Source organism: Pedobacter indicus (assembly GCF_003449035.1).
Classification (GTDB): Bacteria; Bacteroidota; Bacteroidia; order Sphingobacteriales; family Sphingobacteriaceae; genus Albibacterium; species Albibacterium indicum.
The window spans coordinates 3171087-3228757 of record NZ_QRGB01000001.1 but is presented as its reverse complement, the minus strand read 5'-3'; the positions used below and the strand labels follow the sequence as shown (position 1 = coordinate 3228757).

Below are 57671 nucleotides of genomic sequence, written 5' to 3'. Positions count from 1 at the left end.
TTTGAAGCTGACGAAACCATTATCTCTGCTGAAGCAACCGGGCTCATCAAGCGTCTGGATATTGAAGAAGGGCAGAGTCTAAAAGCAGGGCAGGTAGTCGGTTATATCGATAGCGTACAACTCGATTTAAAGAAGAAACAGCTAGAAGCTCAACTTACAGCCATATTGGGACGAAAACCTGATATTTCGGTTCAGCTGTCTGCTTTGCAAGAGCAACTCCGGACAGCAGAAAAAGAGAGGGAACGTATAGGAAATTTGGTGAAAGGAGACGCCGCAACGCCTAAACAACTGGATGACATCAATGCACAGATTGTTGTTTTAGAGAAACAAATCGACGCTCAAAAATCATCTTTAAGCATTTCGAGCGAAGGACTTAGCAAAGATGCCAGAACGTTAATGGTTCAGATTGAGCAATTGGAAGATCAACTAAGGAAATGTAAGATTACCAATCCTCAAGATGGAACAATATTGACTCAATATGCTGAAGTCAATGAGATGACAGCCACTGGCAAACCCCTTTATAAGATCGCTGACCTATCTTCCATTTTCCTTCGTGCTTATATTTCGGGAAACCAATTACCCAAACTGAAGCTGAATCAAAACGTAACGGTGTTAACTGATGATGGCGACGGTGGTTTTAAAGAAACCGAAGGTTCGGTTGTATGGATTAATGACAAAGCGGAATTTACCCCTAAAACCATTCAGACCAAAGAGGAGAGGGCTAATAGGGTATATGCGATCAAAGTGATGGTAAAAAACGACGGCTCTTATAAGATTGGGATGTATGGCGAAGTGAAATTTTAACAAAATGAGAGACATTATTCTAAACAATATTTCAAAAAGTTATAATAAAGGTGAAATAAAAGCCTTGAGGGATGTTTCTTTTGAAGTAGAACAAGGTGAACTCTTTGGACTCATCGGTCCGGATGGAGCTGGCAAAACGAGTTTATTTCGCATATTGACCACGCTGATATTACCCGATACGGGAACAGCGCATGTCAACGGTCTAAACACTGTGAAGGATTATAAAGAGATCCGAAAAAAGGTAGGCTATATGCCGGGTAAGTTTTCGCTATATCAAGATCTTTCTGTGGAAGAGAACCTGAATTTCTTTGCAACTGTTTTTAACACAACGGTTGAACAGAATTACGATCTGATTAAAGATATTTACGAGCAATTGAAACCTTTTAAAGATCGTCGCGCGGGAAAACTTTCGGGAGGGATGAAACAGAAGTTAGCATTGTGTTGTGCTCTGATCCATCGTCCGACGATCTTGTTTTTAGATGAACCTACGACCGGTGTTGATGTGGTTTCCCGGAAAGAATTTTGGGATATGCTCAAGAGCTTAAAACAGCAGGGTATCACCATTCTTGTTTCAACACCCTATATGGACGAAGCTGCACTGTGTGAGCGGATTGCCTTGATCGCAGGGGGTAGGATCATGTCCATAGACACGCCAGATGGAATCGTTGCTGAGTTTCCCGGAAACCTGTATGCCGTAAAGGCTGCGTCAATGGGTAAGTTACTTAATGCGCTCCGAGAGAGTAAGCATGTGAAAAGTTGCTATGCTTTCGGTGAGTATCACCATATAACGCTGCAAAAAACGCACAGACTTTCTGAAAAAGAAGTCATTGAAGATATGACGCAAGGTTTGCAGAGAGCTGGCCATGAAAATGTAGAAGTAATAAAAATTACGCCCAGTATTGAAGATTGCTTCATAAAACTAATGAACTAAAATGGAAAAGGAAATCGTTATAAAAACAGATAAATTAACTAAGCGATTCGGAGATTTTATAGCTACCAATGAGATTACCTTTGAAGTGTATGCCGGTGAAATCTTTGGTTTTTTAGGAGCAAACGGGGCGGGCAAAACTACGGCAATGAAAATGCTCTGCGGACTCTCGAAACCTTCATCGGGTAGCGCGATGATTGCCGGGTTTGACGTGTACAAACAAACCGAAAGCATCAAGAAGAACATCGGTTATATGAGTCAGAAATTTTCTCTGTATGAAGATCTTACTGTGTTGGAAAACATCCGGTTCTTTGGCGGTATATATGGATTGTCAGAGAAGCAGCTTAAGAAAAAAAGCGAGGAACTGATTGAGGTATTGGGGATGGAGGCCGAAGTTAAAAAGTTGGTCGGCTCTCTGCCGTTGGGCTGGAAGCAGAAACTTGCTTTTTCGGTTGCCATCCTGCATGATCCAAAAATCGTTTTTTTAGATGAGCCCACTGGTGGCGTGGATCCGGTTATTAGACGACAGTTCTGGGACCTGATCTATTCAGCCTCAGGAAGGGGGATTACAATTTTCGTTACCACACATTATATGGACGAAGCGGAATATTGTAATCGAATCTCCATGATGGTGGACGGTATCATGAAGGCATTGGACAGTCCGGCTAACTTAAAGCAACAATATTCGGCTTTGACGATGGACGAGGTATTCTTTGAACTGGCGCGGGGCGCAAAACGGAAGGGCGATTAAATGAAACAGTTTCTGTCATTTGTAAGAAAAGAGTTTTATCACGTCTTCCGTGATCGAAAAACACTATTGATGTTATTTGGCTTGCCCATTGTGCAGATTTTGCTATTTGGTTTTGCATTGACCAATGAAGTTAAAAATGCGAAAATTGTAGTTTGCGACTATGCGAAAGACCAGGCATCTCGGCAGATTATTAACAGCTTAGAGGCTGGCGCACAGTTTGAAGTACAAGAAAACTTATTAAATCATCGCGAAATAGAGGTGGCATTTAAAAAAGAAAATGTCAAATTAGCGATCGTTTTTCCGGCCAATTTTAATCAGGATCTTTTGCATTTAAATGAAGCGCAGATTCAGATCATCGCAGATGCTTCGGACCCGAACTCGGCGAATGCATTAACAAATTATGCTACGGCCATCATCATGGATTATCAGCAAGAATTGATGCATGACCGCAAAATTCCCTATACTATTGCCACGGAAACAAGGATGTTATATAATCCGGAACTAAAAGGTGCAACCAATTTTGTGCCGGGTGTTATGGCCTTGGTGCTAATGCTCATTTGTGTGATGATGACGGCTGTATCTATCGTCCGCGAAAAAGAAACTGGTACGATGGAAATCTTGTTGGTATCTCCTTTTAATCCCTTATTGGTCATCCTGTCGAAAGCTGTCCCTTATTTGTTTTTATCTTTGATCAACCTGACGGTAATCCTTCTCCTTAGTGTTACTCTGCTGGAGCTGCCGGTTAATGGAAGTATCTTTTTATTGTTTGCGGAAAGTACCCTGCTGATTATTACGGCATTGTCCTTGGGACTGCTGATCTCCAATGTTGCTAAATCGCAGCAGACCGCCATGCTCATTTCATTGATGGGGCTGATGTTACCGACAATGTTGTTTACCGGCTTTATGTTTCCAATCGAAAACATGCCATACCCGCTTCAGTTGCTTTCGAATATCGTCCCCTCAAAATGGTACTATATTATTGTTAAATCAATTATGATTAAAGGCTTGGGTTTTTCGGCCATTTGGAAAGAGACACTCATTTTGGCGGGAATGACCAGCTTTTTTTTGCTTGTCAGTATCCAGAAATTTAAAATCAGACTCATATGAGAACCCTGCTATTTTTACTGAAGAAAGAGTTCAAGCAAATTTTTCGCAACAAATCATTGCTACCCATGATTTTGGTAGCACCTATTATTCAATTACTGATCCTTCCGTTGGCGGCAGATTATGAAGTGAAAAATATTAATATCTCCATTGTAGACCATGATCATTCTACCTACTCCCAAAAAATGGTATCAGAAATTACGGCTTCCGGTTATTTTCGTTTAGCCGATTATGGAAGTTCATTTAAAGACGCTTATAAACAGATAGAGAATGATAAATCTGATTTGGTGCTGGAGATACCGCATGGTTTCGAACGAGAGATGGTTCGAGAGAATAACCAAGAGTTATTTATCGCTGTTAATGCTATCAATGGTATAAAAGCAAGTCTGGCTGGCGCCTATCTCAATCAGATTATTTCAAATTATAATGAGGATATCAGATTGGAGTGGATGCAGCCTGAAAGGAGCAATCAATCGTCCATCATCACCGTCACTTCGTCGAATTGGTTCAATCCTCATATGGACTACCACTTTTTTATGGTGCCCGGTATTTTGGTCGTATTGGTTACTATGATAAGTACGTACATGTGTGCATTAAATATTGTGAAGGAAAAAGAGGTTGGCACTATTGAGCAGATCAACGTAACGCCCATCAAAAAATATCAGTTTATTTTGGGCAAACTGATCCCTTTTTGGATTATCGGAATGATTATTTTTAGTGTGGGCCTGTTCATTGTAGCCCGGCTTGTTTTTGGCATCGACCCTGTGGGGAATATTCTGTTGCTTTATGCTTTCCTTGCTGTTTATTTAATCGCGCTACTCGGATTTGGTTTGCTGATATCAACGTATTCTGAGACCCAGCAGCAAGCTATGTCCATTGCGTTCTTCTTTATTATGATTTTTATGCTAATGAGCGGCCTGTTTACGTCGATCGACAGTATGCCAACATGGGCATACTATATCGCGAAGTGTAGTCCGGTAACTTATTTCATTGAAGTAGTTCGGATGATTGTATTAAAAGGTAGTGGATCGGCAGATATCTATTACCATTTTTTAATCATCATTGGGTTTGCTATTTTTTTGAACGCTTGGGCCATTCTTAACTATAAAAAGACCAGCTAATTCATTGTCATGGATCGGCGTTTCAATTGATAATTTTCCCTTTGTTATCTGCTAGTTTTTCCTGCCATTTTTGTCGTTCTTCTACACTTATTTTTGCCCAGTCGGCTATTTCGCCGATTATTTTAAGAGGTTCTTTACTACGATAGGAACGAGTCGGGTTTCCTGGAAATTTACTATTAGTAACGTTCGGATCATTCTCAAAACCTCCCGTCGGTTCAACAAGATAGACACGTTCCAATCCTTCTCCTTTTGCCAGAGTAGCAGCCAATCCGGCTCCGTTTACAAGGGCAGTGAAATAAATGTGGTTCATGACCAGTTCAGTCTGATAATTTGAACTACCTCCAGCTGTTAGAAGGTCCCCGACCCGTAAATCTGCTTTTGTACCATGGAAAAAGGGCCCTTTGTCGCTTGGTTTCTCCGATGATCTGTCGGCTAAGTCCTGATTCTTTTTTGCCTCCCCGGACTTGCCTAATGCTTCATAGCATTTAGCGGTCAACGAATAGAGGAGAGGTAAGGCGGGACCAGCCACATTGCTATCGGTTTTTAACGCTGAGTGGATACTTTTCTGCAACCATTGTAATCTGTCAGATACGTTTTCCTGATTCCGAGCGATATAATGAGCAGTCATGAACCGCTCGAAATCGTTCGTCGCTCTATTCCAGGCTTGCATAAACCGACTTTTAGCTTTTTCACTTTGCCCTTGCTCCTCTAACTCCATACCTTCTAGACATAGTTTAACGATAGGGTTGTTAGCGTTGAATTCCATCAATTAATGATTTTTTAATATTCTCAAATTCGGTTAAAAATACAGACCCTTCAAAGATAATAATTCATACTCGGAAAGGACTTGTATTACTTGTTCCCGTTGTGAACCCGTAGTGCTCCCGTTGCTAACCCGTACAAATGGTTATTTGATCGGGTTCATAGCGACTAAATAACCTGATTATAATGGGTTATAGTAAAACAAGGTATTTCGACTATATGGTCAGTTTCCTGCGACTTGCTTGGACAATAGTATGTTTAATTAGAAAATCGTAGATTTGCATGAATCAAAAAGCGAGAAAAATGTAGGATATAATTTCTTTCAGAACAACGAATATCAGCAAGCAATGCAAACTATGCTGACATGTTTCATCTCTAAAACGAAAGAAAATTATGCTTACTATTCACAATCTATCCTATATACACCCTGACAAGGAATTGTTATTCAGCAATATCAATGCGACTGTAGCCGCGGACGAAAAAATTGCCTTAATCGGAAATAATGGGTCAGGTAAATCCACACTCCTAAAAATTATCACCGGTATTTTGGAACCTGCGGGTGGTGTCATTAGCGCCGATACAGAAGTTTATTATGTTCCGCAGATTTTTGGTCAGTATAATCACTTGACCATTGCTGAGGCTTTAGGGGTCGACAGGAAACTTAAGGCGCTTTATGAAATACTGAATGGAAGTGTCTCTGAGAAAAATTACGATGTTTTAAATGATGATTGGGAAATTGAAGAACGTTGTGCTCAGGCATTGAAGTATTGGAAGTTATCGGAATTTGATTTGGCTCAACCGATGGAAACATTAAGTGGCGGACAAAAAACGAAGGTTCTATTGGCTGGAATCCTGATTCATACTCCTCAGCTCGTTTTACTGGATGAGCCGAGCAACCATTTGGATTTTTTCGGAAGGAGACTTCTCTATGATTTTATCCAGTTCACCAAAAGTACATTGCTCATTGTAAGCCACGATAGAAAGTTGCTGAATTTGTTAGACCGGACTTATGAATTAAGTAAACACGGAATAAAAGTTTATGGGGGCAATTATGATTTTTACACAGAACAAAAGAAAATCGAAGAGTCAGCCCTGGATCACGACATACAAGCTAAAGAGAAGGCACTGAAGAAAGCGAAAGAGAAAGAACGGGAAACAATTGAGAGACAGCAAAAATTGGATATCAGGGGAAGGGCAAAACAGGAAAAATCTGGCGTTGCTCGTATCATGATGAATACGCTTCGCAACAGTGCTGAAAAGAGCACAGCGAAGCTGAAGGGTGTTCATACTGAAAAAATCAGTGATATCAAGCAGGAGTTGCAGGAACTGCGCGCTTCCGTTTCGGATATCGACCAGATGAAGTTCGGTTTTGATAATTCAAAATTACACAAAGGCAAGAATTTATTTGTGGCCGAGGGTATCAATTTTCGTTATGAAAATAAAGATTATTTGTGGGATAATCATCTCGATCTGAAAATCGTAAGCGGTGAACGCATCGTAATCAAAGGGGCAAATGGTTCAGGGAAAACGACATTGATTAACCTGATTCTGGGTAATCTCACGCCATCCGTAGGAACTGTTGTAATAGCTTCTGAAATCTCCAGTTATATTGATCAGGATTATTCGTTGATTAAAGGGGAATTTAGTGTCTACGAACAGGCGCAGGAGTATAATACGAACGGTTTGCTGGAGCATGAAGTTAAAATCAGGCTGAATAGATTTCTGTTCGATCAGGAACAATGGACTAAGCCTTGCCATATTTTAAGTGGTGGGGAACGGATGCGTTTGGCGCTTTGCTGTTTAAGCATAGGCTATCAGTCGCCCGATATCATTATTCTCGATGAACCTACCAATAACCTCGATATTCAAAACATTGAAATACTCACCCATGCAATCAACGGGTATCAGGGAACTTTGTTAGTCGTCTCTCATGATGAAATCTTTTTAAATGAAATCCGTATCGAACGGGCAATTGAGCTTTAAATCTAAAGGTTACTATTTGTTTGTCCTGCGGAATCGCCACTCACCGCGAATTGTGAGACAATACAAAATAATAATATAAGGTGCTTTAATCGAGGCATGGCTTTAATTTACTGATTGAAAATGTATGTTGCAATCCTTTAGCAGTTAATTACTAAATTTAGGCAAAACTAATTAAACTAAAATGGCAGAGATAAAAACAAAACAAACCGATGCTGATGTCCGTGAGTTCATCGAATCGTTTGCGAATACGGAACAAAAGAAACAAGACAGTTTTGAGCTCGTGAAATTAATGCAGGATTTTACTGGTTACGAACCGAAGATGTGGGGGCCGTCGATTATCGGGTTTGGTAAATACCATTATAAATCCGAACGAAGCCTCCAGGAAGGGGATTGGCCACTTGTAGGTTTTTCTCCGCGAAAGGCCGCAATATCGCTATACGTATATTCTGGTGGCGCTGGACAGGAAGAACTGCTTAAAGATCTGGGAAAATATAAAATGGGTAAAGGCTGTATTTATGTCAAGAAGCTTTCGGATATCAATCAGGACGTTCTTAAAAAAATCATGAAATCAACGATTGATTTTTTACAGGCGAAATACAGCTAAAAGGTTACTCTTTACTCGATGTATTTCTTAATTAACATAGGTTAATAAGCGACCTATGTGGAATCCTTAAATTTGTGATAGCTATGAAAAATATAGGATTTTTATCTTTTGGACATTGGGGTAGTCATCCCTCGTATCAGACTCAATCGGCAAGTGATACCTTGCTTCAGTCGATTGATTTGGCGGTTGCTGCTGAGGAAATAGGTATAGACGGTGCGTATTTTCGAGTACATCATTATGCTGCTCAGCTAGCGTCTCCGTTTCCGTTGCTTTCGGCAATAGGTGCTAAAACCAGTAAAATCGAAATTGGTACGGGCGTTATTGATATGCGCTATGAAAATCCGCTCTACATGGTAGAAGATGCGGGTGCCGCTGATTTGATTTCTGGTGGACGTTTACAGTTGGGTATCAGCAGAGGTTCTCCTGAGCAGGTGATTGATGGATGGCGTTATTTTGGTTACGAACCAGCTGAGGGCGAAAGTGATGCTGATATGGGTCGACGTAAAGCATTGGAATTTTTGGAAAAATTGAAAGGGGTAGGTTTCGCACAACCGAATCCACGTCCGATGTTCCCGAACCCTCCCGGACTGTTGCGTTTAGAACCACATTCAGAAGGTCTGCGAGATCGTATCTGGTGGGGTGCTGGCGCAAACGCAACCGCTATTTGGGCGGCTGAAAATGGAATGAACCTTCAAAGCTCTACGTTGAAAGAGGATGAAAGTGGAAAACCTTTCCATGTGCAGCAAGCTGAGCAAATTAGGTTATATAAAGAAGCTTGGAAAAAAGCAGGCCATAAGCGTGAACCTCGTGTTTCGGTAAGTCGTTCCATTTTTGCTTTGGTAAACGACCAAGACCGTTGGTATTTTGGACGGGAAGCTGATCGTCATGATAAAGTAGGGGTAATCGAAAAAGATAAACGAGCTATTTTCGGTCGGAGTTATGCAGCTGAACCAGATCAGTTAGTTAAAGAGTTGGCAAAAGACGAGGCCATTCAAGAGGCCGATACTTTACTGTTGACAGTTCCTAATACCTTGGGTGTGGACTATAATGTACATGTGTTATCGTCTATACTGGAGTACGTTGCACCTGAATTAGGGTGGCGGTAGAAAAATCGCTTGATTAACGCTAACCTAAGATTATAAAAACGATTTAGCATTTTTTTTAAAAGCGCTAAATCGTTTTTTATATTGCAATATATTTCCAGTAACGAATTTGGAAAACAATGAAGGCTTCTCTGCAAATCCATTTCGAACCGACGATTGGAAAGAAAAGTAAGGATTATCATTTAGTTCTGGTTAGATCGGGATGAAGATTGATTTGTATATACTCTGACAGCTCGCTATGAACTAGCTTCAACAGTCTACTCAAATATATTTCTCGAAGCGCCAACCAGCTCCAGTATTTCCAGATGATGCTCTGACGCCATGTTCTGATCGCGTTGTTTTTGGAAAGCTACGAAAGATGGTACCTGCAACACATCATTTTGTGCTGTTTTACTGGTGAATTGTGAAAAGTGCACAAAGGTCACACCGTCTTCTTTTTGGTAAACAGAATAGAGGAATGGATCAGTTTCCAATTTTTTAAGATCTTTCAGAAAATTGGCAATCATTGCTTTGTTGGTCTCTGCGTATTCTTGCTTTACTGAATAGGTTACTTTTACTGTCATCATAGTGTTTAGATTTTGATTGTTGAAATTTTCGTTGTCATTTTTTCTAATTTTAAAATCTATAAACAAGACAATACTGAACGCGGAAACGTGACAAAAGAGATGGTTCTGAAAGCGAAAAAAGCAAAGGTTCTGGTGATTATTCAGCAAGTTTCGGGTTCTTTAGTCTGTTATTTCAACCCATTTTTGTATACAGATGAGGGATCGGGAGGTGAGAAAGAAGATGAGATAAGGTTTTAGATCAGATTACATGGTGAATTTATTTGAAAAAGATATTGACAGTACAAGAAACCTCTTGCCTAAAGATGGGACTGTAAATTACTACGGGAAGCTATTTAACCAACAGGAAGCTGACACTTATTTGGAAAGTTTATTAACTGGCATTGAGTGGAAAAATGATGAAGCAATCATTTTTGGAAGGAAAATTATTACGAAACGGAAAGTAGCGTGGTATGGCGAAAAGGCGTTTGAATATACTTACTCCAATACAACCAAGTGTGCGCTGCCGTGGACAAAAGAGTTGCTGAAATTAAAAGATGTGATAGAGAAAGTTAGCGGAGAAACTTTTAATTCTTGCTTGCTTAACCTGTATCACAACGGGGAAGAGGGGATGGCTTGGCATAGTGATGATGAAAAGGATTTGCAAAAGGATGGAGCAATTGCTTCTCTGAGTTTTGGAGCAGAACGCAAGTTTGCTTTTAAACACAAAGAAACGAAAGAAAAGGTTGAATTGGTTTTAGAACATAGCAGCTTGTTGATAATGAAAGGCACGACGCAGAGTCATTGGCTGCATAGACTGCCGCCTACTAAACGGATAAGTACACCGAGGGTAAATCTAACCTTTAGAACAATAGAGGGTTAAGCTATCGAATTTAGTGCATGGTACTCAGGTGTTTGGCAGATCTGCAAGCTTTAACGGGTCGATAACGGAAAATATGCTTTTAATTTTATTGTTGCTATCTATCTCAAACACCTGACAGTTGACCAGCTTCTTGTCCTTATAAAAGAATAGGGCCGGTTGGTGGTTTACTTCTGCAGTCACGATATCGAATTTTTTTTGATAGTGATGGTATACATACATAACTAAATCGATCGTTGCCGAAATTCCTGAAGTAAGTTCAGCGACCACATTTAAGTTGGAGCCTCCATCCGCCAAAACTTGTACCTCTTCAGCCAACATGGTCTCTAGTGTTTTAATATCGCCTTCACGAATGGTGACAATATATTGTTCGAGTTGAGTCAGATTTTGACTGGCTGGTTTAACTGCATCTGGTTTTCTTGCTTTTAACTTCTTTTTTGCCCGAGCTAATAATTGTCTCGAATTTTCTGCGGAGATGTATAGTACGTCACCGATTTCCTCGTGAGTATAACTAAAAGCTTCCTTAAGTAAGAAAACAGCCCGCTCTTTTATCGTGAGGGACTCCATCAGTACCAACATGGAATAATGAAGGATTTCTTTGGTTTCGACGTTCACTTCACCATCATTGGTGACGAAAGGCTGGGGAAGCCATACTTTCTGATCGATCGACTTATCGCGTCGTTTCTTAAAAGTGATCGATTCATTGATGACCGCCTTGATTAGGTATGCTCGTTCATTGAGAATATCGGTTCTTCCCTGCGCTTTAATCAAAACATTTTGTAAGACATCTTGGCTGTCATCAATACTTCCAAGGATGTTATAAGCGTAAGGGAGAAGTGTTTTCCTTAGCGTGGTCCATTCGTTCAAATTCATCTTTTACTCTAAGACTGTCTTTCTTTGTATAACGTGACGATAATGACAAGTATTTTTAAGTACTTGCTACCCGTAGTTGAACCTTTGCTGCTTCAATATGAGCGTCGCTTTTTGTTAAAAGAGCAAAAACCCCGTAGTTTAGCGGAGCAGCTGCGTGGCGCTCGATTGTTTGATCTATCATTCTGTCCCAAACACGACCCCCTGATTTTTGGTATTCATTGATTAAATCTTTCAAACTCTCTTCTCCAAAAGCGGAAATATGACCTGCAAAATCGATCGACGAATCACTGACCTGACCTTCTGACCAATCGATGAAACCAGACACCTGAAAATCTTTAGAGACTAGGATATGTCCGGCATACAAATCTCCATGAATAAAGGTGGTGAAATCTGGCCAGAGTTTATCGTTATCAAGCCATCTCCTCCAGCGATCTTCGAGTTCGGGATGAATGCCAAGCTCTTTTTTTACGCTTTTAATGCGATCGGAGATTTCCTGTCGAAGCATTTCGGGTGTGAGAACCTTGACGCCTTTAGCTTCAGCTTCTGAAATGGGGATATGATGGAGATCGACCAAAGTCTTCGCTAATGATTTAATAAACATCGGATCTTCCTTGTCAATGTTCCAGCTGACATCGAAGGTTTTTGCATCGAAAGTTAAGGCTGGTTTATCTTTTAATAGGGGATATGCTATGAGTGTCGAGCTGACAATTTTCCAATCTGGAACGTCTATGATAAGGTGCTTTTTTGCTAGTTTCAGGATATTTTCTTCGTTCTCAATTCGTTCATCCTGATCATCATGTCTTGGAATCCGAAGCACCCACTCGGTTTCGTCGGTGGCTGTTGCGAAGACGATTTTGAAATCAATGCCCATTTCGTTGAAACTCATTTCTTCTTTAAGTTGCAGTCCGTGCTCCTCCGCCAGTTTTACTATATCGCTAATTTCCATCTTTTATTTGGTCTTGTTTTTGGACAGACAATCCCACAAATGTTATACCGCTATGAAGGAATGATTTTTAAACGGCTATCGCTGATATAATTGAAATCTCCATCAATAAGGTTTATATTTGAAAGTATAGCGCAAGTTTCGGGTTTTATATCAGCAAAGCAGTTTTGATATTTGCCTTAGAAACAAAAGAATGATGGACGGACAAAAAGAATTGAATTACAATCGCATTTCAGAAGCAATCGATTATATAAGGAATAATTTCCGAGATCAGCCTAGTCTCGAAGAAATTGCTGAAAAGGTACACTTAAGTCCTTTTCATTTTCAACGCCTATTTAGCGATTGGGCAGGAACGACGCCAAAGAGGTTTTTGCAATATATCAGCCTAGAGCATGCAAAAAGCTTGTTGAAAGACCAGCAAGCGACACTTTTTAATGCTGCGATGGAAACGGGCCTTTCAGGGACGGGCAGGTTGCACGATCTTTTTATCAATGTTGAAGGGATGACACCCGCTGAATACAAAAATGGAGGTGTCAATCTCGTTATCAACTATAGGTTTGCAGAAAGTCCATTTGGTAAACTGATCGTCGCGTCTACCATGAAAGGGGTCTGTCACCTGGCTTTTATTGATAATGGAGTGATGGCGGTAGCAGATCTGAAAAAGCGCTTTCCAAATGCATCGTTCCAGTTAAAAGATGATTTGATCCAACACAATGCTTTGGCCATTTTTCAGAATGATTGGAATCAGTTGCCAAAAATTAAGCTGCACTTAAAAGGTACCGACTTCCAGCTCAAAGTCTGGGAGACTTTGCTTAAGATTCCGATGGGTAAACTGTCTACTTATGGCAAAATTGCAGAGCATATTGGTAGGGCAACTGCGTCCCGAGCCGTTGGAACAGCGATTGGAAGTAACCCTGTAGCGTTCCTGATTCCCTGTCATCGTGTGATTCAATCGTCTGGTGGGATCGGTGGTTATAGATGGGGCACGGTTAAGAAGACAGCGATGATCGGTTGGGAAAGTGCTAAAACCGATTCTATTTAGAAAAAGAAAGGCGCAAGATTGCGCCTTCCCACCTAAAACAAACCCAAACCTGTTGTTGTTTATTGGTAGCTAAAGCTAAAAGGGACGGATATCTGACCTCCAAAAGGGAATGTTACTTTTACCTCATGCTTTATTTGTCCTTGTCCTTGGAAAGGTTTTTCGCCACTCTTACTTCTTACTGTCCATTCAGTTTGATAGTAAGTAGCTGTATGGCTCAGTAATTTATCAAGGTTTCCAAAGAAGCTGATCAATTGTTTCGCATCTTTCGCATACATAAATGCTCCTTTTGTGGCTACGGCCTGTTGGAGTAAGAGGTCGGTACTTACGTCGCCTAGACCGATATTATACAACGTTATGCCCTGACTCTTGGCATGATTCACCACTTCTTCAGAATTTCCGCTTCCACTGTTCTGTCCGTCTGTAAATGTAAGAACGGCTTTATTCGCTTTATTTGAATTGCCTTTGGTATAAGTGATAGCTTCATACTGAGACCGATAGAGGGGAGTGGAGCCACCTTCTTTGTCGCGCAAGTTCTCGATTTCTCGTATCACATTCGCTGTATCGGTCGTGAAATCTAAGATCGCTTTATAATTGGAGCCGCTGAATGACCATAATGCCACATTATTATTGGCGCCCAGGTTTAATGAGAATATTCTGGCAGCATCCAAACGATAGTTTTCAGGATCGGTGCTGCTGATACTCCCGCTTTGGTCCATAAGCAGAAGGGCAGAATAGTTACCGGCCTTTCCGCCTTGTACGCGGTTTGTCAAATCATTCGCAAAACCTGAATGATAGCCAGCTATTTGCAGGCTGTCGATTGCAAAGGCGCTCGCATTTAGGTTTTCTTCGATGTTCTCGGAATCCCTGAATACAGCTATATTCATACGGAACTTCAATCTGTCGTCCGTTTTCTCCATTACTTCGACGCCCAAAATAGCCGCCGATGGCAGAGAATTGTCATCAAGAGGTTCAATAATTGGGGCTGTGTCGTCCCCTTTGTTGCAGCTAAAGAGACTAAAAGCCAGCAATGTAATGATTGTCAAAAAATTGATTTGTTTCATCATTGATTAATTTAAGTTTATGATGAACAAAGCTAATTGGTTGATGTCAATTATTTTACCCCCCAAAAGGGGGATTTTTACTTTTGAAAGTCTAATTTTTTCTATCCTTCGATATGTGCTATTAGCTCATCAGTAAGTTCGAGGTCATGAAAAATATCTTGAACGTCTTCATCATCTTCAAATGCGTCGATAAGCTTTAATATTTCTTTAGCGTCTTCAATGTTTAATTCTTTTGTTTCCAAAGGGATACGTTGTATTTCAGCACGCTGTACTTCGATCTTGAGGGCTTCTAATTTGCTAGCCATCGTTCCAAACTGATTAAATTCAGTATAGATGGTGAAGATATCTTCTTCATCGCCGAAAGAAACAGCTCCGGCCTCAATCAATTCGAGCTGAAGCTCTTCCAAATCCCAAGTAAGGCCATCTTTATTCACCGTAAATACACCATTTGTTTCGAATAGAAATTCTACTGACCCGCTGGTACTCAGCGACCCCTTATGTTTATTGAAAATTGATCTCACACTTGCCACTGTTCGGTTGGTGTTGTTGGTCATGCATTCGATGAAGAATGCAATTCCATTTGGCCCATAGCCTTCAAATGACATGTATTCGTAATTATCAGCATCCGCGCCTGTAGCTTTTTTTATAGCCCTTTCTATGTTTTCTTTGGGCATGTTAACACCTCTTGCGTTTAACAAAGCGTTTCTTAATGCAGGGTTGGTTTCTGGATCTCCGTTATTGTTGTTCTCTTTTATTGCAACGGTAATCTCTTTTAAGACTTTAGTGAATATTTTACTGCGTTTTTTGTCTTGAGCACCTTTACGATGTTTTATATTTGCCCATTTACTGTGTCCAGCCATAAAAATAACTTATTGAATACCCCGAAAACCACTAATATAAGATATGCTGTGGATATTTTAATGGAATTATCTCTTTGTAACTTCCATTACTGTAAACTTTCTTTTGTTTTTCGCGATAAAGAATCAAATACGAGTTCATAGCTATGGTCAATTAGCTCAAGTAATTGGTTTTGCGCGAGCGTTCCGTCCACGAGAACTGTATTCCAATGTTTTTTGTTCATATGGTAACCGGGGAGAACCGAATCTGGGTATTGCTCACGGAGTTCAATGGCTCTTTCGGGGTCGCACTTGGCATTGAACGAAAGAGGAAGCGAGTCCAGTCCAGTGAGTAAGAAAAGTTTTTCACCGACTTTAAAAACTAATGTGTCTGGTCCAAATGGAAAGCTTTCGGTCACGCCCGCTTTGCGAAGACAATATGTTCTTAGTTCTTCTATATTCATCGCATGTCTTTGAAAAATGGTATCGTATAGACTAAGTTAGTAATTTTTCGATTTAAGGTTCGTATGATGACCGTCTTTGCTGAGCAAGCAGTAATTAACATTTCCCTATCTTTGCATCCTTTTGCGTGATTTAATTACTCAAACTGGGAATGAGCATATGGGGAATAATTTACTAGGCATTTCGGACTTCCGAGAAATTAATATTAAAAACGAGGTTCTGGCTGGTTTGACTGTTGCAATGACAATGATACCAGAATCTTTGTCATTTGCTATTTTGGCTGGCTTGACACCTCTTACGGGATTATACGCGGCGTTCTTGATGGGTATCGTTACGGCGGTTCTCGGCGGTCGACCTGGTATGGTATCTGGAGGGGCAGGAGCAACAGTTGTGGTGCTGATCGCCTTGGTGTCCAGTCACGGTGTCCAGTATTTGTTTGCTGCGGTTGTGCTGGCGGGTGTCTTGCAGCTTCTGGTTGGTGTCTTCAAACTTGGGAAGTTTGTCAGGTTGATCCCTCAACCGGTTATGTATGGATTTTTGAACGGCTTGGCTGTTATCATATTTATGGCACAGATAGAGCAATTTAAAGTCACAGAAGATGGGATCACAGCTTGGATGCAAGGTGGCACTTTTCTAAGAATGGCTGGTCTAACCTTATTGACAATTATCGTGGTATTAGTTTTCCCTAAACTTTCTAAAGCGATTCCTTCTTCTTTATTTGCCATTATGCTTGTTTTTGCTTTGGTGTATTTTTTCGATATCAACACAAAGAAGGTAGTCGATATCGCTACCGTAAGTGGCGCTTTCCCGTCGTTTAACATCCCACAGGTACCGATCAGTTACGAGAGTTTAAAGATTATTTTCCCTTATTCTTTAGTTATGGCAGGGGTGGGTCTGATAGAATCTCTATTAACACTTAATATGGTCGACGAAATTACGAATACCAAAGGAAAATCAAATAAAGAAGCAGTGGCGCAGGGAACTGCAAATGTAGTCAATGGCTTTTTTGGTGGTATGGGAGGCTGTGCTATGGTAGCCCAGACGTTGGTTAATTTAGGTGCAGGAGGGAGAACCAGGATATCAGCTATTATCGGAGCGCTTGCAATCTTATTCGTGATACTGGTTGGAGGGCCAGTTATCGAGCAGATTCCGATGGCGGCTTTAGTTGGTGTCATGATGATGGTTGCGATCAGTACCTTTAAATGGGTCTCGTTTCGTCTTATTACCAAAATGCCGAAATCGGATATCTTTGTAGGCGTGTTGGTGGCAGTTGTTACGATTGTGCTGCACAATCTAGCGCTGGCTGTTTTGATAGGCGTGGTGGTATCTGCACTGGTTTTTGCATGGGATAATGCTAAGCGGATACGTGCACGCAAGTCCACCGATCAATTTGGTAACAAAGTATATGAGATATACGGCCCTTTATTTTTTGGCAGTACAAGTGCATTTATAGATAAATTTGATGCTGCAAATGACCCTGACAAAATTATTATAGACTTTAACGATTCGCGCGTGGCGGATATGTCGGCTATCGAAGCGCTAAAAAATGTCATTGATAAATACAAACTGCATAATAAAGTCGTCGTGTTACGCCACTTGAGTGAAGATTGCATTCGATTATTGGACAATGCGAATGGCTTTATTGAAGTGAACATTCAAGATGACCCTACCTACAGGGTAATGCCGGAAAAATAACTTATTGTTTTTCATTAGAGGTTTGATGCTGAGCCGGCGTAGCACCAAAATGTTTTTTAAAAGTCTGGATAAAATGGGATACGCTTCTATAACCTACTTTGTTGCTGATTTCATTGATGGTTGCTCTGTTTTGAAGTATCATGGATTTGGCGGCGTTCATCCTTCTTTCGATAACAAATTGACGAATAGTTTGTCCGAATGCCGCTTTAAAACCTGTTTTTAATATAAGTTCGTTTAATCCGAAATTTCTTGCGAGTGATTTAAGCGTGAATTCCCTGTTGTAATTGACCGTGATCCAAACTTTGATTTCCTGAAATCGTTCTAATTCAGGTTGAGAGCTGAGAGGAGTTTCGATTTTAGCTTGATAATAGACATTGAGCAGAAGTAGAATTTCTGTTAGTTTTAGTTTGGCGAAATGTGGGAAAAGTCTTTCTTCGGACGGAAAGTTGAATAGCGATTGGATAGCTTCATGGATATTCCATTCTAAAGGGATTGATGTGCTGATCGATGATTCTATATTGTTGTACAGGTGGCAATTTAGTAAATCACTGCAACCATTTTGAAGAAGCAGCTTAGCATAATTCTTATGAATTAAAAGAACCGTGTAGCGTATTTTTTCGTTCGTCTTCATCTGAATGGTTTGTTGTGAAAACGTATCAGAACGGAAATATAGGCGCTTTTGGTCAAGTAAGTCAAGCCTTTTGCTTTGCGATCGTCTTCGCATCCTGTTATCAGAGCATAAATATGCATTACCTTTTAAAAGGAGGGAAAAGTAGAAATAATCTCCCCGACAGCAGAATAAGTCGATTGTATTTTGATGAATATTCAATTCATTTTCTAAAAGGAGGAAGCCTGCGGATTTGATAACCTTTGCTCGCATCGACAAACGATTGGGTATATCCGCATGAATATTTTCTTTCGTAACAGCATTTGCGTAGCACCCGTCGTTGCTTATATCGAATAGTGTCAGCTCAGGGTCATCAAGCACCGAACTAATGCTCAAATTACCTTTAACAACATTATTTATACCATTTCCGATATTGTTCATTACTCTTTCCGATTATTTTTGCAACGAATTTATTTAAAATTAATCTAAATAAGAACTAAGTGTTAAACTATACTTTAAAAGGATTTGGTAAATTAAGCATGATCGTGTTTTTTATGATCATGGCTCCGATATTTTTGTACGCTCAGGAGACTGGTACGGGACATCAAGTTAAAGGTGTTGTGAGTGACGAGAATGGTGATCCAATTTCGGAAGCTCATGTATATGTTAAAGATATGTCCGCTGAAGGGTACACCGACCATAATGGAATGTTCTCCCTACGTTTGAATAAAGGTAAACATCTAATAATTATCAATAAAGTTGGCTATAATAAGTATGAAAAGCAAGTTAATGTTGTTCCTAACAATACACCGTTGGAAGTCCGCTTGTCAACAGCCGATTATACCATGCTGCAAGCGGCTACAGCTGTTGGTAAGTCTGCACTGCAAGAAGTGCGGGAAACTGCATATAATGTTACAGCATTGGATGCAAAAAGATTTCATAATACCACGCTCGACTTAGCACAATTACTGAATCGGGCATCAGGTGTAAAGGTTCGGGAGAACGGTGGATTGGGTTCTGATGTATCTATCAATCTGAATGGCTTTACTGGTAGACACATCAAAGTTTTTATTGATGGTATACCAATGGACGGAATGGGTTCAGCTTTTCAGTTGAATAATATTCCAGTGAATTTGGCTGACCGTATTGAAATTTATAAAGGTGTAGTTCCAATTGAACTAGGGGCTGATGCATTAGGCGGAGCGATTAACATTGTTACGAACAACCGAAACAAGTCGTACATCGAAGCTGCTTATTCTTACGGTTCTTTCAACACCCACAAATCGAATTTAAATCTCGGATATACAGCTGATAACGGGTTTACTGTACAACTCAATGCTTTTCAGAATTATTCTGACAACAATTATAAGGTATATACAAGAATTAGGGATTTTGAAACCAGCACGTTTACTCCTGATAGCGTTTGGGTACCGCGTTTTCATGATACATACCATAACGAGACTATTATTGCCAAGACCGGATTTCTCAATACGTCTTGGGCTGATCAATTTCTTATTAGTGTTACACTGGGTCAAGAATATGCAGAAATTCAAAACTCAAATCTGATGGAAATTGTCTTTGGCGCCCGCTCTAGATCTGGCAATACAGTGATGCCCTCGCTGACTTATTCTAAACGAGATCTGTTTACGGAAAACTTGAATATGCGTTTGACAGCAAATTATAACCGAAATTATAACCACAATATTGATACTTCCCGCTATCAATACAATTGGTATGGCGAAAAAACTCTCAATAACGGAGGTGCTATCGGTGAAGCGATCAGCACATTGGCCAAGTATTATAATAACAATGCGAATTCAACATTGAATTTGTCATACGATTTTCTAGATCGCCATAGCATCGCTTTTAATGATGTTATCAGTGGCTACGAACGAGAGAATGCAGATCGTAACCAAATTATTGATGAAAATACGAACGAAGATACGCGATCAAGCAACTTTAAGAACGTTATGGGGCTCTCATATAAATATAATGTTGATGATCGCTGGGTAACTACGCTTTTCGGGAAACATTATCTTCAAAGTGTCACGGGTTCAATGAACGTTTCTACCAATCCATCAGTAACTGAATATGTAAGGCAGACCAGACGCTCCAGTTCTTATGGGTATGGGGTAGCTTCTACCTATTTTCTGAACGATGTGCAGCTCAAAGCATCAGTAGAAAAAGCTTTGAGGTTACCCGGTGAACGTGAATTATTTGGGGATGAGGTATTAGAATCTGGAAACGCGACACTCCGGCCCGAAAATAGCATCAACCTTAATTTAGGTTTCGCATATCAAAAGGATTTTAGTGACGACCATAGCGTTTTTGTCGATGCCAGCGGTACGTATAGAAAAGTAAAGGATTTCATCCGCAGGGAAATTAATCCGCGTTTTGGTACAGCAATGAGCTCAAATCATGGCTTAGTACAGAATATTGGACTCAACCTGGAAGCTCGTTATTATTATAAACGATTACTAGCCGTGGGCGGCACGTTTACGTATCAGGATATTCGGGATAAAGAAGACTATATCTCGCAATATTCAACTCAGCCGAACATTCATAAAAATGATCGGATGCCAAACATGCCTTATTTGTTTGGAAATATGGATGTTGAAGTGTTCCTGCGTGATATAGGTGGGAAAAATAATTTACTTAATCTAAACTATAACCTTAACTATGTTCATGATTTCTATCTGCGGTGGGAGAGTCTAGGTGCTTCAGGTGGTAAAGACGTGGTGGCAAAACAGCTTTCTCATGATCTCGTGGCTACCTACTCGCTGCAAAACGGTAAGTATAATATTGTTCTGGAAGGCAGAAACCTGACAAACGAACGTCTCTATGATAATTTCAGCCTTCAAAAACCCGGAAGGCATTTCGCTGTGAAACTTCGCTATTTTTTCGTCAAGCAAAATAATCGTTAATCAATATACAATTTAAATAATCATAATATGAAACTCCTAAACTCAAAACTTGCTTCCATGGTTGCATTGGCTTTTTTGTTCAGTGCTTGTAGCAAATCTGAAAATACTGGACCCGACCGTGAATCTTCGGACGTCGAGTTCTTTATCGCTGCATCTAGTGGTGACGGCAGCTATTTATTGGCGGTACCTGATGTGACACAGGGCGAAGCATCTATTGTTGCGGAAGGTTTAGAAACAGATGCTTATACAGCGTGGGTTTTTCCGAATGAACAAACAGGCATTGGTTTGAAATATCAAAAAGGCGATCCTGGTCTTGGTATCGGTGTTGGCTTGGGGCCGAATGGGAATATTGTAAAAAAGGGATCTGATTTCCAGATTATTTCACGTTTCACAACCTACGGACCTTTTCAGAATAAGGTCTTAACGATTGTGCAGGGCGTGCAAACAGAAGATAAGAATAACCTTTATTCAACCTTTAATTTTATTGATCCATCCAAGAACAACGCGGTTACGACCATTACTAAATCGACCACCAATCTTACGGGAAATGGAGAATACGGTACTTTGTCCGGAGTTGTGCCCTTCGGTAGCAACGAATTCCTATCAGCCATCGTACCTTCAAAATTAGTTAAAAATGGAGACGGTGCTCTTGAAACCGCAGCGACAGCATACCCTGATTCGGTATGGATTGCTGCGTTTGATAAAGATCTAAATGTTACTCGAATTTACAGAGACAATCGTCTAGGTTATGCTTCAGGAAGATTCCGCTCTCAATATTATTCATCGATTTCAGATGATGGAAAAGATAACGTATATGTATTTTCACCGGCCAATGATGAGAACTCTACCAAGCCCGCTGGCGTATTGCGTATCAATTCTGGAGAGGACGATTTTGATGATTCGTATTTTTTCAACCTAGAAGAGAAGTCTGGAGATATGATCTTCCAACGCGCCTTTCATATAGATGGCGACTGGTTTGCGTTGGCATATGTACGACCTGGTACGGTTAATCAGGACGGACCGGCCCAACCTAATGCCTTGGCATTGGTGAATGTTGTTGACCAAAGTTTTGAGTGGATTAAAGGCTTGCCGGATTATAACATCAATCCTTCATTCGGACTTCCGATCGCAGAAAATGGGAAACTATATATTCCGGTAACGGAGGTGGATAAAAATCCGGCGATTTTTATTGTCGACCCGGCGACTGCTTCAGCAACAAAAGGTTTGACTGTTCATGCAGATGAGATAACCGCAATCGGTAAACTTTCAAAATAAAGAACTGGTGGTGGCTCACACTATCTTTTTAAAAGCAATTTGGTTCTTCGTTTGGATGCGAAACTCATCAGGAGTTAGTTTCGTCATTTTTTTGAAGAACCTACTGAAGTAAGAAGCATCTTGGAAGCCTAATGTATAGGCTATTTCCTTGATGCTTTTTTTACCAACAAATAACAGATGCTTTGCTTCAGTCAACGTCCTTTCCTGTAAAATTTGACTGATTGTTTTTCCTGTTTTTTGTTTTAAAATCTGATTTAAACGTTTTGCCGAAAGATTCAGCTTCGTAGCATAGAAGTCGACATTTTTTCTGTGATGTAGTGATCTTCTAATAACAACACGAAAAGGTATATTCGTTTTTCATTGATTCCAGGACTGACCAACCCATGATCGACACTGTCCATCAGCTTCAATAAAAAGGCTTTTAAGATCGTTCTCTACAATAGGATATTAGCGGTTTTTTCGGCGAGTTCGGTTTTTAACAGCTCCAAGATGGTTTTCAAGGTTCTGATGTTTTGCTTGATCATTACCGCCAGACAAAGAATATGCTCATCTCTTACGATAAGAAAAAACAAGGATTCTTTTAATAGGAAATTAAGAGAACACATTAATTCACAAATTAAATATTAGATATAATGAACCAGGAAAAATTTAAAAAAGAACGTCGCTTACAGCGCAAGTAAAGGTGGGATTGACCAACTTACCAAATCATTGGCAATTGCATATGCAAGAGACGGTATTCGCGTAAATGCAGTTGCACCGGGTTGGATCGACACCCCTTTGCTTGAACCTTTAAAAGAAACGTTTGGTGCGGGAATCCTCGCCCGAACGCCATTTAATCGTTATGGCGAACCTTCGGAAATTGGTCAGGTAGTGGCGTTCTTTGCTTCGCCGGCTGCTTCCTTCATTACAGGTACAATTACCCGTAGACGGCGGCTACTCAGTTTCATAACACGTTTTGTGCTTGTGGGAGAACCTCCGGTTTCCGCGATGCTTCGGAGGTTAATAATGAAGAGCTGCATGAAAATGCGGCTCTTTTTTTTCTTGATATTACGGCGTTGATTTTGTTTTATGACGGATATGATTTAGTTTTGTTCAACGTCTTTTTCGTTGACACGGTTTATAACATATCGTCACTTAGGGGTAGCCATTTTGCTTGTGGCCCTTTTTATCCAGTCATTTACTCGGGTACTGATTATTAGTGATTACTATGTAAACACAGAAAGCTACGCGATCAATTGCGAAAATAAAGCACTGGTTGAAATGCACTGTGATGGTCAGTGTCAATTAATGAAAAAGCTAGAAAAGGAAGACCAGAAAGATCAAAGCAACCCGCAACGAAATCTAGAAAATAACAATAAATATTTCCTATCTCAGGAATTATCTTTTGTAATCTTTCTGACGCAAGATACAGAGAAGTCGGATTTTTCAATACTTCCGGATCCGAAGACCATTGATCGTCCACATTCGATCTTTAGACCTCCCATGGTATAATATTTATTCATTTCTTTTTGGGAATACATTCATTCTCATGGATCGGCTCTGTTCTGTAGTGAACATTGCTGTCTATTTAATTAATCGTTTTTTCTAAAAAAAGAAGCATGTGCTGGCACACATGCTTCAAAATAATTGTGAAAGGATATTTCCTTCCAAAAAATGTATTTATGAAATTAATAAAATATTTTCTATCTATCATGATTCTCGCTGCTTTTAACATAAATGTCAACGCGCAAGAACATGTTATCTCAGGGACAGTCTATGACCTTCAATCGCAACAATTGTTGCAAGGAGTTTCCATTGAAACAGAAAACGGCAATTCGAAGACTCAGTCTGATGAAACTGGCCAATTTTCGATCAAGGGCACTGATAATCAAGGTTCCTTACGAGTTTCGCTCATAGGGTATAAGCCCCAGGTCGTTTCTTATAAGAAAGATGAGCATCTTAACATACAACTTGAGCCCAGCACGGTATCTCTGAATGCTGTCCGGGTAACTGCCTATGGTGGTAACAAAACCAACAAAGAAACCGCCGGAGCTGTAGCGCTTATTACTGGCGATCAGATAAGGCAAGGCAGTGGCGTGTCGTTACAATCTTCATTTAATAGCGTACCGGGTGTACAAATGGATCAGAGTACGCTTTCAGAAGCCCGGATATCTATCCGTGGAAATGGTGTGCGTTCTTCTTACGGTATTCGAAATATCAAGATATATGTGAATGATATTCCCGTAACAGAGCCAGACGGTACCACTCGGATCGAAGCCTTGGATGTCAATGGTATCGGTCAGGCTCAAATCATTAAAGGGCCTGCCTCCAGTATTTACGGAGGAGGAACCGGAGGTGTCATCAACTTTAAACTGCAACGATCGCCTTATCAAGAACGTAGTATGGAGCTTTCGAGTTTGCTTGGTTCCTATGGCTTAGCACGTGTAGCAGCGACGTATCGAAATGGGGGGGATAAGGTAAATAGTTATGTCTCTTACGGCTGGCAACAGTTTGACGGCTATCGCGAACATAACAACGATATGCGACGTTTTCTGACAGGTAACTTTCAGTTTTTTCCATCAGATAAGCAGATCGTTACTTTATTACTGAGTCGTACTACCCAACATACCCAAATTCCCGGCGCATTGACGCAAAGTCAAATGAACGAGGATAGGCAGCAAGCGAGCCCATCCAACCTTGACAAACAGGCCGGAAGGTATCAAAACTGGACTCGCGTTGGCATCGGACAGCAATATCGTTTTAATGATCAGTTGACGAATAGCACCAGTGTATTTACCTATTTCTACGATCTCGATCATCCGTTAGCTTATGCATATCTGCGGAACTATTATCAAAGTTTTGGAGGGCGTACTAAGTTTAACTACAACCCTCGTTTTAAATTATTCCCGACTGTTTTTACAGTCGGTGCCGAATTTAATCAGGCAAATTCCAAAGGTACGCGCTATGTAAATAATCAAGGGGTGGAGGGAGCTATCAATAATAACACAGACACAGAAAATATAGTTTATTCACTTTTCTACCAGTCTGAAACGTCATTGGGGCCGAACACAGATCTCGCTTTAGGCTTAAGTTATAATGGATTAACTTATGATGCGACGGATTACCTTATTCCCGAACAGAGTGGCGTTAAAAAGTTTAAAGCTCAGGCGTCACCGCGTATTGCTTTGAGCCATCATGTTGGGGAAGCACTTTCTATTCACGGAAGTGTAAGTTCAGGCTTTTCACCTCCATCAGGGTCTGAGATAAAAAATGTAGATGGCTCGATCAATCGGGATTTGCAGGCAGAAAAAGCTGTTAACTATGAAATTAATGCAAAAGGTAATTTGTTAAAATCCAGACTCTCTTATGATCTGGCACTCTTTAAGATGGATATGAAAGGGGAATTGATTGCCCAGTCTGTTGAGCAAGGGATTACTGTTTACCACAATGCGGGTCGTACCAGTCACGGTGGTGTCGAACTAGCTTTATCATATCTGGCCATTCATCAGGATGATGGTAAAACGATTACTCTATTACGGCCTTATGCTGCCGTCACCTATTCTGACTTTCAATTTCAGGATTACAAAGTACTGGATGCTGACGGAGAAGTTAAGGTCGCTTACGACGGGAACGAACTCACGGGTATTGCTCCTTGGGTGATGAATGCCGGAATAAATGTGGAGAGTAAATACGGAATTTATTTCTCCGGAAATTATTTTTTTAACGACCGTCTCCCATTAAACGATGCCAATAGTGATTACAATCCATCATATCAAGTGATGAACGCCAAATTGGGCTTTAAAAAGCAGTTAGCAAAATCGTTCGCGTTAGATCTATATGCAGGTGTTAATAATTTAAGTGACGAACGATACAGTTCGATGAATGCGCTGAACGCAATTTCCTACGGGAATGGCGGAGCAGCTTATTTCAATCCCTCACCTGAACGGAATTTTTACGCTGGTCTTAATTTAAAATATTTATTTAACCTCTAGAAAAGATCGATCAAATGAAAAATATTCTCATAATATGTCTCCTTTTGTTTGTGTTTCAATCATGTACATACGTGCCCCCAAACAGGGAAGAAGAATCAACTCTTCTTTCCGCCGTCTCGAACAAGGCATCCTGCGTGTTTTTAACAACGGATGAAAAGAATAATCCGGTTATTAGCTGGGTCGAAACCGATAGCGCTGATAATCACTATTTCTATTTTGCTAATTGGATTGCGGAAGAAAAGAAATTCGGTTCCAGTAAATTGATTCCTATAGCTTCCAACACGAGTATTCATGAAGAAGGTATGCCCAAGATCGCATTTAAAGGTAATGGGACTATGATCGCCCTTTATGAAACCAATGTTCCAGTCGAAAACAGTCGTTTCGGATTGAGCGATTTGATCTACACACTTTCTCATGATAAGGGGGGTACCTGGACTGACCCGAAGCCCGTGCAAAGTAAAGAAAGCCTCGTGGGATCCCGGTCATTTGCCAATATCCTCCGCTTAGGAGATGGTGAAGTGGGTGTGTCCTGGTTGGACAGCGATCCGGTTCATTCAGACAAAGGTCGGCCGGTTAAATTTGCTAAAACCGAAGGCGGTGGCGGGTTCAGTGAAGCCGCGGTGCTTGAACCTTATGCTTGTCAATGTTGTCGGACAGCCATCAGCGATGATGGCGAAGGCAACATAAGCGTAGTTTATCGTGATATATTACCCGGTTCGGTCAGAGATATTTCTGTTAGTAAATCATCAAATTACGGTGATGCTTTTGAAGACCCCATCCCGTTCAGTAACGATCAATGGGTGGTAGAAGGCTGTCCCCATAACGGCCCCTCAGTGGTTAGTAAAGAAGGAACAAGCTACGTAGCATGGTATACCGGTTCTCAGCAGAATGGAGTCTTTTATGCGGAGCTTGACCAAAATAATCATATGTCAGCAAAGCGTTGCTTAGATGTAGACGGCCGTTTTGTGCAACTCTGTCTTGTGTCAGACGGTACGCGTGTAGCGGCTTTTAACAAAAATTACCAACAAGATGGTTCGATGTTCAGTAAGATCGTTTTAAACAAAATCAATGATCATGGAATCTTCCAAAAGGAAGTTACCCAGGAAAAGAGCCATGCTTCCTATCCGGTGATACAGGAATTGGATAATGAGAGTGTCTTGGTCGCCTGGTCAGATGACGGTAAAGTTTATTATACATCGGTCAACACAGCTGTAATTAGCGATCGCGCTGAAGAACCCCGTTCATTGGCATTGAATGTAGGGAGCGAAATCCACGTTGAATTATCATCAGAAACCGATCCGGTTTGTGGTATGCACATCGGCAGTAAAACGAAGATCCAGAACACCGTGGAACATAATGGAAAAAGGCTGGGCTTCTGTGGAGAGCTATGTAAAAAGCAATTTTTAGAGAAGAATAAGACTTCTATTTAATTTATAAGGATTCTCGAAATTAATTTCGAGAATCCTTATAATGTAGACTAAGCCATCCTCTTGTCACCTTCGTAAATGATCATCCAACAAACACCGAATTGATCGATAAAAGAAGCAAATTGTTCAGCAAAGAAAGATTCAGCTAATTCCATCTCAATCTTTTTTGCGTTTTCTGACAAAGAGCCGTAAAGTTCTTTTGCTTCATCGGCAGAATCAGTGTCCAGCATAATGTAACTGCGCGTCCCTTCTGTCGGGAGCTCACTGAACTGCTCGATGATATCCGACCCCATCAGCATAGTGTCATCATTGATATTGATAGCGGTATGCATGACCAAGTCGCCCGTACCTTCAGGAAGTTCCGGGTCGCCGGGCTCACTTGGCATATCACCATAGCGATGTATGCCCAGATTTTCAGTTTTAAATACTTTCTCGTAGAAACTGAATGCTTCAGCACAGTTCCCATTAAAGTTTAAATACGCATGAACTTTTGCCATAATTGAAAAGATTAAATTTAACAATGGGGTTCTTTTTTCTATTATAACATCTTCATTGAGCGATTGTTATGTTAATTTTATCTTAAATTTGGTTGTTAAATTTTAACGAATGAAGAATGATCGTTTCCTGTCTATTCAAGTAATTCGACTTTAAATATGATCAGCCAATCCGGTTTTTACCTTCCAAGGATATTTATTAACAAAAGACTGAATCAGCTGCATCATGTAGTGGTTTGATGGATAACGCGAGAGACTGTCACGGATATCACTTAGATCACGGAGATCCGTTTCATTTGAGATATAACCCATGCTGTGAAACTGACCGTTTTCAACCCAAATACAACTTTTTTCATCTTCATTACGACCTTTATCAATTATGGCGTAACAGTCTTCGTTATGCTGCAGGCTGGTCACAGCCTGCATGACCCTTTCGTTGTGTATATCAACAGAGCATGACGGTGCACCCTTTTCCTGGATTATACTTAATTGATAAGGGTGGTTTTGCAACCCAAATACACAAAGTTTCCGATCCAGATCAAAATCATGTATTAAGGTGTTGAGCTGAGTCACAGCGTCTATAGCACGATTATAGGATTGCAGGCAACTTTGCTGCTTAAGCTTTTTGCCTACAGCCAGTCGCAAGTAGCCATTTTGATCTTCATACGAGTAGAGTGCGAATTTAGGTTCAAAACGTTTAAGAGCACGATTGTAAAGGGGCCACAGTCGCTTTATTTCGATACATTCGAATAAAAAAGCCATAAGCTCCGTTCCGCAAACTTCATATGTAATAGAATAAATATCCCTCAGAAAATGCTGTCGCTGAGGGTTTGGCGTATTCCCAGTAAAATGAGACGCCACACGCTTTTTCAGATTTACAGCCTTTCCAACATAGATCGCTTTGCCCTGCCGGTTGCGAAAGTAATATACCCCTGGCCCGCTAGGCAGATCTTCAAAATATTTTCTTGGCAAGTTGGGTGGCAAGCGCTGCTCGGCAGATCGTGCTTTCAGCATCTCGCTGATAATGCCCTGATGATCCCACTCCAGTAATCTGCGAAATAGAATAGCTGTAGCATCAGCATCACCTCCAGCACGATGACGGTTATCGATTGGTAATTTGAGTGCGTCGCACAGCCTTCCAAGACTATAGGAGCGGAGGCCTGGTCTTATTTTTCTGGCCATGCGAACTGTGCAGAGCTTGTGGGCCGACCATTCCAGTCCCGCTTCCGAAAGATGATGGCGTATAAACGAATAATCAAAATTAACGTTATGCGCGACAAATACTTTGTTATCGAGTAGCTTATGTATTTCTTCAGCAACATCAGCAAAGGTAGGGCAACCGGCAACCATTGCATCGTCTATACCCGTCAATGCTTGAATGTGTAATGGAATAGGTTTCTGTGGATCAAGCAACTGCTCGAAACGCTGCGTAACCCGTTCACCATCATGAATTAATATGGCGATTTCAGTTATACCGCTGCCGCTAGCATAACCACCTGTGGTCTCTATATCCACAATCGCATATTCTATGTTTTCTTTTTTAGCCAAATGAGGCAATTTTAAAGGTTAAGAAAACAAAAATACTAAAATAGTTAGTGTGTCAAAAGGTCTTTTATAATTTTTTCTGATTCAAATTCAAGTAGAAGGTCTGACTAAAAGCTCCGTTAACAGCACAGTCCCACGCTTCTATACGAACCCATTTTCTTCCGGATAAATTAGGTCGGAATTCGAAGTTTTCTTCTCCAAACGCTTTCGTGTTCGTTAGATCGATTCGTTCGTGAAACACTTTTTCCCCATCCCCTGAAATAATTTCTACAAAATTCATCGGAAAAGTCCAGCTAAGCTTCAGGTCGATGTCAGCAGTCCCATCTGCATTCAAGCTCAGCGTTTCTCCCGAAAGTTTTCCATTGATTTTTAATTCATGCATAAGCACCTCCCCAGTAGTCGAAAAAAACTTCCCTTGCTGCATGGCGTCGACAACTTCTTGCCAACCGTCCTGAAAACGGGGTATGCGGTCGAGCATGAGGTAATTGACGTTCATGTGTGCATACATCTCATTCTCTTGTGTTACCGTAAATAGATCGGCTTCAGCGATGACGGTCTTTTTTTCGCCCCAATTATTCATGTCGTCCATCAAATCAAGTACTCTTAAACCTAACCGTTGTTCAGAAAGATCAGCGGGCATCGCTTTCCAGGCAGCACCCATAAAACGGTCTGATTTAAAAAAATCTTCGTGATTGTATATATCGGGTGTGTTTACTGATCCTTTCGTTCGTGCGTGAGCGGTCCATGCCAGACCCCGCTCGTCTTCAAGTAGCCTGAGCATATCCTCTTTATTGCCGATGTGGTATACCTTACCAAACCCGGGTTTGTCTTCAACAAATGGAACCCCGTCGCCGCGCGACATAATCCAGTACACAGGCGTTGGAAATATCTGCATCCAATGGCCTCCAAAAAACTCATTGGGTTCTTCTCCCGGTATGAGCAGAAATTCTTCGTCCGACAGACGTTCGGATTGCTCAAAAAGTGCTTTTAGTTCTCTGAGGCGAAGAGAATCAGGGCCTTTGGGATGAGCCGTATAATGAAATTCGCCAAGATGTACCATATCCACGCCCAAACGTTTAAAGACATCAATAAACTCCGGTTTTTCAGGAATAGGTTTTCCGGCGAGCACGACGTTCATAATAAACTCATTATGAAAATGACTGGACATCGTTTTAAAACCCGGTATTTTTGGATAACGATCAGCATTTGTAAACTTTTTCACAGCTTCCATTGCTTCCACATCACCAATTTCATCAATGAGACAGAAAAAATTTAATCTTTGACTGGTGTTAGGAGGAGCGTTAAACCAGGGCACAAAACGATGGTCGCCTTCCAACTCCTGTCGGATCCCAATACCATAACCATCTAGTAAGTCTCTGTACTTGTCACCATGCCAGACGAACTTCAAGTTAAAAGCTTCATCAAGCGGATAGAAATATTGATGAGGCGCAGGGAAAAGTGCCAGGGCACCTTCTTTAGCTTTGGCGATTATTGTACGGTATTTGACGGCAAGGTTTTTAGCCGGATCGGAATAGTTTACCGGTTTTGACTCTAACCGGTCAGACGTTGTTGTCCAAGAAATATCCGTCCATTTCTCTGTATTGCTAATTAAACCTGCATCATAAACGATCGCTGCTGCATCAGAAGAGGTTGACATCACTGCCGCCACGTTAAAGAGTGGACTTCCATGATAAAAGGTAATTTCCAGGTTTCCAGAGAAGCGTTCTGCAGACAGCGTGCCGATCGTTACGATCGTGCGGCTGCCAACGGATTTAACAGCAATACTGTCTTTTTCAAGTTTAACCGGAAATGTCTCATAAGGTCTTGTCGGAACTCTATCAAAAAAGATATTCCATCGGTTTTGGGAAAGAAGGTCACGTTTACCAATCGTCAGCAAAAAAGCAGCATCCAGATCCTCGGAGATCGTATGAAATGCCTTATTCTGTCCTATGGCAATGGTTTTGAAAAGAGGCTTTGCGGGAGACAAATCAAACTGTACTTTTCCAAATGTTTGTTCGTCAATCGGCCACGTAACCTCCACCATATTATCTTGTTGGCTAACCGTCGATTCTGCTCGACTCTTTTCTACGCCAATAAAAAGCATGACGATAAGTATAAGGGATCTAAATATCATAAAAGAGGTTTTTATCAATAAAATGCGTTTCGAATATAAGAAAAACTGTTGCTTAAATACTATCTTTAGGAAGTAAAAATACCACTATTGAGAACGATAACTGAAAATCGTACAAACCACGAAGATGAACAATAAAAATAACGAACGAGTTTACAAAATGTCCTTTGCGGGTGTTTACCCACATTACATTACTAAAGTAGAGAAAAAGGGACGTACGAAAGATGAAGTGAACGAGGTTATCTTTTGGCTGACAGGTTATAATGAAAAAGACCTGCAAGAGCTTATTGATAATAAAACGAATTTTGAAGATTTCTTTGGCAAGGCTCCGAAGATTAATCCCAACGTCTCGAAGATAACAGGCGTAATCTGCGGTTATCGTATAGAGGAAATCGAGGAGCCGCTCATGCAAAAAATTCGCTATCTTGATAAGCTGATTGACGAATTGGCGAAGGGTAAAGCGATGGAAAAGATTTTGCGTTCTTAAGTTGCTTCTCTGTGAGATGTCGATTATGGATAATGACGTAGTGGACTAAAAACTTGGTTAAGATGAAAGTGGATTCAAGATGGAATGCGTCCGCATTTCATCCGCATTTTCGCCAACAAAATGCGGATTTGATGTGCTGGGAATTCTCTTTGTTTCCAACTCGATTTGGAAGATGTTATCAACAGCATTCGGATCGGGGATAGATTAATGTAGAAATAATTTTATTTCTCGGGTAAGCTTTCTTATATTTAGTTTAATAATAACCATTTATAACGAGAACCTAATCAATTCTCATGACTATTGAGCAAACAAACTAAAACCTAAGCTGAAACGAACTATCTTATGAATCAATTCAACGCTTTTTTTAAAGGCTGTATATTTTGTTTAATGATTATCGGGTGCCTACCCGTATTTTCTCAAGACTTAGGAGGCGGCTTTGTCGACCATGGCGTGGCATCTCCAATTTCCAACCATCGAGGTACGGTGGCGACAGTCGACGGTGACGGGCGAAACGTGGTACTTGTTTGGCTTTTTGATCATCGTGGCGGTTATGCGTTGCTCATGGTTGACGCAGAAACAGGTGAAAGCGAAGAGTTTACGATACCTTTCCCACCCAACAAGGACACGCCTTATTCATCTATACTTTCAAAAGACAATAAGCTTTATACGCTCTTTAACGGACATTTCGTCGAATTTGACCCTGAGAAAAGGGCGTTTACATTTCATCAGGCCGTTAGCCGACAGATGGCGATGGGAATGACTGAGGACGATCAAGGGAATATTTGGGCAATAACCTATCCGAGTAGCGGTGTAGTTTCATTTAATCCGCAAACTCGTGAATTGACTGACTACGGGTACGTATACAAAGAGAATTGGGCACAGTATCAGCGCTATGTTGCATCCGATGATGCTGGTTGGATTTACTTTGGATTGGGGAATACGGCTAGTCAGATTGTCGCTTTTGATCCCTCAACCGCGAAAGCTCAAGCGGTATTGATACCAGATGAGCGTGAGCGAGGTAGCGCTTTTGTTTACCGAAACGAGAATGGAAAAGTATATGGTCAGGCTCTTCGAGACGATAGTTTAGAATGGTATGAACTGTATAGAGGACAGGCTAAAAAGATCGGTACAGGTCATGCAATGGATGCTAAATCTTACATAACAGGAAGTCAGACTCTTTTTCACAGACACTTTCCGGATGGCAAGATTCTCAAAGAATGTAATCTGACAACAAGACGTTTGGTAGTTGAAGACCCGAAGGCGAAAACGAAGAAAGAGTTAAGCTTCGATTACACAAGTGAGGGTGCCTGGGTTATGGGCATTGGTGTTTCCCCCGATAATAAAATAAGTGGAGGTACGTCTTTCCCGATGCGTTTTTTTAGTTATGACCCCGTTCAGGATCGTTGGGAGAATAAGGCAGCGCCTGGCCAGTTTAACGCTTTGACCCGTCAGGATGATGCTTTCTTTTTTGGGGTATATCCGGGGGGCTCTTTAATCGAGTGGCGTGATGGAAAACCCGTACACTTTATTAAAACAACTCCGGTTATTCATCGTCCGCATCGGCTGCTAGCTTACCCCGACGGGAAGACTCTAATTTTAGGAGGTACACCTGAATATGGATATACGGGAGGCGGCTTGCTTTTCTGGGATCGGGAAAAGGAAACAAGTGTTTTGTTGAAAGATTCGAGCATCGTTCTGGACCAGTCGACCATGAGCCTCGTAGCACTTCCAAAAGGGAAGATTTTAGGAGGGACAACGACGGCGCCGGGTACAGGCGGCGAGAAAAAAGCGAAAGTGGCGGAACTCTATATAATGGATATAGAGAACCAAGAAATGAAATGGAATCAGGTGGTTTTACCCGGTGTGCAGTCATATACAGATATGTGTCACGCGCCAAATGGGTTGATATACGGTTTGGCAGATAGGAAAATATTCTTTGTTTTTGATCCTGAACGCAAAGAGCTTGTCCACCAATATGATCTGACTGCCGAGTTTGGTATCACTGCTGGGGAACAATCTCCACGTATTTTTGTCCACGGAGAAGAAGGGGAAACCTATCTTCTTTTGCGAAAAGGTATTGCTCAGATTAATCCGCAAAACTATCAGATTAATTTACTGGCTGAGTCTCCCATACCCATTGATGCGGGGGGCGATTATCTGACGGGACGGATTTACTTCGTCGGCGGATCTCATATTTACAGTTACCAACTCAAACCATCGAAATAATTACGAATATTAAATAAGTTAAGAATGAATAAGCTATATCCGCTATTGATTATCGTTTCCCTTCTTGGTATTTCAGTATCTAAAACAGTTGCTCAGTCTGATTGGCCTTTTTACTCCAGTATTGAGAACTTTAAGAAGCAAGACAGTGTTTCCTTCCCCAAAAAGGGAAGTGTTTTATTTATCGGTAGCTCGTCTATTGCCCGTTGGGATGATTTAGAAGAGTCGTTTTCAGGGTATCCCATTATTCAACGGGGCTTTGGAGGAAGTGAATTTAAAGATATCTTGCATTACGCGAAGGATATTATTTTTCCCTATCAGCCAAAGGCTATTTTCTTATATGCTGGTGAAAATGATCTGGTAAAAGGCAGTAACGTAGATGAAATATACAAGACTTTTATTGAGCTATATAGTCAGATCCGGAAGGAATTGCCTGAATCAGATGTATATGTAATCTCTACTAAACCAAGTGAAAGATGGCTTGATTATCAGGATGAAACCGTAGCATTAAATAGTCGGCTTGAAGCATTGAGTAAAAAAGAAGGGCCGAAACTTCAGTATATTGACATCTATAGCGGAATGGTCGACGAAAAAGGGCGTCCGAATCCGGAGCTTTATGTGTCAGATAAGTTGCACCTATCGCCTAAAGGTTATGCGGTATGGGTAGAAGCTCTTAAGAATCAGGCATCCATATTTAGCAAGCCTTTTGGACGACGGGCTGCTAAACCCTTAAATATCCCTCCTTTCATAGAAAAAGAAGCTCGTAGTCCGCAATATCCCCTCAAGACAGGGCGGACGATATATTCCGATGCAGAACTTGCTGTGGCGACGGCCGCCATTGAGCGGTATCCTGAAGCTAAGAAAGTGAAGCAAAACTTAATTAAAGCTGCCGATGCATGGCTGGATCGTTCTGATGAGGATCTCCGTGATTTGTTAGCGGATGCTCGGGTGCCGCGTTCTTTTGATTTGAGCCCCAAAGGTTGTCCGGAGCACGGTGAAGAGGTATTTAAAAAAGGTGCCTACCCATGGATACTTGACCTCTCGCAGCCTTTTAAGGTTAAATGCCCAATAGGTGGAGAAGTGTACCCGTCAAACGATTACGAAAGTTATTATTTAAGCGATTTTGAAGAGAAGAAAGATTGGGATACTCAATATGTTGATGATGGTTGGGGCTGGGTATCCCCGGAAGGTGAACGCTATTGGTTTGTAGCCTATGCTAATCACTGGATATGGCACGGACATGTGAACGGTGGAATTTTAAATTTAGCAAGGGCCTATTTGTTGACTGGCGATAAGCGTTATGCTCATAAAGCGGCGGTTATGTTGTATCGCTTGGCTGAGGTTTATCCGGAGATGGATTATGCTAATCAATCGCGTTATGGACTGATGAGCAAAGCTGAGAACCGGGATTATCGGGGAAAAGTAGTGAACGCAATTTGGGAAACCGGTTTTATACGTAATGCCGCTGAAGCTTACGATGCGATTTGGGATAGTATTGATGATGATCAAGTTCTGCAGCAGCTTTATGGTAAGGATGGAAAGGGAATCAGATCATTTATCGAAGCGAATCTGCTAGAAGAGGCGGTGGATGCCTATGCTGAAAGAAAGATTTTAGGAAACTTTGGAATGCATCAGTCTGCTCTACTATATACTCTATTGGCACGCCAGCATATGGATACCGAAAAATATATCCATTTAATCGTTGATGAGCCTGGCGATAGTCGTGGTTATACTGGATTGCGTTACGCGCTTTATAACAGCATTTTCAGAGACGGCCAGGCTTTCGAGTCTCCCGGTTATAATCTGCTTTGGGTGTCCAAGTTTGCAGATCTGAGTGAGTTACTGAAAAAGGGGGGTATTGACCTTTATAAAGACCCGCGACTGAAGCGTGTTTTTGACGGCCCTCTGGAGGTGGTTGCCGCAGGCAAATATACGGTGGATTGGGGAGATACGGGAAACACGATTGGAGATGCGCTCGGGCGAAACCCTAATGTATATCAGGAAGCTTATAATGTTTATAAAGATCCTCGTTATCTCGACTGGCTGGCCAGTGCAGATCGGGTCGGTGGTAACGCCTATTCGGGTTTTAATTCGCTGTTTCGTGATATTTTGCCCGAAAATCCTGTGCTTGCAGACAATAGAGCCGTTGCTCCTCAAAAAAGTCGTCTGTTGGCTGGCTACGGTCTGGGAATATTAAACGATAAGAAAGATGAAACGGCTCTCGCTTTTACCTATGGGATGCATTTTGCTCACTACCATTGGGATTTTCTAAACTTTGAGCTTTTTGCCAATGGTCAGAAGATGATGCCGGATTTGGGCTATCCAGATGCGATGAACGCATATGTGCAGGAAGTCTATACATGGTCAAATAACACAGTCAACCATAATACGGTCGTTGTTGACGCTAGTAAACAAAATACGAATCGGCCCGGCGTTTTACATAATTTTGCCGATGGCGAATTCGCCAGGACGATGGACGCCTCGTCACCAGCCTATTCCCAAACGTCTCAATATAGACGTAACCTGACGATGGTGGATGTAGGAAATGGTCAAAGTTATGTTGTTGATTTCTTCCGGGTAGCGGGCGGGAAGCAACACGACTACATACTTCATGGTCCACCGGGCTCTGTTTCATTGCAAGAAGGGATTTTGGGTGATAAGCAACCCGGCACACTTGCCGGGCCTAATGTAGCTGTTGGTGAAATTTACGACAATGCTAAGCTGGCAGCCGAAGATTACTCCGGAGGCTATACCGGCTATCGAGGGTCAGGCTTTCAGTATTTATTTAATGTTCAAAGTTTAGACGGTGAACAACCTATTGTTCAGTATCATCATAAACGTGACGACGCTGCGCGCCTGCGAATCCATTTATTAGGCTTGGGAGCACAAGATGTTTACATGGCCGATGCATTTGATAAGCCACGCGCGAAAGATCATTTGATCAAATATTTAATTTCAAGAAGAAAAGGAGGCGGTTCAGATACACTGAAAAGTACTTTTGTTAGTGTTATGGAGCCCTATCAGACAAATGCGTATATCGAGTCGGCTAAAGTTGTCCATTTGAAAGAAGGTGAAGGGATAGCTGTGGAAATAGAGCGTGCAGATGAAAGAGATATCGTTATTAACGATATTCATAATAGCAAGAAAACGATGGATCTTTATGCTATCGAAACGGATGCAAATACAGCAGTCGTTACAATAGACAAAAATGACGTTTTAAGACGTGTGTTTATTAGCAATGGAACGTATTTAACTTACAAGGGTAAAAAATTTGTAGCTGATCCGATAGAAGGTATCGTAACTGATTTCGATGTCAATACAAACGAAATTACTGTAAAAATAGAAAGGGGCAAAAAAAGGGGATCGTATAATAATCCAAGCACAGCCGTTCATTTTAGCAATGCCTATCAAACTGTGGTGCATCCTATCAAAGATATTTCAGAACGTCGTAAGGTTTGGAAGATCAAAACTACGGACGACCTGTTGACTGGTGTTGCGCGTTTGGATAAGGTAGAGGACAAGGTTGCTGTCAGCAGTACCTATCTGCCTTTTTCATGGTTTTATAATGGAGTGACTCTCCTGGATGATAATAAGATTCCGGTAGCCAAAGTAGAAAAGGTAGAAGGAGGGAAAATTGTCATGGCCGAAGAGCCTGCACGCAAAATTGCTGCAGGCGATGATGTATGGTTTTCGACCGTAGGTGTAGGCGACCGGGTGACAATTAAACCTGCTCTGTCGTGGACGGTTGATTAGACGCGAGTTTGCTGTTTCGATATCCATAGAGGAAATAGATTGCCAAACCTAATATCATCCATACCATAAACCATTTCCAGCTCACCAGTGGGATCTCGATCATCATGTAAGAACACATCAGAACGCCCATAATTGGTATAACTGAATAGTTGCGAACGAAGGTCATGATTGATATAAAGAACGCGAAAATGAGGAAAATGATAAACAAAACTTCCTGTGTATTACCGAGGTTAAACTCAGTAAATGCAGCCACAGTACGATTTCTGAATATATAGACAAAAAGCAGGAAAAGGGCAGGTATAATCCATTTTCCGTTCAGATAAGGCAAGTTGAATTTGCCTTTTTCCTTGATTTTTGGTGGTAGAAATAAAACTCCTCCTGAAACTAAAATAAATGCAAACAAAGTTCCGATACTTGTCAGGTCGGTAACTAGATCACTCTCAATAAACAATGCGCCGATACCCACGATAACACCGGTTATTAGCGTTGCGAACGAAGGTGTTTGGTACTTGGGGTGGACTTTCTGAAACCGTTTCGGCAATAGACCGTCACGGCTCATTGACATCCAGATCCTAGGCTGTCCAATCTGAAATACCAACAGAACCGAGGTGGTAGCTACAACGGCGCTTATAGAAACTATCTTTTCAATCCACGGCGCGCGTTCTTCGAATACGAAAGCTAAAGGGTCGCTTACGTTGTTGAAATGTGAGTAATGTTCGATGCCGGTTAAGGTTAGTGCAATTAAGATATATAAGCCGGTACAAATTAAGAGTGAATAGATCATTCCCCGTGGCATATCGCGTTGCGGATCTTTTGTTTCTTCGGCCATTGTGGATATTGCATCGAAACCGATATAAGCATAGAAAACAGCAGAAACGCCTTTTAAAACACCTTCAAACCCATTTGGAAGAAACGGTCGCCAATTATTTGTATCAACGAAGAAAGCTCCGGCAACGATGACGAACAAAATTACAGCCACTTTGAAATAAACCATAAAGTTGGCTGTGCGTTTACTTTCTTTTATTCCGATATATGCGAGCCAGGTGACTAATGCGACAATAATAAAAGCCGGAAGATTGAAAAATATCTTCGTATCGCCGAGCATCGGCGCGCTGTTATAAGCATGGATTGCAAACTCGTATGCTTGAACCTGTTTAGCCGACAATTCTACTCCGGAAGAAAGCATGGCGGTTGATTCTAAAAATGCATTCTTGGCTGTCATCGGGTCGATAATCATCCAGTCTGGGAGGTGGATATTAAACAAGTGTACCAAGAGGTTATTGAAATAACTACTCCAAGAAATCGCAACGACAATGTTGCCGATAGAGTATTCTAGGATAAGCGCCCACCCGATAATCCACGCGGCGAGTTCGCCGAAAGCTACGTATGAATAGGTGTAGGCACTTCCGGAAACCGGGATACGGCTGGCAAATTCTGCATAACACAAGGCTGTGAATCCGCAGGTGATTGCTGTAATAATGAATAAGGTCGAAACCCCCGGTCCACCATTATAAGCAGCGGAGCCTATTGTGGAAAAAATACCGGCACCAACTACGGCCGCTATTCCCATAAATGTCAAATCTTTGACAGATAATACTTTTTTAAGAGGGTTAGCATCTGCTTCTTTTTCTCGGATGAGTCTTTCAATGGATTTTTTTCGAAATAAATTTTTAAACATGTATGTGTTGAAGGTTTCGAAAAATGAAAGTAGGTATTTTTTTATAGAATGGTGAATTTTTAGAAAAAAGCAAGTTTGATAATATTGCTTTCCATAACATGTACTTTTTAATTCAGATGATTAGCAATAAGTATAAGTCACATGTTTTATCGAAAATAATTTAACATCTCTAGTTTGCTATAAGCAGCTTTTTATTTTTACAAAGGTGAAATCTCTTTAGCGATTCCGTTTTTGTCGAAAACCTGAATAGAAGGATTGCCCAAGCTATCTACAATAATGCTTATCTTTGGTTTCTCATCCGGACCATTGATGATCAAACCTGCATTACCGTTTTCAGTTGTCAGTTTCATTCGTGATATATTGCTGCCAGGTTTGCCAGATAAATCTTTATCGTTGATCAATATCCCGGCTCTAAAATTGTCACCGTTGAGATCTTCTTGGGTTAGAAGCCCAATTGCGTCTGCATTGGCATAGTCAAAAGCGATGGCACGTACCCCTGTTTCATTTATTTTGGAAATGGCGATACCTCCCGTTTCATCTCCTTTTTCGTCGTAAAATATAATGCCCGCAGGAGCATTCATTCTTTTGTATTCTTTCCCTGCGATAACCGGGTCGGGCATCAGTTCTTCGTTTGATATGACAAGGCGGTTACGCCCATCTTCATCTACGATATTGATGCGCTTGACTGATATTTCTTCAAAAGAAGTTAAGATCGCATTATTTGAAGTGAAGGAATAGATTAACAGGAGTGTAGTAGCAACTACATAGATCACCATAAATACTTGGAAGAAGTTTTTTTTCATTGATGTGAGTTTAGGTTTAGATCGTTTGATTTTCATTTTTAAAGATAAAAAATATTGTCAGAAAATATACTCAGTTGCTTTTTATCCACGCTGAAGAAGGGTATCATCATTAATCAAAATAAGTGATAACTTACTTTGTTAGTATAATCTAACTTATTAGATTTGTATAATCTAATAATGTAAATAAGGAATAAAATAAATGAAAGGATTTAAAGCACTTTTTACTGTATTTTTTACGTTTATCGGTTTTGTAGCTTACACTCAAACAGGCAAATTATCGGGTCAGATATCGGATAGCGAAGGCACGAGGATTTCCAAAAATTTTGTTCTTAAAGGTGACACGAATGAATTAGAACAGGTTGTTATTTCGGGTACAATGAAAGAAGTTTCTAAACTTGAAAGTCCGATTCCGGTGGAAGTCTACACCTCCAAATTTTTTAAAGCGAACCCTACACCTTCTCTTTTTGATGCATTACAAAATATTAATGGTGTCCGTCCACAATTGAATTGCAATGTATGTAACACGGGTGATATCCACATAAATGGTCTGGAGGGTCCCTATACAATGATATTGATTGACGGAACACCTATTGTAAGTGGTCTGTCCACCGTATACGGACTAAGTGGAATTCCTCAGTCGCTAATTGATCGCATTGAGATTGTGAAGGGGCCGGCCTCTACATTATATGGCAGTGAAGCCGTCGGCGGATTGATCAACATCATTACCAAAAGACCAGGTACGACACCCATTGTTTCAGCTGATGTTTTTGGCACCACTTGGGCGGAGCTCAATGCCGATCTGGGTGCTAAGTTTAGTGTCGGCAAAAGAGCACAATCCTTGGTAGGCCTTAACTATTTTAACTACAATAACCCAATCGACAATAACAACGATAACTTTACGGATGTTACACTTCAAAACCGAGTTTCAATATTTAACAAATGGAGTTTTGATAGAAGCGATAACCGGATATTTACCTTAGTAGGACGGTATATTTATGAGGATCGCTGGGGCGGCGAAATGGATTGGGAAAGAAAATACAGAGGGGGAGATGAAGTTTATGGTGAAAGTATTTATACTAAGCGTTGGGAGTTGTTTGGAACCTACCAATTACCAGTTAGCGAACGCATCTTGTTCCAGTTCAGTGCCAACGGTCATGACCAGAATTCAATGTACGGAGACAGTCCTTATATAGCCGATCAGAAGATCGCTTTTGGACAATTAACCTGGTTTAAGACCCTCGGGAAACATGCCCTGTTAACAGGTCTTGCCTACCGCTATACCTATTACGATGACAATACCCCCGCAACGGCAAGTGCCGATGATTTGGACAAAAACAAGGCAACTCATACCAACCTTCCGGGAGTCTTTATTCAGGATGAAATCACGTTGAATGAGAACAATAAACTTCTGCTGGGAATGCGTTATGACTACAATTCGCTTCATGGTAGTATTCTTACGCCGCGTGTTAATTATAAATGGAGCTCTGCAAATAAGGACAACGTATTACGATTAAGTTTTGGTAACGGTTACCGGGTTGCTAATGTGTTTACCGAAGATCATGCGGCATTGACCGGCGCACGTGAAGTTATGTTTATTGATGATCTGAAGCCGGAAACTTCCTGGAATGGCAATCTTAATTTTGTGAAAAAGATATATGCAGGAAACACCTTTATCGGATTGGATGCAACAGCTTTTTATACCTATTTTGATAACAAGATCATCGCAGATTACGATACTGATCCGAATAAGATTATTTATGATAATTTAGATGGACATGCTGTGTCTCAGGGTGTTTCATTGAACATCGATATTGCTTTTCTCAATGGTTTGAAAATAATGGCTGGCGCGACAGCGATGGATGTCTATAGCAAAGAAGATGGTGAAATAATAAGACAGTTGTTCACAGAAAAGTTTACCGGAACATGGAATATAGGTTACACATTCCGTAAAAGTGGTCTTACATTAGATTACACAGGTAACCTGTACGGGCCGATGCGTTTGCCGTTGTTGAGCTCTACCGACCCACGGAGTGAATATTCTCCTTGGCGGAGCATTCAGAATATCCAATTAACTAAGAAATTGAAAGAAGGTATCGAGATATACGGAGGCGTCAAAAACCTACTCAACTGGACACCGAATAAAGGTAATCCCTTTATTATCGCCAGAGCTCATGACCCATTTGACAAGAACGTACAGTTTGATTCAAGTGGGCAGGCGATGGTGACACCGGACAATCCTTATGCGCTGACGTTTGATCCATCGTACGTATATGGTCCGAATCAGGGAATTCGAGGGTTTTTAGGGTTACGTTATAATCTATACTAATTCAATGAATTATTCAATGAAGAGACTGGGTTTGGTTTTTATAATGGTTTTCCTTCTGGGTAGTATCGCTACTGCCCAGAGGAAAACTTTTGCCATTGAAGATGTCGATAGCCTGATGCAAACAGAACGGAAGCCGTATATCCAAAGCATACCCAGGTTATTCACTTCCTCATTTAATCCAGATATTTTCAACTCCATTTCCTGTTCATATTTGCGGTGTATCAGCCGTATCAACCAAAAGCAAATTCCCGTGATAATAATGACCAATAATAACGTACCTACCCAAAATTTTTGATACAAATTGTCTAACTGCATTTGGATGACGTTTATGTTAGCGTGGCTTGCCAACATCCATTCTGTTCCCCTTACTGGATAAACACTTACAATTTCAGAGCCCCGGTTGGCACTCTTTCGAAACGTTCTGATACCTGATTTGATTGCCCATCGTTGAGAAGTTTCTGAAAGCTTTGTTTTTTGTCTGAACCGGAGAAGGTAGAATTCCCGGCATCTATTCTAGTGCCTATCAAAGATGGATTGGGGTGGCACAGTTCTATTCCTTCCGTATTGTACATGCACACAAATTCACTTTGAACGTCTGTAGGCTTTTACAGTTTATAAAACCCAAAGAACCGGAATATATGCCTGTAGGTAATCTAACAGGCGTACCTGACGAAGTAAATTCCATCATCCGAAAATCATGCTTTAATTGTCATTCCACAGAAACAAACCTGGAATGGTATGACAAATTTACCCCTGTCAATTTTTTCGTTTATGAGCACATCCGGGAAGGGCGTAAAGCAATGGATTATTTTTCGAAGTGAGATTCGCTAGCACCTACACAACAAAATGCAAAACTTTACTATTCACTCAATAAAATTCTGGCAGGGGACCGTTCTATATCGCAACGATCTTGCTTATAATTATGCCAAAACAAGTGACGAGGGCAACTATCCGACGGGCTCGGTATTATATCTTGTAATCTGGCGGTTACAGGAGGATGAGCAGTGGTTAGGAGCCAATATTCCCGGGAAAGTTAAAAAGATGAACGGACTGTGTTTTTGGATGATGATTCTGTCTAGAAACTAGCCGTCCCAGTCTTGTATAGGACTTGTTTTACATATCCTCGTGGTGGCCGGTCGGTGGTTTCGGTATGGACATACTCAAACAGCTGTTCGAGTATGTCCATACCGAAACCACCCAAGAGGTACGAAAGCGACATACAAACGAAGGAGTGTAAGCTTCCCTTAAAACCGTTCTGAAACCGGATAATGCTTATATTTCTTATAAAACCCTTCCAATGTGAAACGAAGCGATGTCTTGGGAAGGTATTGTGTTCCTATAACGTAATGGGTGGATTGTGTGTAGTCCATTTGCTTATTAATGAACCTTTGATTCCTATCTTGGTAGCCCAAAGCGGTGTAGGTTGGGATTTTGAAATAAGTTCCAATGGATCCGGTTAAGTCGATCTGCTTGTTTATATGGTAAGCGAGAGATAAGCGTGGAGAAAGAGTCTTTAAAGGATTTTTACCGTGATCGGTAAAGGAGTTCATATCGGTGCGAACTCCCGCAGAAACGAGGATGTTTTCGTTAAACAGGTTTTTTGAAGCCTGCAAAAATGCACCATACTTCCAGAAATTGATATCACTTTTAAAAGATAGGCTGGTTTCGGGTCCAGTCTTCAAGAAGACGTCTCCAAAGTAACTTACATTTTGGATAGAGAGACCCCCGCTGAGCTTCCAATCGTTTATAAATTTATTGATGTTCCAACGAAATTTATTTTCTATTTCATATGAATTGATTGCGGAGGTGCGTTGACTTTCGATACGGTTCTGGTCTTCATATTTGTCGATACCGTTTTCGTACCGATTCCTACTGATAATGAAGTTAATATAGCCGTCTTCGATTTGCTGACTTAAATTGAAACCCACGGTATAGTTCCACTGGTTTATATAGGGTGATGATCTTAACACGTAGATGTTTTCTGCACTGGCTTCCTTGGTAGGGGCAAAGCTAAAATTATCAATACCGCCGAGACCGATGGATGTTAACGTCAGTTTGTTGTTAAACTTGTGGGTGACTTTATATTGGAAATCGTAGAAATTAGGACGGATTGGGAGGTCTATCAGTTTAAATAAAAGCCCTAAATATGATTTTCTTCCCGAAGCCAAAAAGGTGGTTCGTTCGGAAATCGGGCCTTCTAATGTTAGAACGGATTCAGTAGCACTTACCCGAATGTTGCCTGACAAACGTTCGGGGTTTCCATCCCGCTGCTTGATTACGAATGTTGATGCTAAGGCATTGTCGTACCGGGCATCAAAGGCTGAGGAGGTTAGTTTTAGCTTTCGATAAAGGACACGTTAAGCATGCCTTGGGCACCACCGGAACTGCCTTGTGTCTGGAAGTGATTCAGTATCGGTATCTCTATTCCATCTAGGTAATAAACATTCTCATCGGGTGCGCCCCCGCGGATAATAATATCGTTTCTGTCTCCGGTGCCATTACTTACGCCCACACCGGGCAGAGTTTGAACAACCTTGGAAACATCAAAGTTTCCGCCAGGACTGCTTTTGATTTCTTCCGAAGTAAGCTGTTGAAGAATGCTGCCGATAATGACACTATTTTTTTGTGCAAAGCTACTGAGCGGAAATAATATAATCAATCAATAAGCCTTTATGTGCTTCATTCTTCGAAACATTAACAAAAGCGCAAATTAAATAAAACTATTTAAGTATAAAAATATACTTTTTTTTAAATATTTGATATATTTGTATTCTAAAAATAAACTGAAGTGAAATACGATATTCTAAAAAATGTTGTCGATCTGCTTGAAGAATTTGAAGCGGAGAATTTATTAGAAAAAACATATCCTAATGATATCGAAGGTTTTAAAAAGTGGATAACTGTTAATTATAAGAACGATAATATAATTGAGCCTAATTGGGAAGGAAAGGAAAACGGGCGAAGTGCGGAAAGCGTAATCAATACATTAATTGTCCATATGAACAGATATGCCAAAAGTTACTCCAAATCGGCCATTTTCGGTTCAGACTTCTCTTCGCAGGAAGACTTCATTTACCTCATTAATCTAAAAGCATTTGGCGAAATGACCAAGATGGATTTGATAAAAAAGAATGTACACGAAAAACCTGCCGGGATGCAAATTATCAACCGTTTGATTGCGCAAGGCTGGGTTAATCAAACTGATTCTGAAGTCGATAAAAGGAGCAAGGTTTTGAAAATCAGCAATAAAGGTCTTGAAGCTTTAGAAAATCAAATGGACAAAATCAGAAAAGCAACCGAAATCGTTACAGGAAATTTAACGCGAAACGAAAAGATGGAATTGATCCGATTGCTTAATAAACTCAACGATTTTCATCAAACGATCTATGATAAAAATATCGGACCCGAATTCTTATTGAGCGAAATATTAAACGACAAAAAGCGATGAAGAATAGAATAGCCATTATCGGTTCCGGTTTCTCGGGTTTATCTGCAAGCGCATACCTAGCAAAAGCGGGTAATGAAGTCCACGTATTTGAAAAACACGACCAGGCAGGAGGGAGAGCAAGACAGTTTACTAGCGGACAAGGTTACGTTTTTGACATGGGGCCGAGCTGGTATTGGATGTCTGATATTATGGAAAGTTTTTTTGCGGATTTCGGCTACAAAACGTCTGACTTCTTCGAGTTGATTTCGTTAAATCCGCAGTTTGAAGTGGTTTTTTCAGAAGAGAAAATTAGTGTGCCTGAAAGTTTAGGCGAGCTGAAAATTTTGTTTGAGCAAATCGAAAAAGGCGCAGGTCTGCAATTAGAGAAGTTTATGCAATCGGCCAAGTTCAAGTATGAGGTTGGGATGAAGGATTTTGTGAATAAGCCTTGCCATAATTGGTCCGAATTTATTTCTCCGAAAATAGCCAAAAGTGCAATGAAATTGGATTTGCTGACGAACTTCAGAGCTTATGTTGCCAAACACTTTAAGAATGAAAAGTTAAGGACATTGATGGAGTTTCCTGTAATTTTTCTGGGTGCTTCCCCAAACAACATTCCGGCATTGTACAGTTTGATGAATTACGGGGGATATGCTATGGGAACACATTATCCGAAAGGGGGCTTTTATCAATTGGTGCTGGCAATGAAAAAAGTAGCCGAGGACCAGGGTGCAACTTTTCATTTTAATAAAACCGTTGAAAGCATAAATACACAAAATGGCACAGTAAGGTCTTTAACTATCCATGGCGAAACCTATGAATTTGATACTGTAATTGCTTCTTCGGATTATCATCACACAGAAACACTTTTAGACAAAGAATATAGAAATTATTCTGAAGCATATTGGCAAAACAGAACATTTGCACCGTCAAGTTTGATCTATTATTTAGGTGTAAATCAACCCATCCCCAACCTAAAGCACCATACACTTTTCTTCGAGAATGATCTGGACGAACATCTCGATTGCATTTATGGCGAGAAAAAATGGCCTGGGAAACCATTATTTTATGTTTGTTGTCCGTCAAAAACAGATGATGCCATTGCACCCAAAGGCAAGGAAAACCTGTTTTTATTAATGCCTTTGGCTATCGGGATAAAGGACGCAGAACCCGTACGGGAAAAATATTTAGCAGAAATGCTTTCAAGGATCGAAAGACATACAGGTATAATCGATCTGCAATCAAAAATTGAATATAAAAGGAGCTATTGCATCAGCGATTTTATTTCAGATTACAATGCCTATGATGGCAATGCTTACGGACTGGCAAATACACTCGGTCAAACTGCGGTTTTGAAACCTAAAATAAGAAATAAAAAGCTGAAAAACTTATTGTACACGGGTCAATTGACCGTTCCCGGGCCCGGAGTACCTCCGTCCATCATATCGGGTAAAATTGTAGCAAACGAAATAATCAAACTTAAACATAAAGAACGATGAAACAGCTTTTTGACGAACTTTCTTACTCGGTAAGCAAGATAACAACCCAAAAATACAGTACAAGTTTTTCCTTGGGAATTTTAGCTCTGAAACCGACCATCCGTTCTGCCATATATGCGATATACGGGTACGTAAGGTTGGCAGATGAAATCGTTGATAGTTTTCACGGGTACGATAAAGAGAAGCTATTGAATCGATTAAAAGCAGAAACCGACAATGCACTGCATGAAGGAATTTCGCTCAACCCTATTCTACAATCTTTTCAAGAAACCGTACGTAAATACCAAATTGAGAAAAAGCTAATCGAGCAATTTTTGCACAGCATGGAAATGGATCTGCAGAAATTAGATTACAATTCAGAACTATATAAGGAATATATTTTTGGTTCAGCGGAAGTGGTTGGGTTAATGTGCCTGCAAGTTTTTACGGATGGGAATAGGGAAAAATACAATGAACTGAAACCCTATGCAATGAAGTTGGGATCGGCTTTTCAGAAGGTCAATTTTTTAAGGGACCTGAAAGAGGATTATGTGGTTTTGGGGAGGACTTATTTCCCGAATATTGATATGTGCGTATTTGATAATGGTGTGAAATCGCAGATTGAAAACGAAATAGAAGAAGAGTTCAAAGAAGCCTTAGCCGGGATCAGGAAACTGCCCCATTCATCCATGTTTGGTGTGTATCTGGCGTATAAATACTATTTGTCTCTGTTCCGAAAGATAAAAAGTAAATCTTCCAAAGAGATACTGAAAAATAGGGTTCGTATTCTTAATTCCGAAAAGGCATTTGTGGCATTTAAAAGTTATATAAGATATAAAACCGCTTATTTATGATGAAATTTCTTGGTTTACTGATATCTGTCTTATGTTTACTGACAAGTTTTAATACAACCGGTTTGGATACAGTAAGGGCAAATTACAGCAAAGTGGTATCTGATAAAGAATTGTGTGAAAAAATGATTGCGGAATTAGCGGAAGCAAAGAACAATTCAGCTACACATTTGGCTTATTTAGGTGCTTTGCAAACCATTTGGGCCAATCACGTCTTTAATCCGATAAGTAAACTCAACACATTTAAAGAAGGGAAGAAAAACATCGAGCAAGCAATCAAAAAAGAACCTGCCAATGTGGAGTTAAGGTTTATCCGCCTTTCGGTTCAAAAAAATGCACCGTCTTTTTTAGGATATAAATCAAACATAAATGAGGATACCGAATTTATTAAGGAGAACCGCCACCAAATCGGGTCGGAGATTTTGAAGAAAAATATAGAAACGCTTTTAATAGACTAAGCTATGAAACACAGGTTATACAGGGAGCAACAATTGAATTGCGATATCGAAACAGCGTGGCATTTTTTCTCTTCTCCAAAGAACCTGTCGAAAATAACACCCAAGGATATGGGTTTTACCGTGCTGTCGGATTATAATAGCGAACAGATTGTTGAAGGAATGGTTATCGATTATATCGTTTCGCCGTTGCTGAAAGTTCCGTTGAAGTGGAGAACGAGAATTACCCATGTGACGCCCCATAAAAGCTTTACTGATTTTCAGGAGAAAGGGCCCTATAAATACTGGAACCATTTTCATGAATTTATCCCCCATAAAGGTGGTGTGCTGATGAAAGATACGGTAGATTATGAATTGCCTTTCGGCTTTCTGGGGAAGGTCGCCCATCGGCTTTTTGTGAAAAAGAAATTGGCGCATATCTTTGATTTCCGCTACGGAGTTTTGGAGAAAATGTTTAACCCAATAAAGAATTGATATGAATTTTTTAATCGTATTGCTCACGTTTACATTGATGGAAGGGGCAACCTGGATTATCCATAAATATGTTATGCACGGTTTTCTTTGGGTTTTGCACAAAGACCATCATGACCACAGCAATGAGGGCGTTCTTGAAAAGAACGACTATTTCTTTGTCATATTTGCTATACCCACGATTGCTTTGATGTATTTCGGTTCGCTTGAAAATTTCAACTATCTGTTTTATATCGGGTTGGGCATTATGCTTTACGGAATGGTTTATTTTTTTGTGCACGATATTTTTATCCACCAACGTATCAAATTTCTGTCCCAGACCCAAAGTGCCTATTTTTTGGCACTGCGCAGGGCACACAAACAACATCACAAACATATCGGAAAAGAAGACGGCGAATGTTTCGGGTTTTTATATGTGCCTTTCAAATATTTCAAAATGTATTTTAATTCCGCGAAAAAATGATGGGATATACTTACTCCTTGGTATTGTTTTTTTCGGTCGTTATTTGTTTCATCGCATCTTTTGACAGGCGGATTCTTTTTAACCGCCATTTTGGTGCGTTTATAAAGTCTGCAATCCTTGTGGCAATTCCCTTCATTGCTTGGGATGTATGGTTTACGGCAAAAGGTGTTTGGTGGTTCAACACAGATTATACGCTCGGAATAGCATTGGCTGGGTTACCAATTGAAGAATGGCTTTTTTTTATCTGTATTCCGTTTTCATGTGTATTTACCTATTTCTGTTTCGATAAGTTTTTCAGGTGGGAATGGCTATCCGGCTTAAATAACCTGATAGTTTTTGTCAGCGTCATTATTTGTTCGGTGATGGCTCTGTTGCACTTTGATAAGATCTATACACTGATCACGGCCACCGCTACCATTACAACCCTGATCTATCTGCATTTTTTTGCCAAGGCGGATTGGATAGGCAAAGCATCGTTGGTGTTTACGATATTGATGTTAGGTTTCTTTCCGGTAAATGGTGTTCTTACCGGAACCGGACTGGAAACACCAATCGTGAATTACAATCCCGGTGATTTTCTGGGTATACGGATACTAACGATACCTATTGAGGATGCCGTTTATGGATATACACAGTTCCTTTTGGTTCTTTATTTTTTTAAACGGTTTAAACATATAGATGATGAAAGCAAAAAATAAAATTTTAACAGTGGCCTTTTCCATAGGGTTAATTGCTCTTTTACATTCCTGCGCCTCGATCCCCAAAAGGGCAAAAGCAGTGAAAAACTTTGACGTCGATGAATATTTAGGCACTTGGTACGAAATTGCCCGATTTGATTCTCGTTTTGAAAGAGACTTGGACAATGTTTCCGCTCAATACAGTCTGAACGAAAATGGCAATGTCATCGTCTTGAACAGTGGCTATAATCATAATAAGCAAGAATGGAAAAAAGCGGACGGTTTAGCAAAGTTCAGAGGAGATAAAAATGTTGCAAAACTGAAAGTAAGTTTTTTCGGTCCTTTTTATTCTGGTTACAATGTGGTCGCATTAGACAAAAATTACCAGTATGCGCTGGTTGCGGGAAAAAACCTAAAGTATTTATGGATTTTATCAAGAACAAAGAACGTTCCCAAAGAGGTTAAAACAAACTACCTGGAAATTGCAGAAGGGATTGGCTATGATACCTCTAAACTGATCTGGGTAAAGCACGACAGGAACGATAATCCATTTTTGAATGAAAAATAAGGTCTCCGTTTTTTGGTTTCGCAGAGATCTGCGTTTGGAAGACAATGTGGGTTTGTATCAGGCACTTACTTCCGAATTACCCGTGTTGCCGGTTTTTATTTTTGATGAAACCATCTTAACTCAATTAGAAGATAAAAAAGACCGAAGGGTTGATTATATCTATCAGGTACTCTCGGCAATAAATAGCGGCTTGAAGACATTCAACGCAAGATTGAATACATTTTATGGAAATCCGTTGGATGTTTTTAAAATGCTTTCCGAAAAATATGCTGTTCAAGGCGTTTTCTGCAATCGGGATTATGAACCGCAAGCCATTAAACGGGATACGGAGATTTACCAGTTTTTCAACGAACAGAACATTCCTTTTAAGGCATTCAAAGACCAGGTCATTTTTGATCAAAACGATGTATTGAAAAATGACGGCACATCCTATACGGTTTATACCCCGTATTCAAAAAAATGGAAAGAGCTATTGACAGAAAAAGATTACAAGTCGTATAATCCTGATTGCACTAATTTTTTCAGACAGCGGTTTGCCGAAATTCATTCGTTGAATGAATTCGGTTTTGAAAAAACAAATATTACTTTTGATCCCCCGAAATTAGATGCAAAAATCATTGACGAATACGACAAATTTAGGGATTATCCTGCTATGCAAGGGACAACAGAATTGAGCATCGCTCTTCGATTTGGTACCATTAGTATTCGTAAATGCGTAGCTTTTGCATTGAACCACAATCAAACGTGGCTGAATGAATTGATCTGGCGAGAGTTTTTTATGCAGATCTTATATCATTTCCCCAAAGTGGTTAATCAATCTTTTAAATCGAAATACGATAACATCAAATGGCGAAACAATGAGCGGGAGTTTGAAAAATGGTGCGAGGGAAAAACAGGGTATCCGATTGTCGATGCCGGAATGCGACAATTGAACCAAACAGGGTTTATGCATAATCGTGTTCGGATGATTACAGCGAGTTTTCTGTGCAAACATTTACTGATTGACTGGCGTTGGGGCGAAGCCTACTTTGCGCAAAAGCTGAACGATTACGATTTATCGGCCAACAATGGAAACTGGCAATGGGCATCGGGTTCGGGTTGCGATGCTGCACCTTATTTCAGGGTGTTTAACCCAACTGTTCAAACCGAAAAGTTTGACAAAAAGTTGGAATACATTAAAAAATGGGTTCCGGAATTTGGAACAGATGCTTACCCCCAACAAATAGTAGAACACAGTTTCGCAAGAGAGAGAGCTTTGAAAGTATATGGAGAAGCCGTCAAGGAAAACAATCAATAACGCTTTAATCAAAGTAAAATGGAGAGAAACAATGTAGTGTTGGTCGATGAAAACGATAATGCCATTGCTGAAATGGAAAAATTGGTTGCCCACGAGCAAGGGCGTCTTCACCGGGCATTTTCGGTATTTATATTTAATGATAACGGAGAGCTTCTTTTGCAGCAGCGTGCAAGCCACAAGTATCACGGAGCAGGGTTATGGACGAACACTTGTTGTTCGCATCCGCAATGGGGAGAGACTGTTGCTTTAGGTGCAGAGGAGCGGTTAAACTACGAAATGGGAATGGAATGTGATTTAAAATTGGTCTATTCATTTATATACAATGAGCGGGTTGAAAACAATTTGACGGAACACGAACTGGATTATGTTTTTGTTGGTTATTCTGACCAATGTCCTGTTTTAAACAAAGATGAAGTACAGGACTATAAGTGGATGAATGTGGATGAAACTCTATCTGATATAAAAAATAATCCATCGCATTACACGGTCTGGTTCAAACAGGCTTTTCCGGAGTTACTTTCAAAAATCAATCAATGAAAAAGATACTAATCGCCGGGGGCACAGGTTTTGTCGGAAAAGCATTGATAAAGCACCTATTAAATTGTGGTTATATGGTCAATGTGTTAACACGGAGGAACAAAATCAGCAGCACGGAGAACATTCGGTATTTTGAATGGGATATAAAGAAAGGATTTATTGACGAAAAAGCATTTGAGCGCGTTTCGAAAATCATCAATCTAACGGGAGCAAACATCACCGAAAAGCGTTGGACGGAAAAAAGGAAAGTTGAAATAATCGAAAGCCGGACCAAGGCAATAGATTTACTTTTTACCTATGTTAAAACAAGGAATTTTAGCATAGATATCTTCATTTCATCTTCCGCCGTAGGTTATTATGGTGCGATCACTTCGGATGAAATATTTACAGAGAAATCCAATAACGGCAGCGATTTTTTGGCTTCGATTTGTCGGAAATGGGAAAAATCAGCACTGCAATTTGAAAGTTTGGGTGTTGCTACCGTGATTTTAAGAAAAGGCGTTGTCCTTGGGAGAGATGGTGGTATATGTCAAAAATTAGCACCTTTGGCAAAGTTGGGCATCAATACATCTTTAGGAAATGGCAGGCAATACTTACCCTGGATTGACATACGGGATTTAGTCCGGTTGTATGAATTCATCTTGAAGACAGATGTACTCAGCGGGGTTTTTAATGCTGTTTCTTCCGAGCACATTATGATGAATGATTTTTCTAAAACCCTGCTCCAATCATTTGGAAAAACGAGTTTTCTGCCCAATGTACCAGCGTTTATAATAAAGTTGCTTTTGGGGGAAATGTCTGTGATGTTGTTGGAGGGTTCAAGGGCAAGTAATGAAAAAATAAAACAAACCGGCTTTCAATTTGAGTATAGCTCGATTGAAAAGACATTTTCTATGTAGTTGTAATAATAAAGTTGGTTGAATTTAATATATGCTTTGCTGAATATACTTAATATTCATCTTTTTATTTTACCTGTATTTACTTTTTACCTAGATTTATCATTTGTGGTTTTTTTACATTTTTCGGCATCCTCTTGAAATATCTTTCAACTGATTCAACCGTCTCTAAATCCTCCAGATAAAAGGTTCGAGTTCTGTACCATTTAAAAATTATCGCAAAAAATGAACGATAAAAATCAAAAATATTTCTCGTAATGAGATGGGTTTTGAACTTTTTTGTTAAAAGATTTGGATCTATGTTAATCGTTTAACTATATTTGAAGCACTAACCAATCATACTATATATTTTAACGTGCGACTATTTTAGAATTTTTCCTTTCATTTTTCTCCAATCGATTTTTGAGAACAGCCATATCTTTCCCAACTTTCTGCTCTACTACTTTTGCATAAATTTGTGTGGTTCGGATAGTGGTGTGGCCTAACATCTTGCTGACTGTTTCAATGGGACACCGTTGGAAAGGGTAACCGAGGTTGCAAATGTGTGTCTAGCCAAATTAAATGTTAAGTTCTTCTTAATTCCGCATAGATCGGCTACCTCCTTTAAATAGCTGTTCAACTTTTGGTTTGAGATTTTTGGAAAAAGTGAGTCTTGTGCGAGTGATCGGGGGTTATTTTTATATTTTTCAATCATGGCAATTGCTTTTGGTAGGAGGGGGATTTGTACTGAGGTATCGGTTTTTTCACGGGTCGTTTTGATCCAGTGATTGCCATCGATTCCCAGTGTTATGCTCTCCGGTGTAAGCTGCATAACATCGATATATGCAATACCGGTATAACAACTGAATACAAGCAGATCTTTCGCATACTGGATACGTGGAATTGAAAAGTCTTTCGCTTCAATTTTGAAGGGCTCTTTATCGGTCAAGAAGTCCCGTTCAACTTTCTCAAAGCGCAGTTTATAAAGTTCGAAAGGGTTTTTCTCCAGCCATCCAGACTAGTTTGTCGAAACAGTTCACCAGCGAACCAAAAAAGTAATTCATTTTGATACATATGAGTTTATACATTATTTTCACAAAGTATTGCAAATCAAGTTTTTAACTCATTCTGGTGAACAAATATAGAATTTAAATCTGTTCGCCTTATTGTTCGCATGACAGGAAGAATAGTATGTATTGAAAAGGACTGCTTAAAAGCACAAAAGGCCCTAAACCGTACGATTTAGAGCCTTGTGTATTCAGGTGGACTGAATATTGTCGGGATGGCCGGACGCGATCCCTTTGCTCTAAATATCTTATTATCAATAATTTAAAAATGCTATTCAACCTTGTTCACCCTTTTGTTCGCGGGAACTGTTGATACTCCAAAGATACTATATGTTTCTTCCCTAACAAACATTCACATTCAAAAAAAGTAGTAGACAACAACTAACTACGAGGTTAATTATTAAGAACCAGGGGATGGAATGTGTATCAAAAGTATGTAATGATTTTGTCATTAGCTCTGTTCTTTTGAATAAACGGCAATATTTGGGTAGATTTATCCGGTCGACGGATAAATTATAATTGATTAGAAGAATAGACTTTGAGTGGGATTTGCAAGAGTTGTAGATTGGCTTGGATTGAAAAATTAGACAATGAATAAATTATGAAAATTTTTATCTCCCACTCTTCCAGGAACAAAAATTATGGAAATGCACTTGTCGATTTATTAATTGGGGTGGGGATCAGCGGTGATAAAATAATATTTACCAGCAACGATGCTTACGGCATACCCACTGGGCAAAATATTTTCACTTGGCTTAAAAGTGAAATTAATGAAAAGCCGTATGTCATATACTTATTATCACCGGAGTATTATTCCAGTGTAGCTTGTTTAAATGAAATGGGGGCTGCATGGATAGTCGAAAATGAACATACAATGATCTTTACACCTAAATTTAAATTAGATAGCTATGAATTTCAAAACAGTGCGTTAGATCCAAGAGAGATCGGATTTTTTATTAATAATCAAGGCAGACTAATTGCATTTATAGAATCGTTAAAGCGCTATTTTAGTATTTCTACTAACCCTGTATTAGTTCATCAGCGAATTACAGAGTTTTTACAAAGGATAATTTCTTCCGAAGAAACAGTATCTCCAACGACTTTGAAATCCGGCTTTCAGGAAAAATCAATTGTATCAGTGGCAAAAGAAATGGAGAGTGTTAGTGCTACAAAAAAAGATGAAGCCGTAAACAATAGTAGTAATGCCCAATCAGAAAGTACCAAGCGATTTTTCTTTGACCTAATGAATGAAAAATTAAAAGATGAAGAGGTGCTACTTGTTCATTATATAATAGAAGCGGCTAAATATAAATTGGGAACTGGTTGGCGCGAGAGCGTAGAAGTAGACAATATAAGAGTTTGGGAAGACATAGAAGATTTAAATGATAAATTGTCCAGAAACTATTCAGCTGTGTTAAGAAGATTTGAATTCAAAAAATTGATCGAAGTTTCTGAGCTTACAAGTTACGGTAATCCGAGAGAGGTTCAGCTAATTGAAAGAATGCAAGAAAGACTACATAATCTTACCGACGATATTTCAAACAAAATTTCAGAGATTGTTAAAAGCAACCAAATCGATAAAGCAAACAAAACATCAGGCGATAATTCTGAACAAACAGATGATCTTCCATTTTAATAATTTAATGTAGCTTGAATGGTATTGATCGTCTGAACAAGAGTCAGATTTGCTTTCTGGTCTCTCGTCCTTCATTGCACTCCATAGGAATTGTCATTAGTCTTATACCGGATATGGCTGCTCAGAAAGCATATCTGCTTCATATACTGTTCAGCAATCTCGATCAGTTTTGAATCCGGAATTTGTTCGCCTACAGCGAAGTTGAGCGAAATATGAACCGAGTTAGTTTTGTTTCGTTGATTGCGCAATGCTAGATTAATAAAGCGTTGTAACTTGTCGTAAAAATTGAGATGTTGGAGATCTTTATGAAACCCGCTTTGCCCAATGAGTTCAGCCTTTCCCTGATTCACTTTGCGTTCATTGTAGTTTAGTGCGCCAGCTATGTTTCTTCCGCTCATGATTTTTGCGACCATATTTCTGAATAATTATTCAGTTTGTCCTTGATTTCTCCTATGGATGGTTCAAGCTGATCTCTGAGAACCGTCAATGCTTCTTGCCATAGTTTGGCATCCGGCATACCTATTACACTATTAAGTTTGTGGACCGCCTGATTGAAATTATTCCCAATATAGCTCAGTTCTCTTCTGAGCTTGATCAGTTCCTCCAACATGTCATCCATGGACTTATCGCGGTATGTAAAGATTACCGGCTTTTGAAGTAACACGCTTCGGCTGTACTCACTCATATATTGGAACATCGATTTTTGGAACCGATTTTCAAGGAGCTTATAC

At 40.3% G+C, this 57671-nt stretch carries 55 protein-coding genes and 2 pseudogenes (2 of these 57 cut by a window edge); 36 read left to right on the top strand and 21 right to left on the bottom strand.

What is annotated here, in order from left to right; all coding sequences use genetic code 11:
* The 5 genes in view from D3P12_RS14200 to D3P12_RS14180 are tightly spaced (at most 4 nt apart) and all read left to right on the top strand, a layout consistent with a single transcriptional unit that may run on beyond the window.
* Window positions 1–804, top strand: the 3' portion of a protein-coding gene (locus tag D3P12_RS14200; RefSeq protein WP_118196579.1) for an HlyD family secretion protein. It extends 96 nt beyond the left edge of the window; the window shows 804 of its 900 coding nt (coding positions 97–900); its start codon lies off the left edge, out of view; its stop codon occupies window positions 802–804.
* Between the two features lie 4 nt (window positions 805–808).
* Window positions 809–1735 (top strand): ABC transporter ATP-binding protein, encoded by a 927-nt coding sequence (locus D3P12_RS14195; protein WP_118196577.1) that lies wholly within the window; start codon window positions 809–811, stop codon window positions 1733–1735.
* Between the two features lies 1 nt (window position 1736).
* Window positions 1737–2483, top strand: a complete 747-nt coding sequence (locus D3P12_RS14190; protein ID WP_118196575.1) for an ABC transporter ATP-binding protein — start codon at window positions 1737–1739, stop codon at window positions 2481–2483.
* Window positions 2484–3590 carry an ABC transporter permease gene (locus D3P12_RS14185; RefSeq protein WP_118196574.1) on the top strand — a complete coding sequence of 369 codons (1107 nt, stop codon included), beginning with the start codon at window positions 2484–2486 and terminating at the stop codon, window positions 3588–3590.
* Complete coding sequence (locus D3P12_RS14180; protein WP_118196572.1) at window positions 3587–4708, top strand: ABC transporter permease; 1122 nt, start codon at window positions 3587–3589, stop codon at window positions 4706–4708. The genes D3P12_RS14185 and D3P12_RS14180 overlap by 4 nt, the downstream gene beginning before the upstream one ends.
* Window positions 4709–4730: 22 nt before the next feature.
* Here the strand turns inward: D3P12_RS14180 and arr are convergent.
* Window positions 4731–5108 (bottom strand): annotated as a pseudogene (gene arr, locus D3P12_RS15845) (NAD(+)--rifampin ADP-ribosyltransferase); the annotation flags it as partial.
* Between the two features lie 755 nt (window positions 5109–5863).
* Here arr and abc-f point away from each other — a divergent pair.
* From abc-f to D3P12_RS14160, 3 genes are all read left to right on the top strand, one after another.
* On the top strand, window positions 5864–7453 hold the full coding sequence (abc-f, locus tag D3P12_RS14170) for a ribosomal protection-like ABC-F family protein (RefSeq protein ID WP_118196568.1): 1590 nt from the start codon (window positions 5864–5866) through the stop codon (window positions 7451–7453).
* A 181-nt stretch (window positions 7454–7634) separates the two neighbouring features.
* Window positions 7635–8057, top strand: a complete 423-nt coding sequence (locus D3P12_RS14165) for a DUF1801 domain-containing protein (RefSeq protein ID WP_118196566.1) — start codon at window positions 7635–7637, stop codon at window positions 8055–8057.
* 83 nt (window positions 8058–8140) lie between these two features.
* Window positions 8141–9163 carry an LLM class flavin-dependent oxidoreductase gene (locus tag D3P12_RS14160; protein ID WP_118196564.1) on the top strand — a complete coding sequence of 341 codons (1023 nt, stop codon included), beginning with the start codon at window positions 8141–8143 and terminating at the stop codon, window positions 9161–9163.
* Between the two features lie 254 nt (window positions 9164–9417).
* Here the strand turns inward: D3P12_RS14160 and D3P12_RS14155 are convergent, their stop codons facing one another.
* The gene (locus D3P12_RS14155; protein ID WP_118196562.1) at window positions 9418–9726 is read right to left on the bottom strand and encodes a hypothetical protein; all 309 of its coding nucleotides are present in this window, start codon (window positions 9724–9726) and stop codon (window positions 9418–9420) included.
* A gap of 87 nt (window positions 9727–9813) precedes the next feature.
* Between D3P12_RS14155 and D3P12_RS14150 the strand changes: the two genes are divergently transcribed.
* A complete protein-coding gene (locus D3P12_RS14150) occupies window positions 9814–9963 on the top strand; it encodes a hypothetical protein (RefSeq protein WP_165438744.1) in 150 nt (49 codons plus the stop codon).
* Window positions 9964–9973: 10 nt separating this feature from the next.
* Window positions 9974–10585: an alpha-ketoglutarate-dependent dioxygenase AlkB family protein gene (locus tag D3P12_RS14145; protein WP_205941111.1), complete on the top strand. Its 612-nt coding sequence runs from the start codon at window positions 9974–9976 to the stop codon at window positions 10583–10585.
* Between the two features lie 24 nt (window positions 10586–10609).
* Here D3P12_RS14145 and D3P12_RS14140 read toward each other — a convergent pair whose 3' ends face one another.
* Complete coding sequence (locus D3P12_RS14140) at window positions 10610–11455, bottom strand: sigma factor-like helix-turn-helix DNA-binding protein (protein ID WP_118196558.1); 846 nt, start codon at window positions 11453–11455, stop codon at window positions 10610–10612.
* A gap of 55 nt (window positions 11456–11510) precedes the next feature.
* The gene (locus D3P12_RS14135) at window positions 11511–12401 is read right to left on the bottom strand and encodes a macrolide 2'-phosphotransferase (protein ID WP_118196556.1); all 891 of its coding nucleotides are present in this window, start codon (window positions 12399–12401) and stop codon (window positions 11511–11513) included.
* 193 nt (window positions 12402–12594) lie between these two features.
* Between D3P12_RS14135 and D3P12_RS14130 the strand changes: the two genes are divergently transcribed.
* Window positions 12595–13440 (top strand): methylated-DNA--[protein]-cysteine S-methyltransferase, encoded by an 846-nt coding sequence (locus D3P12_RS14130; protein WP_118197114.1) that lies wholly within the window; start codon window positions 12595–12597, stop codon window positions 13438–13440.
* Window positions 13441–13499: 59 nt separating this feature from the next.
* Here D3P12_RS14130 and D3P12_RS14125 read toward each other — a convergent pair whose 3' ends face one another.
* The 3 genes from D3P12_RS14125 to D3P12_RS14115 all read right to left on the bottom strand — a co-directional run bounded on the left by D3P12_RS14125 (window position 13500) and on the right by D3P12_RS14115 (window position 15801).
* Window positions 13500–14504, bottom strand: a complete 1005-nt coding sequence (locus tag D3P12_RS14125; RefSeq protein WP_118196554.1) for a vWA domain-containing protein — start codon at window positions 14502–14504, stop codon at window positions 13500–13502.
* Between the two features lie 98 nt (window positions 14505–14602).
* Complete coding sequence (locus D3P12_RS14120; protein WP_118196552.1) at window positions 14603–15361, bottom strand: YebC/PmpR family DNA-binding transcriptional regulator; 759 nt, start codon at window positions 15359–15361, stop codon at window positions 14603–14605.
* Between the two features lie 86 nt (window positions 15362–15447).
* Complete coding sequence (locus tag D3P12_RS14115; protein ID WP_118196550.1) at window positions 15448–15801, bottom strand: MmcQ/YjbR family DNA-binding protein; 354 nt, start codon at window positions 15799–15801, stop codon at window positions 15448–15450.
* A gap of 157 nt (window positions 15802–15958) precedes the next feature.
* On the opposite strand from D3P12_RS14115, the gene D3P12_RS14110 reads away from it, so the two are divergent.
* Window positions 15959–17494, top strand: a complete 1536-nt coding sequence (locus D3P12_RS14110) for a SulP family inorganic anion transporter (protein ID WP_118196548.1) — start codon at window positions 15959–15961, stop codon at window positions 17492–17494.
* Between the two features lies 1 nt (window position 17495).
* Here the strand turns inward: D3P12_RS14110 and D3P12_RS14105 are convergent, their stop codons facing one another.
* Window positions 17496–18542 carry a helix-turn-helix transcriptional regulator gene (locus D3P12_RS14105; protein ID WP_118196546.1) on the bottom strand — a complete coding sequence of 349 codons (1047 nt, stop codon included), beginning with the start codon at window positions 18540–18542 and terminating at the stop codon, window positions 17496–17498.
* Between the two features lie 59 nt (window positions 18543–18601).
* Between D3P12_RS14105 and D3P12_RS14100 the strand changes: the two genes are divergently transcribed.
* Window positions 18602–21025 carry a TonB-dependent receptor plug domain-containing protein gene (locus D3P12_RS14100; protein WP_205941110.1) on the top strand — a complete coding sequence of 808 codons (2424 nt, stop codon included), beginning with the start codon at window positions 18602–18604 and terminating at the stop codon, window positions 21023–21025.
* Window positions 21026–21052: 27 nt separating this feature from the next.
* Window positions 21053–22300 (top strand): DUF4374 domain-containing protein, encoded by a 1248-nt coding sequence (locus D3P12_RS14095; RefSeq protein ID WP_118196544.1) that lies wholly within the window; start codon window positions 21053–21055, stop codon window positions 22298–22300.
* Window positions 22301–22315: 15 nt separating this feature from the next.
* Here the strand turns inward: D3P12_RS14095 and D3P12_RS15840 are convergent, their stop codons facing one another.
* On the bottom strand, window positions 22316–22579 hold the full coding sequence (locus tag D3P12_RS15840; protein ID WP_394341529.1) for a helix-turn-helix domain-containing protein: 264 nt from the start codon (window positions 22577–22579) through the stop codon (window positions 22316–22318).
* 378 nt (window positions 22580–22957) lie between these two features.
* Here D3P12_RS15840 and D3P12_RS14085 point away from each other — a divergent pair.
* From D3P12_RS14085 to D3P12_RS14070, 4 genes and pseudogenes are all read left to right on the top strand, one after another.
* Window positions 22958–23359, top strand: a pseudogene (locus D3P12_RS14085) (SDR family NAD(P)-dependent oxidoreductase); the annotation flags it as partial.
* A 48-nt stretch (window positions 23360–23407) separates the two neighbouring features.
* A complete protein-coding gene (locus D3P12_RS14080; RefSeq protein ID WP_118196540.1) occupies window positions 23408–23791 on the top strand; it encodes a hypothetical protein in 384 nt (127 codons plus the stop codon).
* Between the two features lie 170 nt (window positions 23792–23961).
* Window positions 23962–26271 (top strand): TonB-dependent receptor domain-containing protein, encoded by a 2310-nt coding sequence (locus tag D3P12_RS14075; protein ID WP_165438743.1) that lies wholly within the window; start codon window positions 23962–23964, stop codon window positions 26269–26271.
* Window positions 26272–26285: 14 nt separating this feature from the next.
* Window positions 26286–27701, top strand: coding sequence for a YHS domain-containing protein (locus D3P12_RS14070; RefSeq protein WP_118196536.1), 1416 nt, complete (start codon window positions 26286–26288; stop codon window positions 27699–27701).
* Window positions 27702–27748: 47 nt separating this feature from the next.
* Here D3P12_RS14070 and D3P12_RS14065 read toward each other — a convergent pair whose 3' ends face one another.
* From D3P12_RS14065 to D3P12_RS14055, 3 genes are all read right to left on the bottom strand, one after another.
* The gene (locus D3P12_RS14065; protein ID WP_118196534.1) at window positions 27749–28195 is read right to left on the bottom strand and encodes a VOC family protein; all 447 of its coding nucleotides are present in this window, start codon (window positions 28193–28195) and stop codon (window positions 27749–27751) included.
* A gap of 150 nt (window positions 28196–28345) precedes the next feature.
* Window positions 28346–29740, bottom strand: coding sequence for an exonuclease domain-containing protein (locus D3P12_RS15700; RefSeq protein WP_317124662.1), 1395 nt, complete (start codon window positions 29738–29740; stop codon window positions 28346–28348).
* 64 nt (window positions 29741–29804) lie between these two features.
* Window positions 29805–31871 (bottom strand): CehA/McbA family metallohydrolase domain-containing protein, encoded by a 2067-nt coding sequence (locus tag D3P12_RS14055; RefSeq protein ID WP_118196533.1) that lies wholly within the window; start codon window positions 31869–31871, stop codon window positions 29805–29807.
* Between the two features lie 124 nt (window positions 31872–31995).
* Between D3P12_RS14055 and D3P12_RS14050 the strand changes: the two genes are divergently transcribed.
* The 3 genes from D3P12_RS14050 (at window position 31996) to D3P12_RS14040 (ending at window position 38331) form a co-directional block, all read left to right on the top strand.
* Window positions 31996–32355, top strand: coding sequence for a DUF2200 domain-containing protein (locus tag D3P12_RS14050; protein ID WP_118196531.1), 360 nt, complete (start codon window positions 31996–31998; stop codon window positions 32353–32355).
* A 342-nt stretch (window positions 32356–32697) separates the two neighbouring features.
* Window positions 32698–34581 carry a Vgb family protein gene (locus tag D3P12_RS14045; RefSeq protein ID WP_157970362.1) on the top strand — a complete coding sequence of 628 codons (1884 nt, stop codon included), beginning with the start codon at window positions 32698–32700 and terminating at the stop codon, window positions 34579–34581.
* 24 nt (window positions 34582–34605) lie between these two features.
* Window positions 34606–38331, top strand: coding sequence for a GDSL-type esterase/lipase family protein (locus D3P12_RS14040; RefSeq protein ID WP_118196526.1), 3726 nt, complete (start codon window positions 34606–34608; stop codon window positions 38329–38331).
* On the opposite strand, the gene D3P12_RS14035 is transcribed toward D3P12_RS14040, so the two are convergent.
* Together D3P12_RS14035 and D3P12_RS14030 are read right to left on the bottom strand one after the other, a co-directional pair.
* Window positions 38300–40009 carry an APC family permease gene (locus tag D3P12_RS14035; RefSeq protein ID WP_118196524.1) on the bottom strand — a complete coding sequence of 570 codons (1710 nt, stop codon included), beginning with the start codon at window positions 40007–40009 and terminating at the stop codon, window positions 38300–38302. The genes D3P12_RS14040 and D3P12_RS14035 overlap by 32 nt on opposite strands.
* Window positions 40010–40206: 197 nt before the next feature.
* Complete coding sequence (locus D3P12_RS14030) at window positions 40207–40812, bottom strand: hypothetical protein (protein ID WP_157970361.1); 606 nt, start codon at window positions 40810–40812, stop codon at window positions 40207–40209.
* 199 nt (window positions 40813–41011) lie between these two features.
* On the opposite strand from D3P12_RS14030, the gene D3P12_RS14025 reads away from it, so the two are divergent.
* A complete protein-coding gene (locus tag D3P12_RS14025) occupies window positions 41012–43138 on the top strand; it encodes a TonB-dependent receptor plug domain-containing protein (protein WP_118196521.1) in 2127 nt (708 codons plus the stop codon).
* A gap of 9 nt (window positions 43139–43147) precedes the next feature.
* Here D3P12_RS14025 and D3P12_RS14020 read toward each other — a convergent pair whose 3' ends face one another.
* On the bottom strand, window positions 43148–43453 hold the full coding sequence (locus D3P12_RS14020) for a hypothetical protein (RefSeq protein WP_157970360.1): 306 nt from the start codon (window positions 43451–43453) through the stop codon (window positions 43148–43150).
* Window positions 43454–43518: 65 nt separating this feature from the next.
* Window positions 43519–43710, bottom strand: a complete 192-nt coding sequence (locus tag D3P12_RS14015) for a hypothetical protein (RefSeq protein WP_118196517.1) — start codon at window positions 43708–43710, stop codon at window positions 43519–43521.
* Here D3P12_RS14015 and D3P12_RS15835 point away from each other — a divergent pair.
* Window positions 43678–43959: a heme-binding domain-containing protein gene (locus D3P12_RS15835; RefSeq protein WP_394341521.1), complete on the top strand. Its 282-nt coding sequence runs from the start codon at window positions 43678–43680 to the stop codon at window positions 43957–43959. The two genes, D3P12_RS14015 and D3P12_RS15835, sit on opposite strands and share 33 nt — an antisense overlap.
* Before the next feature lie 25 nt (window positions 43960–43984).
* Window positions 43985–44224 carry a hypothetical protein gene (locus D3P12_RS14005; protein WP_118196513.1) on the top strand — a complete coding sequence of 80 codons (240 nt, stop codon included), beginning with the start codon at window positions 43985–43987 and terminating at the stop codon, window positions 44222–44224.
* 158 nt (window positions 44225–44382) lie between these two features.
* On the opposite strand, the gene D3P12_RS14000 is transcribed toward D3P12_RS14005, so the two are convergent.
* Window positions 44383–45384, bottom strand: coding sequence for a TonB-dependent receptor plug domain-containing protein (locus D3P12_RS14000; RefSeq protein ID WP_118196511.1), 1002 nt, complete (start codon window positions 45382–45384; stop codon window positions 44383–44385).
* Window positions 45385–45473: 89 nt separating this feature from the next.
* The gene (locus tag D3P12_RS13995) at window positions 45474–45797 is read right to left on the bottom strand and encodes a TonB-dependent receptor plug domain-containing protein (protein ID WP_118196510.1); all 324 of its coding nucleotides are present in this window, start codon (window positions 45795–45797) and stop codon (window positions 45474–45476) included.
* A 129-nt stretch (window positions 45798–45926) separates the two neighbouring features.
* Here D3P12_RS13995 and D3P12_RS13990 point away from each other — a divergent pair, with 129 nt between their 5' ends.
* The 11 genes from D3P12_RS13990 to D3P12_RS13940 are packed head-to-tail and all read left to right on the top strand — an operon-like array spanning window position 45927 to window position 54261.
* On the top strand, window positions 45927–46586 hold the full coding sequence (locus D3P12_RS13990; protein ID WP_118196508.1) for a MarR family winged helix-turn-helix transcriptional regulator: 660 nt from the start codon (window positions 45927–45929) through the stop codon (window positions 46584–46586).
* Window positions 46583–48064, top strand: a complete 1482-nt coding sequence (locus tag D3P12_RS13985; protein WP_118196506.1) for a phytoene desaturase family protein — start codon at window positions 46583–46585, stop codon at window positions 48062–48064. The genes D3P12_RS13990 and D3P12_RS13985 overlap by 4 nt, the downstream gene beginning before the upstream one ends.
* Window positions 48061–48897 carry a phytoene/squalene synthase family protein gene (locus D3P12_RS13980; protein ID WP_118196503.1) on the top strand — a complete coding sequence of 279 codons (837 nt, stop codon included), beginning with the start codon at window positions 48061–48063 and terminating at the stop codon, window positions 48895–48897. The genes D3P12_RS13985 and D3P12_RS13980 overlap by 4 nt, the downstream gene beginning before the upstream one ends.
* On the top strand, window positions 48894–49352 hold the full coding sequence (locus D3P12_RS13975; protein ID WP_118196501.1) for a hypothetical protein: 459 nt from the start codon (window positions 48894–48896) through the stop codon (window positions 49350–49352). Before D3P12_RS13980 ends, D3P12_RS13975 begins: the two co-directional genes overlap by 4 nt.
* A gap of 3 nt (window positions 49353–49355) precedes the next feature.
* Entirely contained in the window at window positions 49356–49823 is a 468-nt protein-coding gene (locus D3P12_RS13970) for an SRPBCC family protein (protein WP_118196499.1), read from the top strand.
* 1 nt (window position 49824) lies between these two features.
* A complete protein-coding gene (locus D3P12_RS13965; protein ID WP_118196497.1) occupies window positions 49825–50283 on the top strand; it encodes a sterol desaturase family protein in 459 nt (152 codons plus the stop codon).
* Window positions 50280–50981, top strand: coding sequence for a lycopene cyclase domain-containing protein (locus D3P12_RS13960; protein ID WP_118196495.1), 702 nt, complete (start codon window positions 50280–50282; stop codon window positions 50979–50981). The genes D3P12_RS13965 and D3P12_RS13960 overlap by 4 nt, the downstream gene beginning before the upstream one ends.
* Window positions 50962–51528, top strand: a complete 567-nt coding sequence (locus D3P12_RS13955) for a lipocalin family protein (protein WP_245977460.1) — start codon at window positions 50962–50964, stop codon at window positions 51526–51528. The genes D3P12_RS13960 and D3P12_RS13955 overlap by 20 nt, the downstream gene beginning before the upstream one ends.
* A complete protein-coding gene (locus D3P12_RS13950) occupies window positions 51518–52825 on the top strand; it encodes a cryptochrome/photolyase family protein (protein WP_118196491.1) in 1308 nt (435 codons plus the stop codon). The genes D3P12_RS13955 and D3P12_RS13950 overlap by 11 nt, the downstream gene beginning before the upstream one ends.
* A gap of 18 nt (window positions 52826–52843) precedes the next feature.
* The gene (idi, locus tag D3P12_RS13945) at window positions 52844–53362 is read left to right on the top strand and encodes an isopentenyl-diphosphate Delta-isomerase (protein ID WP_118196489.1); all 519 of its coding nucleotides are present in this window, start codon (window positions 52844–52846) and stop codon (window positions 53360–53362) included.
* Entirely contained in the window at window positions 53359–54261 is a 903-nt protein-coding gene (locus D3P12_RS13940; RefSeq protein WP_118196487.1) for a TIGR01777 family oxidoreductase, read from the top strand. The genes idi and D3P12_RS13940 overlap by 4 nt, the downstream gene beginning before the upstream one ends.
* 478 nt (window positions 54262–54739) lie before the next feature.
* On the opposite strand, the gene D3P12_RS13935 is transcribed toward D3P12_RS13940, so the two are convergent.
* The gene (locus D3P12_RS13935; RefSeq protein ID WP_245977459.1) at window positions 54740–55186 is read right to left on the bottom strand and encodes a site-specific integrase; all 447 of its coding nucleotides are present in this window, start codon (window positions 55184–55186) and stop codon (window positions 54740–54742) included.
* 719 nt (window positions 55187–55905) lie between these two features.
* On the opposite strand from D3P12_RS13935, the gene D3P12_RS13930 reads away from it, so the two are divergent.
* Window positions 55906–56940 (top strand): toll/interleukin-1 receptor domain-containing protein, encoded by a 1035-nt coding sequence (locus D3P12_RS13930; RefSeq protein ID WP_118196485.1) that lies wholly within the window; start codon window positions 55906–55908, stop codon window positions 56938–56940.
* Window positions 56941–57011: 71 nt separating this feature from the next.
* On the opposite strand, the gene D3P12_RS13925 is transcribed toward D3P12_RS13930, so the two are convergent.
* Window positions 57012–57338: a relaxase/mobilization nuclease domain-containing protein gene (locus D3P12_RS13925; protein ID WP_118196483.1), complete on the bottom strand. Its 327-nt coding sequence runs from the start codon at window positions 57336–57338 to the stop codon at window positions 57012–57014.
* Window positions 57335–57671: the 3' portion of a plasmid mobilization protein gene (locus D3P12_RS13920; protein ID WP_118196481.1), read on the bottom strand. It continues 59 nt past the right edge of the window; 337 of the gene's 396 nt are visible here — the last part of the coding sequence; the start codon falls outside the window, past its right edge — the gene reads right to left on this strand; it ends in the stop codon at window positions 57335–57337. Before D3P12_RS13920 ends, D3P12_RS13925 begins: the two co-directional genes overlap by 4 nt.

Bases quoted from the DNA above. Each gene is read 5' to 3' on its own strand.
- D3P12_RS14025 (WP_118196521.1), top strand. From the start codon at position 41,012: ATGAAAGGATTTAAAGCACTTTTTACTGTATTTTTTACGTTTATCGGT.
- D3P12_RS14195 (WP_118196577.1), top strand. From the start codon at position 809: ATGAGAGACATTATTCTAAACAATATTTCAAAAAGTTATAATAAAGGT.
- D3P12_RS13980 (WP_118196503.1), top strand. From the start codon at position 48,061: ATGAAACAGCTTTTTGACGAACTTTCTTACTCGGTAAGCAAGATAACA.
- D3P12_RS14015 (WP_118196517.1), bottom strand. From the start codon at position 43,710: ATGTACAATACGGAAGGAATAGAACTGTGCCACCCCAATCCATCTTTG.
- D3P12_RS14145 (WP_205941111.1), top strand. From the start codon at position 9,974: ATGGTGAATTTATTTGAAAAAGATATTGACAGTACAAGAAACCTCTTG.
- D3P12_RS14125 (WP_118196554.1), bottom strand. From the start codon at position 14,504: ATGATGAAACAAATCAATTTTTTGACAATCATTACATTGCTGGCTTTT.
- D3P12_RS14105 (WP_118196546.1), bottom strand. From the start codon at position 18,542: ATGAACAATATCGGAAATGGTATAAATAATGTTGTTAAAGGTAATTTG.
- D3P12_RS14135 (WP_118196556.1), bottom strand. From the start codon at position 12,401: ATGGAAATTAGCGATATAGTAAAACTGGCGGAGGAGCACGGACTGCAA.
- D3P12_RS13930 (WP_118196485.1), top strand. From the start codon at position 55,906: ATGAAAATTTTTATCTCCCACTCTTCCAGGAACAAAAATTATGGAAAT.
- D3P12_RS14055 (WP_118196533.1), bottom strand. From the start codon at position 31,871: ATGATATTTAGATCCCTTATACTTATCGTCATGCTTTTTATTGGCGTA.
- D3P12_RS14050 (WP_118196531.1), top strand. From the start codon at position 31,996: ATGAACAATAAAAATAACGAACGAGTTTACAAAATGTCCTTTGCGGGT.
- idi (WP_118196489.1), top strand. From the start codon at position 52,844: ATGGAGAGAAACAATGTAGTGTTGGTCGATGAAAACGATAATGCCATT.
- D3P12_RS13965 (WP_118196497.1), top strand. From the start codon at position 49,825: ATGAATTTTTTAATCGTATTGCTCACGTTTACATTGATGGAAGGGGCA.
- D3P12_RS14095 (WP_118196544.1), top strand. From the start codon at position 21,053: ATGAAACTCCTAAACTCAAAACTTGCTTCCATGGTTGCATTGGCTTTT.
- D3P12_RS14110 (WP_118196548.1), top strand. From the start codon at position 15,959: ATGGGGAATAATTTACTAGGCATTTCGGACTTCCGAGAAATTAATATT.
- D3P12_RS14180 (WP_118196572.1), top strand. From the start codon at position 3,587: ATGAGAACCCTGCTATTTTTACTGAAGAAAGAGTTCAAGCAAATTTTT.
- D3P12_RS13940 (WP_118196487.1), top strand. From the start codon at position 53,359: ATGAAAAAGATACTAATCGCCGGGGGCACAGGTTTTGTCGGAAAAGCA.
- D3P12_RS14140 (WP_118196558.1), bottom strand. From the start codon at position 11,455: ATGAATTTGAACGAATGGACCACGCTAAGGAAAACACTTCTCCCTTAC.
- D3P12_RS14035 (WP_118196524.1), bottom strand. From the start codon at position 40,009: ATGTTTAAAAATTTATTTCGAAAAAAATCCATTGAAAGACTCATCCGA.
- D3P12_RS13970 (WP_118196499.1), top strand. From the start codon at position 49,356: ATGAAACACAGGTTATACAGGGAGCAACAATTGAATTGCGATATCGAA.
- D3P12_RS14115 (WP_118196550.1), bottom strand. From the start codon at position 15,801: ATGAATATAGAAGAACTAAGAACATATTGTCTTCGCAAAGCGGGCGTG.
- D3P12_RS13955 (WP_245977460.1), top strand. From the start codon at position 50,962: ATGATGAAAGCAAAAAATAAAATTTTAACAGTGGCCTTTTCCATAGGG.
- D3P12_RS14065 (WP_118196534.1), bottom strand. From the start codon at position 28,195: ATGGCAAAAGTTCATGCGTATTTAAACTTTAATGGGAACTGTGCTGAA.
- D3P12_RS14120 (WP_118196552.1), bottom strand. From the start codon at position 15,361: ATGGCTGGACACAGTAAATGGGCAAATATAAAACATCGTAAAGGTGCT.
- D3P12_RS14160 (WP_118196564.1), top strand. From the start codon at position 8,141: ATGAAAAATATAGGATTTTTATCTTTTGGACATTGGGGTAGTCATCCC.
- D3P12_RS14040 (WP_118196526.1), top strand. From the start codon at position 34,606: ATGAATAAGCTATATCCGCTATTGATTATCGTTTCCCTTCTTGGTATT.
- D3P12_RS13960 (WP_118196495.1), top strand. From the start codon at position 50,280: ATGATGGGATATACTTACTCCTTGGTATTGTTTTTTTCGGTCGTTATT.
- D3P12_RS14020 (WP_157970360.1), bottom strand. From the start codon at position 43,453: ATGCAGTTAGACAATTTGTATCAAAAATTTTGGGTAGGTACGTTATTA.
- abc-f (WP_118196568.1), top strand. From the start codon at position 5,864: ATGCTTACTATTCACAATCTATCCTATATACACCCTGACAAGGAATTG.
- D3P12_RS14005 (WP_118196513.1), top strand. From the start codon at position 43,985: ATGCAAAACTTTACTATTCACTCAATAAAATTCTGGCAGGGGACCGTT.
- D3P12_RS14030 (WP_157970361.1), bottom strand. From the start codon at position 40,812: ATGAAAAAAAACTTCTTCCAAGTATTTATGGTGATCTATGTAGTTGCT.
- D3P12_RS14155 (WP_118196562.1), bottom strand. From the start codon at position 9,726: ATGATGACAGTAAAAGTAACCTATTCAGTAAAGCAAGAATACGCAGAG.
- D3P12_RS13985 (WP_118196506.1), top strand. From the start codon at position 46,583: ATGAAGAATAGAATAGCCATTATCGGTTCCGGTTTCTCGGGTTTATCT.
- D3P12_RS14070 (WP_118196536.1), top strand. From the start codon at position 26,286: ATGAAAAATATTCTCATAATATGTCTCCTTTTGTTTGTGTTTCAATCA.
- D3P12_RS14190 (WP_118196575.1), top strand. From the start codon at position 1,737: ATGGAAAAGGAAATCGTTATAAAAACAGATAAATTAACTAAGCGATTC.
- D3P12_RS14075 (WP_165438743.1), top strand. From the start codon at position 23,962: ATGAAATTAATAAAATATTTTCTATCTATCATGATTCTCGCTGCTTTT.
- D3P12_RS14165 (WP_118196566.1), top strand. From the start codon at position 7,635: ATGGCAGAGATAAAAACAAAACAAACCGATGCTGATGTCCGTGAGTTC.
- D3P12_RS13975 (WP_118196501.1), top strand. From the start codon at position 48,894: ATGATGAAATTTCTTGGTTTACTGATATCTGTCTTATGTTTACTGACA.
- D3P12_RS14045 (WP_157970362.1), top strand. From the start codon at position 32,698: ATGAATCAATTCAACGCTTTTTTTAAAGGCTGTATATTTTGTTTAATG.
- D3P12_RS13950 (WP_118196491.1), top strand. From the start codon at position 51,518: ATGAAAAATAAGGTCTCCGTTTTTTGGTTTCGCAGAGATCTGCGTTTG.
- D3P12_RS13925 (WP_118196483.1), bottom strand. From the start codon at position 57,338: ATGAGCGGAAGAAACATAGCTGGCGCACTAAACTACAATGAACGCAAA.
- D3P12_RS14130 (WP_118197114.1), top strand. From the start codon at position 12,595: ATGGACGGACAAAAAGAATTGAATTACAATCGCATTTCAGAAGCAATC.
- D3P12_RS14185 (WP_118196574.1), top strand. From the start codon at position 2,484: ATGAAACAGTTTCTGTCATTTGTAAGAAAAGAGTTTTATCACGTCTTC.